Here is a 57671-nt window from a genome sequence, read left to right on the forward strand (position 1 = left end):
TTTGATACGACAGGAACAATGCTCGGAGTAGCTGAACAAGCGGGACTGCTCAAAGATGGTAAATTTCCGCGTTCACGCGGTGCGCTGCTGGCAGATGCGGTCGGGACAACTTCTGGGGCACTGTTGGGAACAAGCCCTACATCGGCTTATATCGAGTCCAGCACAGGGGTAGCTGCAGGCGGAAGAACAGGACTGACAGCGGTAACGGTGAGTGTGCTGCTCGCTCTTACTTTGTTCTTTACACCGATCGTGAGTGTGATATCAGGTATTCCAGCGATCACTTCTCCGGCACTGATCATTGTTGGTTACTTTATGATCAATGTCATCAGCAAAATCAATTGGAAGGATCTCGAAGAAGCATTTCCTGCCTTCCTGATTATCATACTTACTCCGTTGACGCACAGTATTGCGACAGGCATTGGCGTAGGGTTCATTTTCTATCCGGTACTCAAGCTGCTCCGCGGAAAGGGCAAGGATGTTCATCCGATATTCTACATTTTTGCGGTATTGTTCTTCATCCAGCTTGTGTTCCTGGACCACTAATAGACTGTTTAATAAAAAGGAGAACTGCCTGTATACAGGCAGTTCTCCTTTTTTTCATTAATTCATTTAGGCTTTAGAGTCTTCCGGAATCCTAAATGAAACGGTAGTGCCCTGATTTTTTGTACTATGGATGGCCAAACCGCTGCCGAAAGTTTGCATGAGTCGTTGGTTTGTATTGTACAGTCCAATGCCGCCTTTTCTCTGCCCGGGAGCATTCCATAATTGGGCGACTTGGTCGGGTTCCATTCCAACTCCATCATCCGCCAATTCAATGACAATGAAATCTTCCTGCCGTGCAATCCTTATCCGTATCGTACCGCCTTTAACTCTGGTTACAATACCGTGCCGGACTGCATTTTCCAATATTGGTTGAATCGTTAAAGGGGGGATAAGTACGTTAATGTTCCAGTCAACTTCCCATTCGATGTTCAATCGAGCTCCGTACCGTTCCTTTTCTACGTATAAGTAGGCTTGTATAAGTTCAAGCTCCTGCTTGAGCGGTATCAGACGATTTTTATTTCGGTAATGAAAGCTGATTTGTAGGTAGGTGCTAAATGAATCCACAAGCCTGCGCATACGTTCGATGTCGATGTCGCTAAGCGCGACAATCGAATTCAACGTGTTAAACAAAAAATGAGGATGGATTTGTGCCTGCATATATGCGGCTTCCATTCTAAGACGGTCATCAACAGAGTGTTTTAAAGTAATCAACGAATGGATGCGGTATCTTAATTCCACCGGGTCGACTGGTTTTGTGACGTAATCGTTAGCCCCAGACTCAAAGCCGGCATACACATCATTCGATTCACTTCGGGCTGTCAGTAATAGTACGGGCAGCTCAGAAGCGTTGTAGCGCTCTCTCACAGCGCGTGTGAGTGCATAGCCAGACATTTCAGGCATCATTACGTCCGCGATGAGGAGATCCCAGGATTGGGTACCGAGGAGCTCAAACGCTTCAGTAGCTGAAACAACACATCTTAGATGGTACGACTCTGTAGAAAGGATGCCAGCCAATACTCTCAGGTTAATAGGGTCGTCATCAACAACCAGAATACTCACGGGATGTTCGGTCGACATTGAGCTTGTTTGCAGCTTCACCGAGGCAGGTCTTTGCTTGTAGTCAGCACTGGCTGCAATTTCGTTTAAGGTATCTCTCCCGACAAGAGGAAGGACAACCTGTTGTACACTGTTTTCTGCGTCCATATCAGCAGACGGAAGTGTGAATTCAAACGTCGTTCCTTTATCTTTCTCCGATATAACGGTGAGCTCTCCGCCATGAAGTTCTACGAGTTCCTTGCTAATGCTTAGCCCAAGCCCGATCCCCTTGGCGTCATTTAATCCTTGCTCACCTTGTTCATATGGAAGAAATACGCGCTTGATTGTTTCTTGATCCATTCCAATACCCGTATCCGTTACTTGGATAGTTACTCCGCTTCCCTCAGTATAAGCGTCTACCGTAATTTCCCCGTTCTCCGTGTATTTGATCGCATTATGAACCAAGTTTAGTACTATTTGAAACAGACGCTTTTCATCTGCATGAACGGAGGGGAGCGAATCAGGAATGTCTGCTTTTAACTGTACGGATGAACCTTCCATCATAAATTTTAATAGATCAAACACCCCGTTTGAGACGGAAATGAAGGAAACGCTGCTCGGATACAGTTGAATTCTTTTCTCTTTAAGGTGAGTTATATCCAAGAGATCATTCAACAAATGGGACATCTGGTAGCTGACCTTAACCAGAAGATCTAGGTCTTCGCTACTTTGTTTGCTGAGCGTTTCTTTCTCACGTTCTGCAAGGCTTATCGCGATATTCGTGATTCCATGCAGTGGTGTACGCAGCTCATGAGAGGTGTTGGCAAGAAATCGGTTTTTCATCTGATCCGCCAGCTGCAGCTTATCGTTCAATTCACGTATGCTTTGGATATTACGAACATACCGCTTAAACCAATAGGCAGAAAACCCGATAATGGCCGCAAGTACATCGATGGGATAATATACAGCGGGGAGTGCCGTATAACCACTAATTGCCCCCCAAATCGAGCTGGCCAATACGCCGCTGGCCGACAGGAGTAAGAAAATAGAATCTTCCTTGTTCTTTAAAACCATTTGAATAAAGAGAAAAAGTGACGCTATCATCGGCAGCAAGTAAAAAGCACTAAACACTTTGTACTCTACAAGAAAATGAACCCATTGTACCGGTATGATCAAGATCAGGACGGTATACGACGCCAAAAGCACACTGAATGCGGTAAATAAGCCACTGTGTTTGGGAGAGGCAAAACGTCGACTCATTCTCAAGATAAAATAGGAAAGCCATGAATAAGAAAGTACGGATATCTTAACTTCCCATGTGTAGTTTAATGGCAGTACCTTCAGCAGAAGAGTGTCGTTTGATGTTGCTACGGTTAAAGCAGCAGAGACAAGCAGCAGAAAAAAGTCAAGCAGGGACCATTGCCTCGGGTTGAATGAGTATAAAATACAGGCATATAATCCGTGCAATATAAGGATGACAATCATGATGAGCTGAAAATCAACGGAAGCCCCATTTTCTTTTTGGATCGCCAAGTGGGATCCCAACTTGATCGGCTTAACGATTCCCCCAGCGTATGGGTGATCATGATTAGCCACTCGGATGAGTATATTGAGTTCATTGGTGTTACGGTCAGGCACATAATCGACGATAAATGAGCTTCGGTCCGGTAGGTAAGTCTGACCGGACTCACCAGTATTCCCCATGGATGCAATCGTTTCACCGTTGATATCCAATGTGACTGCAGATTGAATTTCTTGAACCCAGAGTGATATAGGGGCTGAGAGTGGACGATCCAGCAAAATTCGAACCTGGTATGTTCCGAATCCATATGAAGTTTTTGTTTCATCTCCCCATGCGTTTTTCCAGTCTCCAGGAACAGGCAAAAAGAGAGGCTTGTCCGGCTTCGCCATTTCGTACTGTTTTGCATACGTATCGGAATAAAAAATCCATTCGCCGTTTAGATTGATGGGTTTGGAACCCAATAAATCCCAACCTCTTAAATCGAGAATACCATTCGAAACTTTCGGCTGATCTGCTGGAGGAGCATACGTCGCAAGCCAAAGCCAACGGATCCCAAGGAGTAAGGATAAAAAAACAATAAAGGGGACAACATAGTGGATTAGCTTAGAAATTTGAGTTTTATCGAGTACTTTTGTATGTAGCGCTCTCACGTTCACGTTCCTTTAATCCATTCTTTCTTTCCAATATAATCATTACGGCAACGGACGTACATCCGTATATTGGTAATTATGGAAGAGTGAAGGGCTTTAACGTATGGAATCGTATAAAGGATTCTATCCTTATCGATCTCGTCCCAATTTCAATGTTTAAATCATAGAGTAGCATATTGTAAGCTGGACAGTAATTCAGTAATTTATCATTAACTATAGGGCAGCTCAGTAATTGCAAAAGCTTTTGGATGACTACAGTCAGTTACTCGCGGAAATAATAACCTTTAGCTTTCTAATCCCGGACTGTAGCCTTCAGTTCCGTACCAAGGAGATTGAAGAACCGTGAAAATTGTAGCTTTATATGTCATCCTCGCTTTATTAGTAATGGTAATGATCCTCTCAGTCGATATGTTGTCAGGCATGAGTATATTTGAGGCGTTGCAATCCATCTCGGAGGTTGTTGCCAATACAAGCATACAGGAGGGGATTGCCATGGTTGTTTTCCTTTCCCTTCCTTTTATCCAGGCTATTGCCACAGCTATACGAAAAGAAAATACAAGAAAATGAGCAACGCTATCTATCGCAATAGCCCGAATTTTTTGCGTATTCGGTGGACAATGAACAACAGGATCGGGATGGCCGCACACGTCACGGGCAAGATATAGCGTAAAAAAACGGTTCCCTCTTCCATATGCCTTGGATAACTCTCTGCACTGATAAATGAACTGAATAGAACGACAACAACAACAGGAACAGCCAACATGCGTGTGTCCTTCACCTTGAATAGATCTGCCGTCACCGCTATGGCTGCGTAACAATACAGTGCCAATTTAAAAAATACACCTATAATTAAAGTCAGGATAACAAGGGCATCCAGCCGCTGGACAAAATTCGCCAGATTGACCAGCGTTATGGTGGTGTACATCGGAAAGGTAGCCCTATAATAAACATCCTCTCCAAGAACCGACAACTCAATAGCATGTGTCACACAAAGCAGGATACCGCTTAAAACGACAGCTGCTATCCCCATTTTACCAGTGAGACGGGATTTTTGAAGATGAGGTAAAACCGTAGTTATGCAGATTAGTTCACCGAAAGGAAAGATCCAAATATTAGGATAGGCCAATCCAAGGGATTGCTTCCAATCTTCCGCATGCAGAGGAAATAAATTTTTGAAATCAACGAGACCTGCAGCAATTACAACAAAACTGCATATTAATCCCATAATGAAAATAACGACCAGATAAATTTCGGCCGTTCTGGCAAACACTTCAAGCCCCTTATTCAATATATACATGACAGCAATAGCCATGATGGCATTGACGATAAATATTGGTGTCCGGTCATAGGAGGCAGCAATTAACAGGTCACCAGCTTCACGCAGGTTTCTGGAGCCATTAAACATGAAGACCGAAATGTACAGCAAACTCACCGGCCATCCGATTGTTCTACCTAGAATCTTCTGAATATATCCGCTTATGATCAGACCGGGATATTGACGGGATAGATCGTTATAGATCAGATATAATAACAGTCCACCAGGCAGAGCAAGCAGGATGGATAGCCACACAGCATGTCCACTTTCAAGCCCGATGGGAACCACAATGGCTGTCCCTAATTCAAATAAAACAATAATTGCAAACAATTGATTTAAACCTATGACTTCTTTTTTCATAGCCAATGCTCCGCTTCTTCAGTTGGATTCATCTTCATGCTGCAAGTACGGCTTGGATCTCATTCCTGTACCCCGGATATAAGCATCAACACGAACATCCAGCTTCCCTTGGGCAAACATAGAGTCCCAATCTTTTTTCACTGTTTCCCACTCCTGCGGACGGAGGCGTTTCAGTTCATTGCCAAAATCAAAAATATCACTTTTCAGTCGCTGAGCCGCTCGTATGGACTGGATTGCTGCTTCTTTTGTCTGCTTTGCCAATTGCTTCTCCAATTTCTCGATTTCATAACCTTTGCTTAAATCCACAAATCCACGTGTTTCGTTTATTTTTCCTTCCTCCTGGATGTGTACATGGAAAATAGGCAATCCCTTTTGAAGCTCTACGTTTACAACTGTTTTGGAGAAGTTAATATCAACGGCGACTGACGCTTCTAAATCCTCCGCGTTAACGTTGACTGTGGTCTGATTTATCTTGTTCTGCACCCAAACTGCCCCTTTTGCCTCGGAGCCTTCGAGCCAAGCTGTCAGTTTTCCTTTTTTGAACACACCAAGTCCACTTATGGAGAGAATGGCCTTCACATCCGTTTGTTCCAGATTTGCTTTCTTTTTGCCTTCCTCCTTGTCACCGATAATTCGGATGCCGCTGATAGACACCTCACCTTCTCCAGTTAAACCATTGATCAACTCAAAAATATTAATATTCCTATTTTCACCCCAGATTGCCGCCGTGTTTTTAGCTTTCTTGACCAAGCCCATAGCGGGAAGACTCTCGATTGGCAAAAGGATCTTCAGAACAGAATTTGCGTCAGCGTCTCTCGAAACCAGAACGGAAGTATTTAACCTCAGCTCGTGGGATCTTTCAAATACGTCAAAAATCTCGCTTATTCCGCTTCTGGCCATCTGTTCCCCGATCACTACAAGCTGCGTATGGGCAAAAAACAGCTGTCTTGCAGCTTTTTTTGAGGTTTTGCGCAATGCTCCAAATAAAGTTCTGTCCGTTGCGGAATAGACTGAGATGGTAGGCTGTCCTGTACTGGCTCCCATGCTTGTTGCCGTTGCTGAAGGATTTACAATCTGAAAGGTGACTCGATATTCATCCTTATCGGAAGCTTTATCGATTCCCATGCCGGTGACGATCGCCATTTCATTCAGTTCCCGGCTGTTCCAACAGCTGGTCAACAGTATAACCACAAGCATATAAGGTATGGTTCGCAGCAGCCCTTTTAACTTCATGCGATTTCTATGCCCCTTTTTACTTTATACGTTTATTATTTTTTTTCTGACTGATTAGGCGCGGCCGTCTTTTCATGAATTGGAAGGGCAGGCGGAATACGCTATCCTTCTGATTCTCGATAATAAACGGAGCAATAGGAGACATGTACGGAATTCCCAATGAGGTTAGACTGCACATATGCGCAATCAGGATAAAGCTAAACACGCACATGCCGTAGAGTCCTATAAATGCAGCTATGAACATGATGACGAAACGGAGGATCCTAACCGAAAGAGCCATGTTGAAGGCCGGTGTTGCAAAGCTGGAGATACCCGTCAGAGAGACGAGAATAACCATCGCAGGTGAAACAATCCCCGCTTGTACCGCTGCCTGTCCGAGCACCAGACCGCCAATAATCGATACAGTCTGGCCAATGGGAGAGGGCATCCTAATCCCCGCTTCACGAATGATCTCAAATGTTACTTCCAACAGGAGGGCCTCAATAAAAGTGGGAAAGGGCACGCCTTCTCTCTGGGAGGCCAGATTAATTAACAGCGGGGTCGGAATCATTTCCTGATGAAAATTCAGAGCTGCCACAAACAAACCCGGACCAAACAAGGAAATGATAAGGCATATAAACCGCAAAACCCGGATCAGGGACGATATGTCATATCTCTGGTAGTAATCTTCAACGGCATGAAAAAACATGAAAAAAGTGGTAGGTGCAATGAGTACAAAAGGTGTTCCGTCGACAAAAATGGCAATTCGTCCCTCAAGCAGATTGCCTGCTACACTGTCCGGGCGTTCCGTATTGTACAGTGTTGGAAAAGGCGAATATTTATTCTCTTCAATCAGCTGCTCTATGTATCCCGATTCCAGAATCCCGTCGATCTCAATGTCCTGCAGCTTTTGCTTGAGTTTCTGTATCGTCTCGTCCTTTGCTATTCCGTGGATATACATGATAGATACATCGGTTTGTGTCACAGTGCCGATTTTCATGGTTTCAATCCACAGGTTGGGGGTTTTGATTCTACGCCGGACAAGAGAGAGGTTCGTTCCAATGGATTCCGTAAAACTTTCTTTTGAGCCCCGGATGGCTACCTGAGTAGAAGCTTCTGTGACCGCTCTGACCTCGCCACCGCTGGTGTTTCCGCTAAGTGCTTCGGCTAGCCCATCCAATAGAATAATTGTATTTCCCGAAAGAAGGGTTTCAAAAAGCAGCTTCCAATCCTTGATTATTTTTTCTTCACCAGTACTCAAGGCTTTGCTTTTCATGAATTGATAAATTTCTTCTACCGAATTTAATTGCGGCTCACCGCCAATCATGTCAAAGGCCATAATGTGCGTAATAAACTCATCGACACTTTCTTTGTCATTTAAACCATTTATATATATAGCAGCAATCTCAATACGTGCAGTTAACAACGAAAATTTGCGAATAATAATGTCAGGACTGTTTCCAAACCGGATTGTGATTTCATGCAGATTTTTCGCTAATTTCGTGGAGATCAAGGGCTCTTGATTACCGGGCATCGTCTACACCTCCCGTCTATACTATTTGCTGACACAACTTGTTTTATGCAGCATATGGGAATCATGCATTTAGACCTAATCCTAAAAAAGTAGATGTTCCATAGGAGTTCAAGAACTTGTCGTGATTGTCGAAAAACGTTGTTCATGTTCCATTCATCCATATGACCAACACACCAAAGAACAATTGAACATCATGATACGCAAAAACATGTATAACAGCACTCAATTAAATGAGGCAGAGAGCATGTATTCCAACTTCAAAGCAGCTGAACAGCTAACTTTTCCTTCCCATTTACCTGTCCTTTTTTTTGTACAAGCTAATCACCCTGTGACGGCTCAATGGATCCCTGAACATGAGAAGCAAATAGAGGAGTCTCTGTACGGGGAGATGGTCTTGTTGGACGCGGGACAGTATTTATATCGTTCCCATCCAAAAGAAATCGCTGAAAAAATAAGGGTTTTACGAATGCAATAAAATGAAAAATGAATTGCAGACCGTAATTTGATGATCAGGTTAATGGTCTTTTTTGTTATGAAGAGCCTGGCAACAGACCACCGTGAACGATTGCTTTTGTTCAACTAACGTTGCGAAGTTTATAAAAAAGTTGCTAAGCTTCGCCCCTTTGGATATGATTATTTAATGCGGTGTTTTCGAGAAAATAACACTTATATGGTTAATTGATAATAAAGGATAGTGAGGTAAGCGAAATGATTGCAAGAACAGAAGAAGACTTTAATGGATTGAAGGAAATCGGCAAAATTGTTGCCTCGATTAGAGATGAAGTGGTACGCAGAACAATTCCCGGCATAACGACAAAAGAGCTTGACGATATAGCTGGAGAGCTTTTTGAGAAAGAAGGCGCAGTGTCAGCTCCAAAAAGCGAATATGATTTTCCTGGTTACACTTGTATTAGTGTTAATGAAGAAGTGGCACATGGTATTCCAGGAGATCGGGTCATTCAAGAAGGGGATCTGGTGAATGTAGATGTCTCCGGCTCCAAGAACGGTTATTTCGCTGATACAGGAATCTCGTTTGTCGTAGGCGATGGAGAAGAAGTGTTAACGAAAATATGCAGCGTTGCTAAACAAGCATTTGAAGCAGGTCTTAAAAAAGCAAAGCCTGGCTCCAAAAAAAGCGGAATTGGAAAAGCGGTATTCCTAACAGCCAAACAACATGAATTAACGGTCATTAAAAACCTTACAGGACATGGTGTTGGACGTGCAATACACGAAGCACCTGACCATATTTATAATTATAACGATACAACGGATGATGAGTTGTTAAAGGAAGGGATGGTTATCGCATTCGAACCATTTATCTCAACTCTTGAAGAGGAAGTATACCAAAAAGGAGACGGCTGGACCTTTGCAACAAAAAAAAGCCATGTAGCTCAAGTGGAACATACGATTATCCTTACTAAAAAAGGCCCAATTATTGTTACACTTTAATGAATTCAATAGGGTAAATAATAAAGGCATTGTTCGATTAAGAACATGCCTTTATTTCTTGTTTACATAAACATATCCAGAATCAAAACACGAGCAAGTCCTACCAACGATATAATCGTTACCATAGTAGACCTGGTTTTTAACGTTTTGCCGATACTGAGATTAAAATATTCTTTGTAAATCCAGAATCCTGCATCATTGACGTGAGAGAAGGTAACGCTTCCTGCACCCGCAGCCAGTACCATCAATTCTGGACTTACACCCGTTGCAGCAACCAGAGGTGCGGCAATACCAGCTGCTGTCATACTTTTAACTATGACAATATTTGTCGTAATTAGGATTTATAATGAGGGTATCTTAATGAAAGGAGATGCAATGGTTATGAACCGAAGAGTGATTTTAGATTTAGCAGTTACTTTAGATGGTTTTATAGAAGGGAAAAATGGGGAAGTTGACTGGTGTATCATGGATTCTGATATGGGGTTTAATCATTTTCTAAATCAAATTGATACTATTTTATACGGAAGAAAAAGCTATGATTTATGGGGGGAACATACTCCAGAAAATGAATATACTGATGCTGAGAAGGAGTTTTGGGATATGGTGCATACTAAAAAGAAGTATGTGTTTTCGAAGACTCGAAACGAGACTAATCATAAAGCAATTTACATTAATGATAATATTCTTGAAGAAGTTATTAAATTAAAGAATAAACCAGGTAAAGATATTTGGTTATACGGTGGAGCAAATCTTATTACTACTTTCATTAATTTAGGGCTAGTTGATGAATTCAGATTATCCATTCACCCTGTTGTCTTGGGAGAAGGAAAACCACTATTTATTGAGGTGAAACAGAGAATAAATTTAAAAATGGCTGATACGAGAAGGTTTACTTCCGGCGTTGTGCAATTAATTTATCATCTGGATGGGAAATAATACTGCCCGATTGGCAGCTACTCTAAGAGGTTATTGAGAGCATTAGAAAGTTCAGATGAGATTGAAAATAAATAAACAATGAATGCTTCCTCGGGTGCGAGGGAAAAGAACATGGTCCTATTGGAAGCCGCTATTTTAGCGGTTTTTTGTTTTATCTGTAGAAGTTCTTCTCCCAAAGTAAGGACAAGAACTTCTGTAGAGTTCGAAATATTAATACCCACTTTATTGAAATTTATGCTTCAAGTTAGTAATGAATAGGTCAAGCAGTGTATCTCCAAACTCTCCAGTATGATCTAGATTAGAGACGAGTTAGTACTGGACTAAAGCGGGGGAAGTTTCTCAGCCCATAATCGCAGATGTAATCCGGCTCTAGAATGATGGAAAATAAAGGGTTTACTATTATGATATACAAGTAAAACATTAGGATACTAAGAAATGAGGTTTATTCAATGAAAAAGAAAAGTGCTTTAAAGGGACTTACTCTAATGACAGTTGGTGCGTTATTTTCTTCTCTACTAGCTGGCCCAACAGCATTTGGAGACCCGATAGTATGGAGTGAGAGTAAGGCCGGATTAGAACAAACAGCCGCCCATACAGGGCCGATGTCTTCGGTCGAAGTTGAGCAATTTGCAGATGATTTCTTTAATCGGCCGGAAATCAAAAAAAAGCTAGTTGGTGCAGCTTTTACAATCGTTGCAGATAACAAAGTATTGTTAAACAAGGGCTATGGCTATTCCGACTTGGAAACCAAAACTTTCGTGGACCCTGAGCAGACGATTTTCCGGATGGCCTCCATTTCCAAAGTAATGACTGCCACTGCTGTAATGCAGCTTGTAGAGCAGGGGAAGATCAATCTGGACGAGGACATTGAAAAATATCTTGGTGGGATGACGATTACGAATCACACGGGAACACCTGTCACCATGAGGCATTTGTTAACGCATACATCAGGTTTCGATTTTACGGACTATATTTCATCTAACAATGGAAATCATGTGCAATCCTTAACGGAATTTATTGAAGCTAACCTGCCGACGGTTATACGAACACCAGGTGAGAGTTACCGGTATGATAATTTTGCTTTTAATCTTCAGGGATACATTATTCAACGAATGGTTGGCTATCCATTTGAAGAATACATACAAAAGCATATTTTTGAACCATTGAATATGAAGAATAGTGATTTTCTCATGAGTGCACAAGTCAAAAAACAGCTGGCAACAGGTTACGGAACAAATGGCCAACCCAAAGAGCAGTATCCAAATGACCCGGTTATTATGCCAGATGGAGGGATGTTTGGCACGAGTGGCGACATCGCTCAATTCATGTTGGCTCATTTGAATGAAGGAAGTTACGGCAGCTCTCAAATCCTCTCCAAAACGACAATAGAAGAAATGCATCGCACGCAAGTCGAAGTTCAAGAGCAGGTGCCCACAATGGCTTTGGGTTTCGAAAAATTTTACCGGCACGCATATCATGGCCAAATGGTTATTGGTAAAGGGGGAGATTTACCCGGCTATCATTCATGGATGTGGTTGATTCCAGAGCACAAGATTGGTGGATTCGTCATAACCAATAGTGATGCGAGCCAAGACATAGGGGAAGAATTGTTTACAGCATTTATGGATCACTACTACCCCCAAGAAAAACAGAAAGCAAAGGATTGGCCGCTCCATTCAAATGAGTTGGATCAGTATACAGGAACCTATCGATATCTTCGCCAGCCTTATTTGTTCTTTGACATCGTGAAACAGAAAGGGGAACTTTCGATTTCAGGTCCAAATGGAACACATACGTTAAAACCAGTCGGAGATCAGTTGTTCGTTGATGAAGAAGGAAACCAAGCCGTCTTCAAGAAAAACTCAGACGGTAAAATCACCTATCTGGATTACATTTTGCCAGACTCTTGGTTCGGAAAAATACCTGATCTCCCTCAATATTCTGACGTAGCTAACGACGACTATGCTGGGGCTATTTATCGCTCAACCAAATTGTTTATGTCACAGCACAATGAAAAACGTTCTACACACTATTATCCTGATGAGGCTATTACGAGAGGTGAATTTGCATCCCAATTGATTCAGTTTGCTAATTTAAGACCTTCTGATAAGCCGGTGGTGTTTAAAGATGCCGAAGGACACAAGTACGCATCTGCAATTCAAACCCTCGCAGACCTTGGAATATTGGTAGGCACTTCAACTGAAATGTTTGATCCGGATCGTAAAATCAGTCGCCAAGAAGCAGCAACAATTCTCTGGAGGCTCTCATCGAGCGTGGACTTACCTATAATCTCGGCAGAAATCGCTGATCAACCAGCGCCTTGGGCGGTTGACGCCGTGAAATTTTTAGTCGGGGCAGGAATCTACGGACCTGATGTAACAAAAAATGAAGAGGGAATTGTCAACTATCGGTCGCAAGAACCTTTGCTGCGTAAGGAAAGTGCAGTAATTTGGGATTGCTTCAGCAGAATTCTGACTTCAGGATTATAAAATGGTTGAGTCACTAAGCAGGAAGGAGAACAACAAGATGAATTTTAAAATAGGTAGATCGTTTTTATTATTCTTTATTAGTGTATGTCTTCTTTCTCAGTTCTCGATTCCGGCCTATGCCAGAGATCAAATAGAAACAGGAGAAACCCCTTCTGGAATTCCCTATAACCGGCTGGGTCAGGAGATTGATAACTACGTCAATTCCCACATTGGAAAGTCAACTCCCGGCGCTGCGGTTGTGGTCACGAAGGGCGACAAGATTGTTTTCTCCAAAGGCTATGGCTATGCCAATATGGAGCGTAAGTCTGCTGTCGATCCTGCGTCTACCGTATTTGCCTATGGATCCATTAATAAAGCGTTTGTCTGGAGTTCTGTGATGCAGATGGTGGAAGCGGGTAAGATGAGGCTAGATCAAGACATTCGGGCATATTTCACAAAGGAGGTCGCGGTGAAACTGCGTTATGACAAGCCGATGACCATACTGGACATTATGAGTCATACCGCAGGCTATGAGCAGCATCCGCTTAGTACATTTACGCGTTCAGACGAGAATCTGACCTCGCTGGAAGAAACGATACTAGCTAACCAGCCGGAACAAATCTATGAACCCGGCACAGTAATAGCCTATTCCAACTTTGCAACAGCACTGGCTGCCCTAGCGGTCGAGAAGGTGAGTGGGGAATCATTCTACGACTACGAAATGAACCATATCCTTAAGCCTCTTGGAATGAATCATAGTTCTGGTCATCCTACCTTAGCGGATCACCGGGATCTGCTGAAGCAAAAAGCAACAGGTTATGCGACAAAGCAGGAAGGAGGGTTTGAACCAAGAGCACATTACTATGTTCCTCTCTATCCTGCGGGAGCCATGGAAGGTACGGCGGAGGATCTAGCTCGGTTCGTTATGTCACTGTATACATCAGATAGTTCACTGTTCAACCAGCCGGACACCGCACGGAAGATGCTCTCCCGGAGTTATACCCCGAACGAAGAGATCCTGTCGAATGCACACGGATTTTGGGAATATCGGGCAGAGCCTCACGTCGTTGGACACAGTGGGAATGTTAAGGGATTCTCCGGCAACGTTGCGATCGCTCCTGAGGAGCAGCTTGGTATCGTCGTCTTGACGAACATGGAGCTAGAGCAGGAGCTAACCTCTGGTATCATTAATCTGCTGATTCAGGACCAAACGAAAGAAACTGAACATCCTGTTCCGCCTGCCGAATTGTCTCCATCCGGGGAACTGGCAGGATATTATGTACAGTCGAGTGGCACTTATTCTTCGTACCATGAGGTTCTTAACTACCTGGGTTTGATTAAGGTGCAACCGAAAGGTGAGCATGATCTTGTACTGAGCGTGATGGGCATGACGGGAGAACTCAAACAAATACGCCCGAATGTATACCAATTTGCCCAATCCGACAGCCCAAGATTTGAAAGATTGGCACCGATTCTGTATGCAGAAATTTCTGACGAAGGTGTAAAACGATTGAGCAAAGGGATCGCCACGGATATTTTACCGATCAAGGGAAGCCGTTCGCTTCCTGCCCTAATCATCTATCTGGTATGGGCTCTCTTAGCTATCGTATTCTTTCTGGTTGCTCCATTCGTTCTACTCATTCGATGGCTTCAGCGTAGTAAAAAGGGCGCTTCGTCAGCAACCGGCCACATCATGTCGTCTGTTATCTTTTGCGGGACCCTTTTGGTAGCCAATGTCATTTATCAGCTGGTGAGTGCAGTGATCAATGAAAACATGACAGTGGACCAAATGAACTTTGGGATCTCTATAAATTGGGCACTGACCTTGCTTGGCACAGCGTTGTTGGGGGTTGCCATTGTTAAATGGCCGCAATTGATATGGAAGAAAGTGTGGTATACCGTTACAGGAGTGCTGTTTATTGGCTTTGCTCTGATGATGGCGCAATGGAATTTTTACAATTTTATCCCGTAAGAACTGCACACAACTTCAATGGCACATCCGGCTTGGAAAAAAGAAGTTGGTGGAGATCACCAAGAGGCCTTTCCTCCGATTTGTCCAAGGATGCTGTTCAATAAGAAGTATAAAGTTGTAAAAACCCTACTGAAACCTCACAGCTTAAAAGTCTTACAAGCAGCATAAAGTTCTAGAGGGTATTGATTCAATCGTCTTGTGATTGCCAATACTCAATCTCTTAATGAATCGAACAAGCCATCAAGCATGATAACAAAAGAGAAATATCATGAACGGGATCTTTGAGCAGGGGCTCACGCCCAATCTACCAGAGCCGACGCCCGAGCCGGATGAGTGGATGCGTCGGCTTGGTGCGCTACCGCTGATGCACCATCCCGGAGAGCGATGGCAGTACCATATCAGCAACGATCTACTTGGCGTGCTTGTCGCCAGAGTAACGGGCCAGACTTTTGAGACGTTCCTGCGCGAACGAATCTTCGAACCCCTGGGCATGAAGGAAACTAGTTTCCATGTATCGGCCGACAAAATTGACCGGCTGCCGCCTCTCTATGCCCCCGACCCGCAGACCTGGGGAGTTTCATGTGTGGGACGAGGCCAAGGGGGACGCCACAGCCAGCCTCCGGCGTTTCATGGAGGCGGCGGTGGACTTTGCTCCACCGCCGACGATTACCACGCCTATTTCCAGATGTTGCTGAATCACGGGATGCACGGAGCTAAACGAATCCTGTCTCGGTCAGCGGTACAGCTGATGACTACCAACCGTCACACGCCCGAGCAGCAAGCTGCCCGAAGCGTCATGGCTCGTGACAACGTCCATGTGTCATTCGGCCAAGGGCAGCATGGCGGCTGGGGTTCGGCATGGCGGTACGCATCTACAGGAGTGACTACGCGCCCATCGGTCAGTTCGGTTGGGACGGCGGAGCACTCGACTTATGCCGATCCAAATAACCAGCTCACCGGAATTCTACTTACGCAGGTCGGGTTGTCCGCCCCGGATTCAGCGCGGCTTATCCATGACTTCTGGACCACGATCTACCAAGCAAATGAAGACTGATTTTGTTAAGGTAACGGGAAACGTGAGTTGAAAACAGGATTGATGGGCAGCTTGCTTAATGGCAGCTGCTCTTGAAATGAGAAAAATAAACAAGAGACAAAGTGAAGAGTTGCTCTAATGATGCTGAGCAGCTTTTTTTGTGTGTTTTGGGGATGAAAAAACACATAAAAACAATAAATAACATATTAAAAACAATTAAATACACATAATTTACATGTTTTTTATATTGATTTAACAATAGCTTTGTAGAATCTAATTACAGCAAAGGCAAACAAGCTGGGTTCAAATAGGCGGTTCAAAAATAGTTAGGAGAATGAAAATGAACAGTGAGGGTTTGGTGATTAAAAGCATTAGCAAGTCATTTGGAAGCTATACCGCGCTTGACCATGTCAATGTGAATATACCTAAAGGAAAGTTCACATGTCTTCTTGGTCCAAGCGGATGTGGCAAAACGACACTGCTCCGAATTCTAGCCGGACTTGAGCAAGCAGATCAGGGAAGTGTTATCCATAATGGGCGTGAAATTACCGGTTTGTCCCCTGCCAAACGGAATTTTGGCATTGTTTTTCAATCTTACGCATTATTTCCGAATTTAACGGTCAAAGAGAACATTGCCTACGGTTTAAAAGGGAAAATGCCCAAGAGACAAATCACGGAACGGGTTAGCGAAATGCTTAAATTGGTTGATTTGGAAGGAAAGTCAGAACGATATCCCTCCCAGATATCGGGCGGTCAGCAACAAAGAGTGGCAATTGCTAGAGCCATTGCCCTGTCTCCAGATGTACTATTGCTGGATGAACCTTTGTCTGCGCTTGACGCCAAGGTGCGCGACAAGCTGAGAAGCCAGCTCCGAGATTTGCAGCAGAAGCTAGGTATTACGATGGTGATGGTAACTCATGACCAGGAAGAGGCGCTGACCATGGCGGATCAGATTGTAGTCATGGACCATGGGCGTGTCATGCAATGTGGAACGCCGCAGGAAGTGTATGATCATCCATCAACTCCATTTGTGGCGGATTTTATCGGGATGATCAATTTCATTCCCACGGAAGTAATCAATCCAACGAAAGAAGGCAAACGATTAGCGATTCGTCCAGAGCATATATCGCTAGTCACAGCCAATGAGGCACCAGAGGAAGAAATGATAAACGGATATGTGAAGCATGTCGAGTTTAGGGGATCCTCCTATCGCATTAATCTGCAGGTAGCGGATACGAAAGGCAGCCCGACTGACTACTGCATCTTCATCGATATCGCCTCTGAAACAGCAAGGGAGCATTATTGGGCACCGTCTTCACTGATGAAGTTCAGGCTGATTTCGGAACATATTCTGGAGTTTGAAGAAGTAGGGGCCAGTTAGGAGATGAACTAAATCGATGATGAAACAAACTTCAAACCACCTAACTTATGGCCGATGGAGAAGGAGAGGAACCAATTCTTCCTTTTGGATACTGGGACTTGTCCTTATAGTATTGGTGACCATCGTTATCCTCCCACTGCTTTTTTTGTTCAGGCAAGCCTTCATGGACTCCGCTGGAACGTTTGTCGGTCTGGCTAACTTTACGAGATATTTGGAATCTCCAGCATTACTGCAATCCATGCAACATTCACTCACGATCTCTATTCTTACAACGGTCATTGTTGTACCTTTGGCCTTCGGTCTTGCTTATGTGTTGACCAGAACAGATATCAAGGGAAAAGCCTTTTTTAAAGGGCTCGCTCTGCTCCCATTATTCGCACCCACAATGATGCATGGGCTTGCTTTGACTTATCTGTTTGGAAATCAAGGATTGTTCACAACCGGATTTTTTGGGACGATCCCGTTTGAATGGAACATTCCACTGTACGGACCGGTCGGCATTCTTATTGCCGAAGTCATCTATACCTTTCCACATGCCTTTCTCATTATGATGGCAGGATTAATCATTAGTGATTACCGATTGTATGAAGCAGCCGACTCAATGGGCGCATCACATCTAAGAAAGTTGTGGACCATTACCTTGCCTTCAGTTAAATATGCGCTGCTGAGTGCAGCTACGGTGTGTTTTACACTCAGTTTTACCGATTATGGGGCACCGAAAGTTGTTGGCGGACAATACAGTGTACTGGCAACGGACGTTTATAAACAGGTAGTCGGACAGCAAAACATGTCCATGGGAGCGGTTGTTGGAATCATGCTTACCATTCCGGCCGTGCTGGCTTTCATTCTGGATCGAATCGTTACACGAAAACAGCAGGCTTACGTTACATCCAAATCCGTCCCTTATTCGGTAAAAAAAAATACGCTTCGCAATACTGCTGCTTACATCTATGCTGGTTTATTTTGCATCGTCATATTAACGATAATGGGAGCGGTCATTCTTGCAGCCTTCATCAAAAAGTGGCCTTATAACTTGTCCTTAACGTTGGAAAACTTCGATTTCAGCAATGCGGCTGCGGGTGGATTTAATCCATTCTGGAACAGTGTCGTGATGTCCATCATTACTGCAGTACTTGGTACGGTACTCATATTCTCCGTAGCCTATTTTATTGAGAATACAAAGGGACATCGAAACCTCAGGCAAGCAGCCTATTTTTTATCCATTCTTCCCATGGCTTTACCGGGATTAGTGATTGGTCTGTCCTTTATTTATTTCTTTAACCATCCGGGTAATCCCCTTGGCTTTATTTATGGAACAATGGCCATATTGGTTCTGGCGAACATCCTTCACTTTTATTCGGTTCCCTTCATGACAGCGACAACAACGCTCAAAATGATGGATAAGGAATTTGATCAGGTGTCGGAATCCATGAATGTATCCAGAGGAAAAACGTTCTTCCGGATCACGGTTCCGCTGTCCATGCCTGCCATTCTCGAGATGTTTGTATATCTGTTTGTAAACAGCATGGTGACCATCTCTGCCGTCGTTTTTTTGTATGGTGCAGACTTGAAGCTGGCTTCGATTGTCATTGTAAATATGGATGATGCAGGAGATACAGCGCAAGCAGCAGCCATGTCCGTACTTATTCTAATGCTGAATGTAGCAGTTCGAGGGGGGTATGAACTTCTTACAGCAAGGCTCCGAGAAAAAACAGCTGCTTGGCAAAAAAGATAATTACGTTAGCACATAACTACTTAAAATGGAGGTAATTACATGATTAGAACAGTTATTTTGGATTGGGCAGGTACAATGGTTGATTATGGGAGCTTTGCTCCGGTTGAGGCATTTCGCAGATTGTTCGAAGAACAAGGAATTACAGTCAGCGCTGATGTGATTCGCAAGCCTATGGGACGGATGAAGCTTGATCATCTTCGTGACATTTGTGAGGATCCGGGAGTTTCTGCAGCTTGGCAGAAGAGATATGGGAGCCTGCCAGATGTGCGGGATGTCCTGAACATGTATGAAGCATTCGAGCCCATGTTGTTCTCGCTACTCGACCAATTCGCGGTGCCTGTACCTGGAGCCATTGCATTGACGGAGAGACTGCGCACCAAAGGAATTACAATCGGGACAACGACAGGATATACACGTGCGATGCTTGATGTGATCGTTCCAGAAGCCGCCAAGCATGGGTACAAGCCCGACAGCGTTATTGCACCTGATGAGACTGCAGCAGGCAGACCTTATCCGTGGATGATCTTCCGAAATGCTGAACAATTAGGTACCGAGCTGATGAAAGATATCGTTAAATGTGGAGATACCGAAGCGGATATGAGAGAAGGACGGAATGCCGGGGTATGGGCAGTTGGTGTTGTTTTTGGAGGCAATGAGCTGGGGCTGACAGAACAAGAAACACGTGATCTTTCGGCTGATGATAAAGAGAAGCTGTTTAACGAGGTGGCCGAACGATTGAGAAAAGCAGGTGCTCATTATATTATCTCCGAGATTGGGGAATTGGACCGGGTAGTTGACGAAATAAACGACCGCTTGGCGAAAGGAGAACTTCCATGTTAAATATCAATAAGACAAGCAACAATCCTTATCTTCTTTTGACTCCGGGACCCTTGACTACGACAGATTCGGTCAAACAGGCTATGCTAAAGGATTGGTGTACCTGGGACGATGAATATAATGAGTTGGTAAACTCCATCAGGCACAGACTTGTGCGATTGGCTGCTCCACAGTGTCCTGAAAAATACACGGCCGTGTTAATGCAAGGGAGTGGCAGTTTCAGTGTTGAAGCAGTGCTTGGAACGGTCATACCGAAGCATGGAGGCAAACTTGCTGTGGCGGTAAATGGAGCTTATGGAGAACGCATGGTGGCAATGGCGGAAGTGCTCGGCATTCCGGTGACCGCTGTTCGTTTTGATGAAAGAGAAGCTATAAACCCTGATGTTTTTGAGGAAGCTCTAAAAAATGACCCTTCCATTACTCACGCAGCCATTGTGCATTGTGAGACGACGACGGGAGTCCTTAACCCTCTCTCTGAGCTTGCTGACGTAGTGAGTAGCCAAGGGAAGATCCTGATCGTGGATGCTATGAGCAGCTTTGGCGGTGTCCCACTTGATATGGAACAACTGCAAATTGATTATCTGATCAGCAGCAGCAACAAATGTATTCAGGGTGTACCAGGTTTCGGATTTGTCCTTGCACGCATTAGCAGTCTGGAAACATGCAAAGGCAATGCACGCTCGCTATCTTTGGATCTGTACGATCAGTGGGATGTTATGGAACGAATGAACGGAAAATGGCGTTATACGTCACCGACCCATGTTGTAAGAGCGTTCGATCAAGCTCTTCATGAGCTGGAAGTCGAAGGAGGCATCAACGCTCGTTACCTTCGATACCATCAAAATCAGCAGCTGCTGGTTACAGGAATGAAGGAAGCAGGTTTCTCCACTTTGCTGCCAGAAGAATGGCATTCTCCAATCATTACTTCGTTTCGCTATCCGGATGAAAATTTCTCTTTCTCCGATTTTTATACTCGGTTGAAAAAAGAGGGATTCGTTCTGTACCCCGGCAAGCTGACAAGTGTACCTACATTTCGGATTGGAACAATTGGTGATGTCCATACTTCAGACGTTCTAGAGCTGATTCGTATTGTGAAACAGATTTCTGCAAATTGAGACAAGCCATGAAGTAAGTTAAAATGTATCTATCATGATAGCGTAAAGGAGAGTCTGTGATGTCACTGGCCGGAGAGGAACGAAAGCAAAACATTCTTAATATGCTCCAGCTAAAGGGGAAGGTTAGGACCCCCGAACTGGTGCGGGAACTGGATGTATCTTCCGAAACCATTCGTCGGTATCTTGAAGAGCTTGAGAATGAGAATAAGTTGAAAAGAGTCTACGGTGGTGCCGTGAAACTAAATGTGGAGAGGGTAGAACCGGCTTACGGCCAACGAGAGGTGCTGCAAGCTGAAGAAAAGAAGAGAATCGGGAGAACTGCCGCTACTCTGATTCAAGACCATGATATCGTCGTGATTGACGAAGGGACAACAACACTTCAAATGATAGATTCCCTTATACTTAAAAAGCAACTTACTGTCCTGGTATCTTCCATTTATACACTGAATCTACTCATTAACTACAAAAACAAAGGTGTTTTTGACGGAGAGATTGTGCTCATCGGTGGGAGAGTTAATTCCAAGCATTATCGGGCATCTGGTTCGCTTGCTGTGGAGTTCATGTACGGTTTTCATGTGGATAAAGCTTTTGTAGTAGCGGACGGTCTCCAACTGGAATCGGGAATCACGAGCTATGAGGATGATCGAGGGCTGCTGGCAAGAACATTCATTAAGCAGGCTAAACAGACTATAGTACTAGCAGACCACACGAAGATTGGAACTTCACATTTTTATAAATTTGCGGAGTTCAGGGAAGTGGATATGGTGGTGAGCGATGTTCCTCCCCCATCCGCTTGGGTGAGCAAACTAACGGATGAGGATGTCCACTGGATTGTGGCTGACTAGAAGGCGAATAGCATTACAGTCTCACTAACCACGGCGTTTGTAAATGCGGATGTCGTGGTTTTTTGATGGAATTAAACACACATAAAAACAACTGAATAAGGTATAAATGCACATATTTTACTTGGTTTTAATAGTCTGTTAACGAAAGCGTTCTATAGTTAGAACAGGATGACAAACATCTTAAACCAACTATTAAAGGAGAGATTAGGTTCATGAAGAAAAGTGCAATGATGATCATTTGTCTGCTATTACTTACTGCTCTTATGAGTGCTTGCGGCACCAGCAGCAGCGGCTCAGGCTCTGCAGAAGGTGCAAACGTTCAAGGTGGAGCCGGTTCAGGAGAGGAACAAGAACTTACAGTTTACACTGCGCTGGAGGATGATCTGATAGAAGAATACTTACAGTCTTACAGAGCCAAGTATCCTAACGTTAAACTGAACATCGTCCGGGATTCGACAGGCGTCATTACAGCCAAGTTATTGGCTGAGAAAGACAATCCGCAAGCGGACGTTATATGGGGAGTAGCTGCAACAAGCCTGCTCGTCCTCAGCGATCAAAACATGCTCGCTCCGTATTCTCCGGAAGGAATCGAGCGGATCCAGCCTGCATTCAAGGACAGTACCGATCCGGCCCGTTGGGTAGGCATCGATGCTTGGGAAACGGCATTTATCGTCAATACGATTGAGATGGAGAACCGCGGCCTTCCAGTGCCGAGAACGTATGCGGATCTAGTGAAGCCAGAATATAAAGGGTTGATTACGATGCCTAATCCAGCTTCATCAGGTACGGGATTCTTGACGGTGTCCGGGCTCGGTCAACTGCTGGGGGAAAAAGAGGCGTGGAACTATCTGGACAAGTTGCATGAGAACATCGGCGTTTATACTCACTCTGGTTCTAAGCCGGCCAAAATGGCAGGTACGGGTGAGTATCCGATCGGAATATCGTTTGGGTACCGCGGGATTGTAGAGAAGAAGGACGGATCTCCAGTTGAAGTCGTATTTCCTGGCGAAGGCTCGGGGTGGGACGTCGAAGCGAATGCCCTCGTTCAAAAGGCGAATGTCAAGCAAGTGGCCAAGGATTTTTTGGACTGGGCCATTACGGATGATGCGATGATGGAATACGCCAAAAATTATCCGATTACAGCTGTAAAGAACGATTCCGGTGCGCTTCCTGAGGGATATACACAGGATCCCATTAATCAGTTGATCGAATATGATTTGGAAGAAGCCGCAAAAAATCGGGATGCCGTGCTGGAAGAGTGGAGCAGCCGTTATGAAGGCAAAAGCGAGGCTAAGTGAAATCGGAAGTGTTGCTTTGCTTTTTGAGCAAACCAAGCCGTCCAATAGTAGTTAAGGTTTCAAAATAATATCACTGCTGAGAATTAAGAAAGCAAGTAGAATCACCCCCAGGAAATGTGCCGTTCAACTCTCGCGCCGGGCGTACACATCGTTATTGTTACCTGAATGGTAAAATATAACATCTATTTGCAATCGATGATCTCCTCGTTTCGGCGAGTTGGATGCGTGCTTCCTCCGCGGCACGTACAGGAGAAGTATGAGTCGAGTCTGAAGTAAGGCGGCTCGCCTATTGCAGAGACCACCATTCATGGCATCGGTGCATGGGGCAAACCACGCAATCATCTGATGGTGTGAGAGACTACCCAGATAAAGTTAGTGAGAAAAGGTTGGCTGGACAATAAAGTTCAATTAACAACGATATTTCGTCATATTTATACGCGTCATATTCAAGAATTTAAATCCCTAGGATTAATTATCGAATAATTTAGTCGTCCACTGTGAAACAGAAGTGGGTGCTATCATTTCTTCTATTGAATAGTAAGCATTATCACGTTATGAAGCAGCGAACATGGTTGAAGGATCGTCTCGGTGAAATCATGATTATAAAAATAATGTTTGGGAGAGATGAACTTGTTCAGAAAAGGCAGGAAATTTGTTGCATTATTATTGGCACTCATGATGATTTCTTCAATGCTTCCCAATATCACTACGATGTCTGCAGCTGAAGAATCTGTGACTCCGTCCGTAGACCAACCTGAGACTTCTGTACCAACTGGTCGATACGAAGGAGCAGAGACTCCTGCAACGCAGAATGCTGAGCTACCAGCGAATACACTTCTGCAGATGTCTTTTGAGAATAATTTGGAGGATCAATCTGAGAGTGCTATTTCCGCAACACCAGTCAGAGACCCACAGTTCGTGAAAGGTCGCGTCGGACAAGCCTTGGGTATTGATTCCAATAGCACGGATTTGCAATATGTTGATCTTGGCAAGCCAGAGAGTCTGCAATTCGGGAAGGAACAGGACTTCTCCTTCGCATTTTGGGTTAAATCGCCGTCTGTCTCAGGAGATCCTGCTATTCTCTCCAATAAGAACTGGAATTCCGGAGCGAATGCAGGTTATGCCTTAGCGCTTAAGGGAAGTGCGCTTCAATGGAATTTCAATACATCCGGTGAATCGCGTGCTGATGCCCAGATTCCCAATGTTGTAGATGGCACATGGCACCATATCGCGATATCTCATGACCGCGCTTCAGGACGAGTTGATTTTTACAAAGATGGTGTTCCTGTGAATGTGACCAAAATTAATGGCACGAACTATCAGGGAATCGCAAGCACCATGACGATTGCGGGTAGAACAGGAACACTGGATACCGGGTTGTCGACAGTGATTGGCAATGATGGTACAGGTAATTACAGCAATGCGCTGCAAGTACACATTGATGAACTGCAGATGTATGGCCGAACATTAACACCTCAGGAAGTTTCTAATTTGTATAATAGTGCAGCACCGCTCCCATCGATTGAGAATTTCTCAGGTTCATTGAATCTGATAGGAGCTAAGCATACGGTTCAAGGTACGCAGTTCCGTTACAATCTGGATTTACGCACGCCTGACATGACTACGAAAGTGGACAAAGTGGTTGTTGAGATCGCCTATGATCCTGCGAAGTTTGAATTCGTCAGCGCATCACGAGCAACGAAAACGGACACTTCGACGCCGGGTATTGTCAAATTGGAACTGCCAGGAGGAAATGTATATAACATTGAGGACCCACTGGAGTATGCGAAATCCAGGATCTCTGAACTGAAATTTAATACGCTGGCTGCTTCTGGCAAAGGGATTATTCAAGTTAAGCATGTGGATTTCTATACCGGTACAACGCTGCTTAAGGTGGATACATTTGAATCGGCTCCCACCGTAGTGGAAATCCATGCGAAAGCATTAGAGGATATCAATCAAGATGGTTATATTACGGTAGGTGATCTTGCCCTTGCGCAAGGATTTACAGATGAAGCGTTAGCTGATCTTGCTGCACAAGCCAAATACCAGCCTTATAAACGGGTTGTTGTTATCGGCATCGATGGTGGCGGAGTAGCTGTCTCTAAGGATGCTCCTTATTGGGAGACCCCCAGCTCCCAAAAAGAAAAAGTAGGTGATCGCCTGCAAATTCCAGCCATTCGCAACATCATCGAGCATGGAGCCATTAGCTATACAGCCAAAACAACCTTGCCTTCCAGCTCGTCTCCCAACTGGGGTTCGATGATTAATGGCGTGGGTTATGAGAAGCATGGACTCTACAATGACGATACCGCTGCTTATACGTATAGTGAGATCTGGGATTATCCAACCATTTTTAAAAAAATCAGAGAGGCCTTACCTGCTACCAAGCAAACCGTTTTCTCAACATGGAGTAATATTGTTCAAGGCCATATTGAGCCCTCTGTTGGGGTTGAGGGTCATTCTCTGGGTGATGAGGCTGGCGCTGCGGCCTTCGCAGAATACGCTGCCAGCGGTAAAGCACAGGATACTTCGTTAATTTTCTTCCAATTGGATGATATGGATGGGGCAGGTCATAATGATGGATTTTATACTAAAAAGTATTATGAGCAATTAAAGAAGACCGATAAAAATATCCAGACGATTTACGATGCTTTGAAAAATAATAATTTGCTGGAAGATACACTCATTCTTATGCTTCCTGACCATGGTGGTGGCAAAGAAAATGCAGACGGAACCTTGGGCATGCCAACAAGTCATGGGCAGGATGAGCCCCTTGCTACTACTATTTTTTTCGCGGCAAATGGTAGAACTGTGGCCACTGAAGCAGGGAAGGAAAAATTATTGCAAGGCGGAAATACAAGAGATTTGGCTGCAACCGTACTAACTGCACTTGGCTTGAATCCATCTATTGGAGATTCCAATGTGATTGATGGCATGTTTATACCACAGACTGAACAGAAAAAGCCTGAGGCAGCAGATTTACAGCTGACGAAATTAGTTGAGGCTGGTGCACAACAAGTTAAAGGCTATGATGTATCCATCAAAAATCTGACTTCAGATGTGAAGGCCATTGATTTGAATGTGAAATCCGGCGATCTTATTTTTTCATCGATTGAACCTGCGCAATCTGACGTTAAGATGGTCCGCAAGGAAACGGTTAATGGAATGACAAGAATCATTCTGACCGCGGAAAATGGCTTTCAAGCAGATGATCCAATTCTGAAGCTAGGATTATCACCGCAAGAAAACGCTGGGATTGTACAAATCACCCAAGCGATGATTGCAGATGCTCAAGGACATGAAAAGATGCCGAATTTGACCCATTCAACGCGGGAGGAACAAGTCTCACAGGCAACGCTGATAGATCTCCAAGTGAATGGTCAAACGTTGATTGGTTTTGTACCGGAGCAAATGAAGTATGTGGTTCGAGTACCGAATAACGTTTCGGTGGCGGAAGTCACTTATAAGGTGGCTGACCCTTCACTGAATGTTAGCATCATAGGGGGGGAAGCACTGCAAGTAGGAGAAAATCTCGTGGAAGTGCATGTTCAAGCTCCAGATGCAAGCTCGAGTGTGTATACGATCATTATCATACGAGAGTCAGAAGCGTTGCCTAACCAAGTTCTGTTATCCGATTTACGTGTAAACGGGAAAAGTGTCCCAGAGTTTACACCAAATACGTTGAATTATAAAGTAACTGTTCCTTACAGTACTTCGGTAACAGAAGTTACTTATTCAGTATTGGATCCGACTTCAACAGTTACGATTAAAGGTGGCGAGCCATTAGAGGTTGGTAACAATGTCGTGACGATAACCGTAACTGCCCAAGACGGATTTCAGAACATCTATACGATCGTCATTACACGCCTGCCTGAAGCAGAGATTTCAAACAATGCAAATCTCTTGGATCTACGCGTCAACGGAGTTACGGTTCAGGGTTTTTCTTCTAAGCAGTATAACTACGATCTGACCGTACCTTACTCGACATCGGTTACGCAAATAACCTATACAGCAGCCGATCCTAAGGCCAGCGTAACCATAACAGGAGAAGGCACATTACAGGTTGGGTCTAATCTGATCACAGTAACCGTCACAGCTCAAGATGGAGGCCAACAGGTCTATACGATTGCCATAATGCGCAAGAATGGTACGACGACAACACCATCAACCGGTGGAGGCACTTCGGCGCCAAGTGTTGCCCCACCAGTGGAAGTTAAACCTGAGATGCATGCTAATGCGCTTGTTATTCCAGATGAACTCTTAACAAGCAATGCTACAGGAAACATCATCGTGCAGCTTCCGTCAGATAAGAATCAAGTTATGATTCAGACGGATCAACTCAAACAGATCGGTGACCGGGCGTTAGAGGTTCATGCTAACCAAGTCCGTGCCATCGTGCCATCCCAGATTATGAACGCACTTCGCAAGCTTCTCCCGTCAACATCGGAGACAGGCACGATAGTTCTAAAACTGGAAGCTGTTCAAACCAACCAACTGTCGATAAAAGCTCCTTATTCACAAATAGGTGATATCCTGGCCATTTCATTAATCATCACCGATGAATCTGGTAAAAGTTATTCTCTAGAGTACTTTCCTGCCCCGGTGAACATAACCCTGCCGATTCAAAATGGAGCTAATCCTACACTTGCCGGCATTTACCGTATCGAGGAAGAAGGAGGGGACCCAAGCTATCTTGGTGGTAAGTTGAATCGGGCCAGAACCAGTCTTACCGTAGATGTAAATCAATCCAGCCAGTATGTTGTTCTTTCGTTCCTAAACATCTATCAAGATGTACCTGAAGGTCACTGGGCTTATACAACGATTCAGGAACTATCTGCAAAACAGATCGTGAAGGGACAATCGGCTTCTATGTTTAACCCATCGGGTTCCATCACAAGGGCGGAATATGCAGCTCTTCTCAGCAGAGCCCTTTCTTTAACTGCGAATCATTCTGTTTCATTCCAAGATGTAGAAGGGGGCTTGTGGTATGAAGAAGCGGTCAATGCTGCTTTTGAAGCAGGCATTATTCAAGGCGTAACTGAAAATCGTTTTGAACCGAATAAACATATCACCCGGGAGGAAATGGCCGTTATGCTGGTACGTGCATATGCATATCAGACAGGAATCAAACTGGACTCCAGCTCACTAATTGCAGCTGCAGACGCGTCCAAGGTTAGTTCTTGGGCTGCGGCTTATGTTCAAGGTGCGTTGAAAGGTAAACTTCTGTCGGGATATCAGGAAGGTAACTTCTATCCTCATTTGCCGACAACACGTGCAGAATCGGCTCAGAGTATTTCTAATTTACTGGCATCATTCGAGTGAATGGATTAATAAAATAACTGCCGATCTGAAAAGCCAGTTTAATAGACATAATAAACGCAACGCCCGTTTCCCGGTTCTGTACCGGGAAACGGGCGTTTTGTTTTCTTCAGGAAAAATTCTCTCTGATGCATATCAAAATGCTTCTATTAGTCGTGGATGCTCTAAGTTGAGAGGTGAAATTAACAACCCATTTACATGAATAGGGTATACAACGAATATTTCAACTTTAATATTTAAGATGACAAACGAGGGAATGAGGACTTTATCATGAAGAATTATCCGATCATCGCCTCCATCACAGTAGACGAACAAATTGCACAAGCTATAGCAAGCGATGTGAAGCGAGTTATTCTAATGACAGGGAACATTACGAATCTTGGCGCAATCATAGATAGTCTGCATCAAAGTGGCAAACAGGCTTATGTACATACCGAGATGGTATCCGGGATTGGACGTGACGCCTCTGCCATTCAATACCTTGCTGATGTGTTTAAAGTCGATGGGATCGTGACGACGAAGAGTAATGCGGTTTCTGCTGCAAAGCAAGCAGGCATATCAAGCATTCAGCGCATATTCGCCATTGATTCAGCTGCAATCGAAACTGCAGTTCGGATGATTAAGAGCTACAAGCCTGATGAGGTTGAACTGATGCCGGGGCTCATGCCTCGAGTCATCCAAGAACTGAAAGAACGTATCTCCCAGCCCTTGATTGTTGGAGGACTTATCCGGCATGAGGAAGAAATACAGCAAGCGTTAAAGAGCGGGGCAGATTTTGTTTCGATAGGCCATGAGAAATTCTGGGCTTAATTTCATACATTTATCCTTGGGTGGAGACGACGAGAAAACCCGGTGGTAAGTAAATCGATACAACCTTGATGTGTTGAAGGAGGGTGATTTGCTGCTGGGTTTTTTGTGTTGTCCATAAAATACAACGGGAGGTAACTTTAGCATGACCATTCAAGCAGTTGCTCATCGCGGCTATCCAAAGAAATATCCAGAAAATACGTTGTCTTCCTTTCTAAAAGCGGTGGAACTTGGGTTCACACATCTTGAACTGGATGTACATCTCAGCAAGGATGGAATTCCGGTTGTCATTCATGATCATACGATTGACCGTATGACAAATGGAACGGGTAGGGTAGCCGATTATACAGCCTCGGAGCTGCAATCTTTCAAAATGAAGCAGGAGGAGCATATTCCAACCCTTGAAGAGGTGCTGCGTGCTTTAAAGGGGAAGATTGAGCTTAACATTGAGCTTAAGCAGATGGGTAACTGTTACCCTCAGCTGGAGGAAAAGGTACTTGAAGTTATCAAAGAATTCAACCTGTTAAATCAGGTAGTCATTACGTCATTTGATTTTGATGCCTTGGAGAAGATAAGGCAGTTATCCAGCGATGTACGCATCGGTCTCATCACTTTTGGGTGTTCAAAGGCTATTCTTGACTGGTCATTAGAGATGGGGACGACATTCTTGTCCATGCACTACGCCTTCGTGACCGAGCATTACATTCATCGATGTCAAGAGCTGGGAATTCAACTGATGGCTTGGACAATTAACGAGACTTCCATCATGAGGAAATTTCAGGAATATCCGTCCGTATGGGTCTGTACAGACGAGCTCGAATACTTCATGGATGTGTTGGAGTTGTCCAGCTCGGTGTGAGTGGGCAGAGCTAAGATCATGGAGGATTTGTATGCTTACGATGCGTATTGCTTCGATTTAGACGGGACGATTTATGTCGGCCAGATGATGCTCCCTGGCGTCAATAACTTAATTAATGGTTTGCGATCACGAGGCAAGCGTCTCTTGTTCCTTACGAATACTCCCGTTCATACCAGAGAGGATTGCTTCAAGAGGCTGCTAGGTCTGGGTGTTTCGTGCCAGCTTGATGAAATTCTGACCGCAGGATACGTGTCAGGAATGTATTTTACAGAGCATGCCCCGGATGCCAAGGTGCTGGTCATTGGTGAGGAGGCTTTGCATAGAGAACTTCGGGCAATCGGGATAGCCATTACCGAAGATCCATATCGATCAACACATGTGTTAGTCGGCATGGATCGGCAGTTTCATTACGATAAGCTTCATCTAGCGGCAAAAGCAGTTCGTCATGGAGCGGCTTTGCTCGCAACGAATCCGGACAGTTGCTGCCCCGTACAAGGGGATATCATTCCCGATACCGGGTCCATTCTAAGTTCCATTGAGGCAGCTAGCCAGCAGAAAGCGTCAGTCGTGCTTGGCAAGCCTTCCCGCTACTATGCAGAGAAGGCGCTCCAGCTTTTGGATGTGAATAGCAGCAGATGCCTTATGATAGGTGATCGGCTGGAAACGGATATTTTATTTGGACAGCAGAATGGAATGAAGACTGCCCTCGTGCTTACGGGTATCTCTTCGAGAGAGGATATTCAAAAAACAGGTATTGTTCCGGATTATATATGGCCTTCTTTCAACGAAAGCACCATGGAGCAGAAGGACCATTCGAAGCATTCAACTGTGTTGCAGGTGGAGAAGACTTAGCAGCAAGGTGTTGCAAAATAAAGATGGAGGTGGAGTTCATGCGTCTGGCGTTACTTGGTGATTATCACTATTCAAGCATGAGTCATGGGACCGAAGAAATGAAGGCAGCGAGAGTTCGGGTATATGAGCATATGCTCAAGGCCTTTTTAGAGGAGGAGGCGGACTTTCATGTCTCGATTGGCGATTTAACGCATGAAGGAACGGCTCAGGAATTCCGATCGATTTTCTCCATCCTTTCCAGAAGTGAACGGAACTTCATTCATGTGCTTGGCAATCACGACACGTACTCGATACCGAAGCATGAAATTTCCAAGCTAACAGGTCAGGATCGCTATCGGGCGATTGACACGCCTCATGCCAGGCTGATTTTTCTGGATACTACCCAGGAAATGAACCGTGAAGATTGGGGAGGGGAGCTGGACGGAGAGCAGCTGGCATGGCTCAAAGGCCAGCTTGCCCATTCGTATGAGAAGCAAGTACTTCTCTTCGGGCACCATCCGGTATTCGATACGACTGCACGCTCGACGCTTGATAAGCTGTACATCCGTCCACAGGATGAACTGAAGAGCATATTGAATAGTCGGCCAGAAGGCGGCATCTATTTTTGCGGGCATAATCACATGAACTCCATCGTGAAGCAAGGTACATGGCACTATGTTCAGACCGCAGCTTGCCTGGATGTGCCAGCATACCGTGTTATTGAAGTCCATGAGGGCAAAGTGGAGATAACTCACCGGATGATACAGGGTACTGGTCTCGTCGATGATATTCAAAGCTTTAGTTGTGATATGCCCGGCTTTGGACCTGTCGCTGGTGCGTTAGGTGAAGAAAGCGACCTTATTCTATCCATTCAATTAGCATCGGCCGCTCAGTAATGTAAAGAGAAGGAGGAAACGTCATGGCACAAATTGTGTTGAAGCAGATTGAAAAAAGCTTCAAGCAGGATAAAGTCATCGAGGGTCTAGATCTGACCATTGAGGATGGCTCCTTTACGGTATTGGTCGGCCCGTCTGGCTGTGGAAAATCAACGACACTCCGCATGATCGCAGGACTTGAGAAAGAAACGGGCGGTGAAATTTGGATCGGAGACCATTGTGTCAATGGAGTAGAACCGGGCAAGCGTAATGTGGCCATGGTATTTCAAAACTATGCATTGTATCCAATGATGACCGTCAAGGAGAATATTGAATTCGGATTAGTGAATCGCAAGGTGCCTCGGTCTGAGCGAGAGCGTCTTGTTAAGGAGATCACAGAGGTGGTCGGCCTTGCCGAGTATTTGAACAAGAAGCCGCAGGCTCTGTCCGGAGGTCAACGTCAGCGGGTAGCCTTGGCTCGGGCTATGGTTAAGAATCCTGCGGTATTCCTGATGGACGAGCCACTTTCGAATCTGGATGCCAAGCTGCGCCATCAAATGCGTACGGAGCTAATTCAGCTTCACAAACGGCTAGGCGCAACATTTGTCTTTGTTACGCATGACCAGGTTGAGGCCATGTCGATGGGAGATCGTATCGTCATCATGAATAAAGGGCGTATTCAACAAGCAGATCGTCCAATGAAAATCTACGATGATCCGGATAATGTTTTCACAGCCCAGTTTATCGGTACACCGCCGATGAATGTGATTGATCGTGAACGTATCCTGCCTTATTTAAATGGGCAGCTTCATGATGATATTGGGCAGGTTGGTTTTCGACCAGAGAAAGCAACGATGACACTTGAGAACAGACCGCAGACGGGACATGTTCAATTCACGGCCCATATCATGACACGCGAGACACTAGGGGCAGAAATCATCTATCAACTGGATTCCGCGCTTGGACCTGTTGCCGTGAAGAGCTTTTTGAAGCCGTTGGAGTCAGCCTCCGAGGTAAACGTCATGGTCTCCATGCAGGATCTGTACTATTTTGATCGGAACGGAGTCCGTGCTCGTCAGCATGAGCGGTCTGAAGCTAGAGAGCTCATTGTCCTGGGAGGGAAATATTCATGACCGTTTGGTCCAGATTCCGTCCCTATGTCATGGTGGCTCCCTCTATCGTGATTTTCTCTATTTTCTTCATTTATCCGATCTTTTATATGATCTTTTTGAGTTTTTACAATTGGGATTTTATTAATCCGGTCAAGGAGTTTGTGGGCTTCAACAACTTTGTCGAGTTATTTAAGGATAGTGCGTTTCTTCAGGTCCTGAGCAATTCCTTGAGCTATACGCTTCTTTCCGTATCCTTATCCATTGTGATTTCGCTTCTACTTGCGATTTGGCTGAATCGGGAAGGGGCATGGTTCGGGTTTGTTCAAGGTGCACTATTTAGTCCACATATTGTTTCGCTAGTATCTGTATCCCTGGTGTGGATGTGGTTGATGGATCCCAAATTCGGTTTGCTTAACGGTTTGCTGAATATGGTTGGTTTGCCCAAGCTGGAGTGGCTGAGTAGTCCCGACAGTTCATTACTGTCGCTTGTGCTTGTTTCGGTCTGGAAAGGCGTGGGATACAATGCTCTCATCTTCATCGCTGGTCTCCAAAGCATTCCGAAGGATGTGTATGAAGCCTCGGCTCTGGACGAGGCCAATTGGTGGCGGAAGTTCTACAAAATTACGCTGCCCATGCTTTCGCCGACGCTGTTTTTCTTGATTATCATTAATTTGATCAGTTCATTCCAGGTGTTTGAGACCATTGCCATCATGACCAACGGGGGGCCGGTCAATTCAACCAACACGCTCGTCTTTTACATCTACGAGTACGGATTCCGCTATTTCAAGATCGGTTACGCTTCGGCTGCAGGAGTTATACTGCTCGTTGTCGTTGGTTTGCTTACGCTGGTCTACTTCAAGTTGCTGAGCCGCAAGGTTCACTACCAATAGAAAGGAGAAGGGAAATATCATGGCAAGAAAGTCATTGCTGCGTATCCTGAATATTATTGCCACGATTGTACTGGTTGCGATTTTTGCTATCCCTTTTCTATGGATGATATCAACATCACTGAAGTCTTACCCGGAGACCGTGATCTTTCCACCCAAATGGATTCCCTCCAAGGTGATGTGGAGCAACTTCCAAGCGGCGTGGGAATCGGGGCCTTTTTTGAAATATCTAATGAACAGCGTTGTTGTATCGGTCAGTATACTCCTTCTTCAATTCACAACCATTATATTGGCTGCCTACGCGTTTGCAAGGTACTCCTTCAAAGGAGACAAGCTGCTATTCGGGATAACGATGGTGACCTTGATGATTCCTGGTCAGCTCATTTTTCTGCCTGTGTATTTGCTGCTAAGCAAGTGGGGACTCATTAACAATTTGCTGGCACTCATTCTTCCTTTCTCTTCCAGTGCCTTTGGCATATTCATGCTGAGGCAGTCATTCAAGCAAGTACAGGAAGAGCTTATTGAAGCGGCCCGGCTTGACCAAACGCCAGAATGGAAGATCATTCTCAAGATTATGGTACCGATGGCTCGTCCAACGCTGGTGACCTTTGCATTGTTCAGCTTCATTGCGCACTGGAATGATTACTTCTGGCCGCTCGTGATGACGACTTCCGATGCAGCCAGAACGCTTCCGATTGGGATCTCCAAGCTGCGCGAGGTTGACGGAGGAGCCGCCTGGCACATTTTGATGGCTGGAAACATGATTTTGGTCGTTCCGATTCTTATTGTTTTCTTATTCGGACAACGGCAAATTATTAAAGCATTTGTCTATTCGGGTGTGAAGTAATCCAATTCATAGGAGGGTTTATCCATGAAAAAATTTGGTTCTATTTTGTTGGCAGCAACACTTGCACTAGCTTTAACTGGTTGTGGTGATTCCAATTCCGCGGGTTCAACCGATAATGCTGCTGCTTCTGGTAGTTCGAATGGCACGGCCAATAAACCGGTAGAGATTACATATTGGTACTCATGGGGGGACAAGATCGCTGAGAACAATGAGAACTTGGTTAAAATGTTTAATGAGTCCCAGGATGAAGTCATTGTGAAGGCGGAGTACCAGGGATCTTATGCAGATCAGCATTCCAAGGCACAAGCTGCTTTTGCGGCGGGCAATGCACCCGAAGTTTGGCAAAATGAAATTGCTTCAGTTGGTGTGTTTGCCGAATCCGGCATGACGCAGGAGTTGACTTCATTTGTTGAAAAAGATCAACTTGATATGGAAGATTTCATTCCAGGGCTAATGGGAAATTCCTATGTAAACGACAAACTGTATGCTCTTCCATATTTGCGGAGTACACCCATCCTGTATTTGAACCGTACCATGCTGAAGGATGCGGGACTTGATCCTGCTGGACCGAAGAATTGGACGGAATTTGAAGATTATGCACGCAAGCTAACGATTAAGGATCAGCGCTACGGTATCTCGATGCCTGTTGATATTTGGTTCTATGAGGCTTTTGTTAAACAGAGCGGAGGAACGATGATTAGCGAGGATGGGAAAAGTGCGGCATTCAATAATGAAACCGGAATTGAACCGGTGAAGTTGTGGCTGAAGATGAAGGATGAAGGCATCATGAGCATTGGTACGACTGATGATGCAGGTACACAAGCCAAGACGGATTTCCACAATCAGCGTTCAGCCATGATATTTGCTTCCACTGCAGATTTGACCAATAATATGAAAGTTGCAGAAGAGCAGGGTTTTGAACTGGGGACGACATTTATGCCTGCGAATGATACGTATGGGGTTCCAACAGGTGGTGCCAACCTAGTGATGACTTCCGGCCTGTCTCCAGAAAAGCAGGAGGCGGCGTGGAAGTTCATTAAATGGATGACCGCCAAAGAGCAAACGATATATGCAAGCTCCTTCACGGGATATTTGCCTAGCCGAATCAGTGCAGTGGAAAGCGATGAAATGAAGAAGCTTTATGAGGAAAAGCCGCTGTTCAAGGTGGCGGTAGACCAATTGGAATACGCGGGTCCACGCCCAATGCAGAAGGTGTATCCTGAGATTGGTGAGATGATTAAGGATGAGATTCTTCGTGCAGTTGTGGATTCGTCCATAACGGCAGAGGCAGCTATAGCTGAAGCAGCGATGAAAGCCGATGCCCTACTGAATAAGTAGAGTTATGATTTAAAAACATTAAGGCGCTAGCCCGCTTGTGTCCGGCTTAGCGCCTTGGCACGCTCGGCATGAGTGATAACTTGTTTATCGAGGGATATGAGCATCATCCCATTGAAGTCGCTATTTTAGCGGCTTTTTTGACTTTATTGTTACATGGTTGTCCCCAGGGTAAGACAAGGCGCGAATCAAACGTTTTTGAATCCTTTGAGGAACAGAGAAATCACGGACATTGTTTCCTCAAACGAACCTTCATTCTGGTTTTGTGCAATCCACAAGGCCGATTCATTGAGAGCACCTGAAATAAAATGTGTAAGTGCTTCCAAGGGTACAGGCTTCAAAAAACCTTGGTCCTGCATGAGACGCAATTGGTCACGCAAATGTCGCATAGAGTTCTTTTCGTCCAATTGGCGCCAGGTTTCCCAGCCTAGTACGGCTGGCCCGTCTATAAGCAGAATCCGTCTTATCCGCGGTTCGATAGCTGCCTTGATAAATGCACGGCATCCAAAATCCAACTGCTCCCATGGGTCTACGCTTTGGGATGCTTCGGCTTCGACTCTCTCCCCGATCTCCTCATGTATAGACTCTAATACAGCTTGAAATAACCCTCGTTTATTTCCAAAATGATGATACAGAGCACCTCGTGTCAAGTTGGCGTCAGCGACAATCTCCTCCATCGGTGATTCCGCGTAACCTCGCTCCGTAAAATGTTTTCTTGCCACTTGAATTAATAAATCAATCGTCTCTAATGTTTCTTCCTTATTTTTTCTTATATCCAATCAATCTCCTGTTAAAGTATGTCTTATAGCCAACCGGCGGATATGGGGTTCTAAGCCCGTCGCCAGATGTTAAAGAGTTGTATCCTATTTTCGAATGCTTAATTAAAGTGAGCCTGTACATTCGAACGTTTGCTGTTTTGTAGAAATAGCGTTCCTAATCAATCCTTGCTCGTATTCGTTCTCAGCTCCGGTAATTATTAAGGATTCAGGTAGCTAGCCGAGAGCGAGATTTTATGTGACTGATACGCGATGACGGCCCGCTTCTTCAATTCAAGCGGGCCTGTCTGATCGGCTACAACAACAGCAAACATTGTAAAGAAGACTCCCCATGAAGAGTTATAGTTTGAGACACAATGTTCAAGCTTTATCCGAAATAGGCTTTAAAGCAATGTTTGTTGTTTTTTGTCTGTCTATTCCCATAACTTCTCATTGTACTGATCGCTAAATGAGGAGGAAGGAGGAATGATTTTGATGACATCAATTAATATGCCGTTTGGATCGCTCGTGATGAAATGTCGCTGTCCAAATAATTCATCGCGTAGATCGATCTCTATGGGTAGTTTCTCTCGAATGATCAGTCTTTCATATTCCTCATCTACGTCATCCACTTCAAAGTTGAGAATAAGGCCCTTAACCAAGTTACGATAATCTTCGGGTATAGTAGGGTGTCCTGACTCCAGTATCGCCAACTCGAACGATGTCTGTGCATCTTTGGTCAATCGTAGACTTACATACCAATCTGCTTCGAAAACCTTCTCAAATCCGAACAAATTTCGATAAAACTTCTCGGTAGATGCCACCTGTTCCGTCATAATTACAGGATAAAAACTCATCACTTTCAAAAGCCTTCCTCCTTTAGCTATTTGATAGAAGCATTTTAACATACATACAGAATGTATGTAAAATAATATTAACGATTTCATTTCAATGTGGTTGTCTGCTTTTGTCCAACCATCAAGGCAGGGCATATCCAATTTGTAGGGTCATTACGCGAAAACATTAGAACTTCGCTAGCTGCATAAATTGACTATCTCGTTGAACTAATTGGATAAAAAAGATAAGTAGCTAGACTACACATATTGGAACTTTATAGTAAAGTGTAGGAGCGGTGATCAATATAAATTGAGGAGGCAACAAATATATTATGGTCAATGACCTAAACCGAAAACGGGGTCCTTTTTTATTAAAGAAAAATCAAGTTCTGCTAGCATCTCCGTTTTTTGTTTCAGCATTAATCGGAGTTATATATGGATTTATGATCATTGATGAAACTATAGGTGGATATATAAATAAAGTATGATTTAATCCCTATCGTTGTAATTACTAGATCATTACGCTAACGGAAGGCGACAACCCAATAAAACCATTAAAGCAGCCGACCAATGTGATCAGATGCTTAATCCAACTAATATGCAGATTAGTGCAACATTTCGTCTGATGAAAAAGTCAATAAAGTTGTACAAAATATCGTCATAAGAAGTAGGTGGAAAAATTGAAACTTCGTTTACTTACGTTAATATTTCTTTTCACTACCGTATTTTTTATTTCAAAAGGACAACATGCTGAAGCTTTGTCCTGTGCTGAGTCGCGAAGTTCCCAAGAAGCGTTAGAGAGATATAGTGGAGCTGTTTACGGTGAAGTGAAGCAAATAAAGGTCGACTTGAAGCAAGAGGGGCTTATAGGAACTAAAGAGAAAGTTAGATATATTTTAGTGGATGTTGGAAGGAGTTGGAAAACTAAAGTTGACTCTCAAATCATTGTCGCAACTGACTTCACTTGGGGTTTTGATTTCAAGGAAGGCAAAAAATACTTAATATACATTAGCGAAATGGATGGTGAATTAAGCAGTAGTCCGTGCAGTTCTACAATCGAAATGAATAACCTTAACCAAGCAACTGAACTATTCGGTGAAGGATTCGGGCCAAAACAACAAGTGAACTTAGAACACAAGATGTGGTTTATGTTCGATCAGGATATAGATTTGTATATCGTAATGGCGCTGGTATGTGTGGCGATCACCGTCTTTTCATGAGAGCAAGAAAGAAAAGGGCTAAGTGAATCTGGCTGCGTTACCGGAAACGATAATTCGAATACATCATGGCGAGTCTCCCTGCTGTAACGACTGACCGTATCCAATAGCCAATATTGCGGTAGAAACTGAGCGGCATGCTGCAATAACACTGGTATCGTATGGCTGCAATGTTGCAGAATTATTCTTAAAATGCAGTGTTTTAAATGGACCCACTGCTCTTTTAAAATTTATTTTTTTTACATATAAAAATTTTGGAGAAAAATGTCGAAATTTAATAAGCAACGTTTTTTCACTCTTTGAGTGAATGGTTTATTTCAGGCACATTTAGGGGGCACTAATTTGAAGAAGAAACTACTTTTTAAAGTCATGACAACTACCGCTTTGCTCAGTTCAAGCATCCAGCCTGCCTTCGCTTCAACGGATCTGACCGATATCCATGGTTCGTATGCCAAAGATGCCATTCTGAAGCTGGCCGAGGCCGGAATTGTCAGTGGGAAAGGTGACGGCAAGTTTGATCCAACCGGCAAAATAAACAGACAGGATTTCGCCATCATTCTTGTCAAAGCTTTAGGTCTGGATGTGGACAGCGCGCCTGTAAAGCCGACCTTCTCAGATATTCCGGTAGACAACTACTCCTACAAATATGTTGAAGCCGCTATTAAAGCAGGTTTAATCAAGGGACTTGGAAACGGTACCTTCGGCTTGGGACAAAATCTCTCCAGGGAGGATATGGCAGTGTTGTTTGCCAGATCGTTAAGCTATACTGCGGGTTCCGATATTACAGTCGGTAAAGGGTCGCAGTTAACATTCACGGACGCAAACTCCATCGCAGATTATGCTAAAGATTCGGTAGCAGTAGCCGTTGAGCTTGGACTGATTAATGGAAACGGCAACGGCACCTTTAACCCACAAGGCAATGCCAGTCGTGAACAGGTCGCTTTGGTGGCCAGTAAATTTCTGTCAGCCCAGCAAAAAATAAAAGAGGATATCGCGAACCAGCAGTCCGAGGAGCAGGAAACTCCAGCACCTCCAAGCACAACGCCTGAGCCAACGACTCCGGTTACCTCCGGCAGCTCAAACAGCGGAAGCAGCAGCGGCAGCTCTGGGAGCCCGGCAGCTCCAACCGATAGCTTAGCTCCAACCGTGGCCATCATGTCATCCATACCTGTTCCGGTTGGCGGGAGCGTAAGTGTAACGAGCACGGAAATGGGTTCTGTTTATTTGGTGCCTTTTGAAGGCATTCCAGCGAACGTATCTGGGCTGGACACATTAGTGACAGAGCATCTTGCTGTCAAGGGAACCGTTACGGCAGCCAATTCCCAAACCTTGATTTCAACTGAGGGACTGGCTGCCGGAATATACCGGGCAGTTGCGGTTGATGCAGCGGGCAATGTTTCCGTACCTTCGACCGCGTCGATTGAACTGGTTGAACTGGTAGAGAACACAATTCAGACAACTTCAATCGTGTTCTCGGATGCGAGCACGATTGTGTTGAATTACGAGGAGAAGTTGGACCCAGCCCATAAACCGACTGCCTCTAACGAGGATTGGGATACCATTACCTCAGATCTGGTTGTTAAAGGCCTAGATGGGGATGTACCTTACCCTATTCCATTAGAAAATGAGGATGTCACGATTTCTGGGAACCAAGTAATCATTAAACTTCATGACCCGGTGCAAGTCGAAGATAGCCTGTATATCTCATATCAGCCTCATGCCGAGGAACATGCTCTTCGCACGTTATCCGGGAAGAAAGCCCAGTCAATTAACGAATACAAAATCCAATACACAGAGAATAATGAATCCACACTATCATTGTCTCTAGCACCGAATGCTTCTTTTGTAGTTAATGCTTCGTTAGAAGTTAATGAACCGATTACATTATCTGTATCACCAAATCCAGAAAACTATAACAAGCGCAGCATTAAAAACTTAATTCAGGTAAAACGGGGCGAAACGGTAGAGAACTTCCAATACAATGTCGAAGATAACGATTTTGATATTATCGATGCGGAGGATCATGTGCTGGGCAGCGTAAGTATCACTTCCAGCTCAAATGCACTGTCGATTGCTCCAAATGGAGACGGATTGTCTATTATTCCTTCTAACCTTATATCGGAAGTGAGCACTCAGCTTGTATTCACACTTCACGAGGAGGGAAATGATCAATCTAAAGAGGTTACGCTTCCCGTTACGATTGATCAGAAGAAACCAACCGTAACAGATGTTACCTATGATAACGGCAAAGTTACTTTGGATTTTGATGAACCTATTTCCGTTCCGTTCGGCTCGGTAAGCAGTCCTACATTGGAATATTCATCTACAGGGGATTTCACAGCAGAAAATAGAGTGATTCTAACTGGGAACATGTTAGATATTAGTAGTCCGGAAACAGATTATCATTACTCCTTGGTTAATAATCAGCTAGTAATCTTACTGACAGATGAAGCCTTCACACGATATGGCTTTGCATCCCCCGGAAGATTCCGAGTAACTCTTAACGGATATCAAGATTACGCGAAAAACAACTTTGATCAGAATCAGTGGGAAGTGTCTATTCCCGCGATCCAGGATTGAGCCAGCCAGCCCGTTTGGAATTTGTTATCTTTCAGAGGGCTATTCCAAACGAATTTCACGCGTATCTTTCCATAGAGCATCGCTCAGTCCTTAAGCAAATGCCGCATTTCTACGCTGCTTTGGGCGTATTAATCGAAGGGAAGCCGGTAGGAATTTCATTAATCCACCTTCCTGCTGTTTCTCAGCGGCCGGCAAAGCTGCTAGATTTTTATATAGACGAGGCTTTTCGCCGGCAAGGAATTGGTCGAGCATTAATGAATCAGCTTTGCCTATTACTAAAGAAGGCGGGAGTTCAAGAACTGAATGTTGAATATCTGAGGAGTGAAAGGGATCAAACCATGTTATCGCCTTTTTTCCAAGCTTGCGATTTTGATCTTCCGGTTCCCGGTATTTATGTATACAGTTCATCCTTACAGGTACCACAAGAGTTTTCTTGGGTAAAACGCTTATCTCTGCCTGAAAGCTTTACAACGAGTCCTTTCCATTCAATTTCGTCTGAGGAGCGGGACCGGATTAAAGTGGGGGTTGGAGAATGGTACCCCTCAATTTTGGACCCGTTTGCAGATGAAGAGTTGATCGACAAAGGCCGAAGTGTTATTCTGCGCCACAATGGCGCGGTTGTGGGCTGGTTGATCTTCGAACCTTTTGACGACAAGACCATTCTATGTAAAACCATGTTTGTTCGTAATCCTTTTCAGCGTATGGCCAGAGGTGTAGCATTACTGGCAGAGGCAAGCCGGAGGATGGCAACGGATCCGGTTTATACAGAATTGATCTTCTTTGTGGAAGCGGAAAATCAACCGATGGTGAAATTTCTTAAGAAACATGTTTGTTCTCAACATATTAAAGAAGAAATTTTATGGAGAACACATAAGACGCTTGATTAGAATTAACAATATATTTACTCCTAAAGTTAAGCCTCGGCTTAACTTTTTTTATAACAAGAGGTAAGCGCGGACCTCGACCAAGAAGGGAAATGGACAATCGACTATCCGGCATGATCTGTGCGTAGCTGTTAAATCTCTGAACGATTTTTAGTAAATGGGAAACATGAGACAAATCAGAGTGGGTCAGAAGGGCTTTTTATTTGTCCTAATGGGCAAGTTAGATCAACAATTAAACGCATGATAAAATGCAGATAATGGTGATCTCATGAAGGTGAATTTTAATGTTAATAAATGTTTTTTTCGTTCTTTCAAATGATTAAACTAGAGGAAAGCAGTTGTTCAAGCAATCGATGAGAGAAGAGGGGAAACCGAAATGAAGACGATCAAATGTATGATGGATCACCTGTACTGGGCGAACGGACGCATCTTGGACGCGCTTGAGGAGAGTGAGACGAAGAACAAGGACCTTCTGAAGCTGGTTCGGCATGTCGCGATCGCGGAACGAGTCTGGCTCTCCCGATTGCAGGGTAAGGCCAGCGCGCAATATACGTTATGGGAAGAAGCGGAAGACCTGACGGAGATCCGGACGATGTTCGAAGAAAACGCCGAGCAATATCGCGTCTATATCGAAGGGCTCCAGGAATCCGATTTGGACGAAATGATCGACTATGCGAACCAGAGCGGGGATCCGTTCCGAACGTCCGTCAGGGACATCCTGTCGCAAGTCCTCTTACATGGTCAATATCACCGGGGACAGATTAACCGGGTACTTCGGATCGAATCGGTAGAGCCTGTACAAATCGACTACATCACGTTCGCGAGACTCTAACAGGCCTGACAATCCCCATTACTCTGAATGGAATTGGTATTCAACTAACGGGAAACGTTAGTTGAACGTATCAAGGGAGCAGTTTGCTGCGGCAGCTGCCCCCTCTCTTTTTTTACGGGCAGGATAGTTTGCTGAATTCTTTGTATTTAACATAGTTATGCTAAAGTAACACAGGAGGGATGGGAATGCGAACAGGACAACGTATTGGAGTAATCTCTTCAATTTGCTCCATGATACTATGGGTTATATTAGTTTTATTCAATCCTTACACTCATGAACGTGCGGAGATTGATGTTATAATAAGCACGTTATTTTCGCTTTTTATTCCAGCTTGTTTAGCATTGTTAGCATCCATTATCCAAAAGCCATCACTTATGTTTATTGCATTTCTCTGGTCACTTCCTATCAGCCTATATATGACGATGACCCCGAGTATTTTTAAAATGTTTGGAGCTACTTCTTTTATATACCTCATATCCGGTATTTTGACGAAGTGGGGAATTAGGTCCCGACTAAAGCGGATTAACTAGGGAAAGAATTGACTATGACTCATTGGGAATATGTTTTCCTGCAAACGATACGTTTATATTAATCATTACGAGGGGAGGGGAAGTCAATTCGTTATTTGTACGAGTTTATACAGCATCAGGACGACCTACCCATGAAGCTCTTTGTGAACAGCGTGAAACATGTTGACTTTCATTGGCATAAGGAAGTTGAAATTGTGTATGTCCTGCATGGCTCAATCATCATGTATTTGGATCAAAGGCAGTACACGCTCCATGAAGATGATGTTGTTGTGGTAAACAGTATGTCTGTCCATAAGATTGAGCGGACCAGTCATGACAATGTGCTTCTGACGTTGCAATTCGGTCCGGAGCTGCTGAACAATAATGCGTTTATCTCCTGCAATTCTGCTCTGAATAACGTTGGAGATGAATTACGTTTAACCAGCATCAAACAAAACCTTGCGCAAATGGTATGGGAAATCAACAAAAAAACGCAGGGTTATCAAAACTATACGTTAGGAAGACTGCAGACGTTATGCGGATGCCTTTTGCGATATTTTGCCGACGGGACGAAGCTGGAGGCAGAGGAGAGCAGCAAGGAGTACGATTATAAAAGGCTGAACAGGGTCCTCGCTTACATTGACAGCCACTACAATGAGAAGATTACGCTGCAGGATATGGCGGCTTCCGAGCATTTGAGCATGCATTATTTCTCCCATTTCTTTACCGACAAAATCGGAATTCCCTTTCAAAAGTACTTAACGCTCATTCGCCTGGAGAAAGCTCAGGCCCAACTGACAGGGAGCGAGAAGAAAATTTCGGAAATCGCGTTGGATTGCGGATTCGCCAATGTGAAGCTGTTCAACAAATACTTCAAAGAAAAGTACGGCTGCACGCCAGGTTCATACCGCGAAGTGTCGCTCGCGCCGGAATACCAGAAACTGAATCAGAACCGAAAACCCAAAACGTACGAAGAATCTTCAAGCGGGGATTATTATGAGATGGACACGTTAAACGCGATGGGATCGCTGTATCGGTATCTGGATGTGAAAACGGAAACGGAGCAGGCGTTGCTCCCATCCTCGAAACCCCAGATGGAAGAGCAACACGTGATCGAGATACAGAAAGATCATACTACAGTTGCTTATGAAAAGCACTGGAACATCACCATGACCGCTGGCAGAGCTGCAGAAGGTTTGCGTGAAGATTGGCGGGGGCAGCTGTCCGAAATAAGAAAACGAATCCCGTTTCAATACATCCGGTTTCACGGCATATTTAATGATGAGATGATGGTGTACAGCGAGAATGAGGACGGAATGCCAGTCTACAACTGGTCCTACGTGGACAAGCTCTATGATTTTCTTCTGGATCAGGGGGTCCGGCCATTTGTGGAGTTAAGTTTCATGCCGAGTCTACTTGCCAGGTCCACTGATACGGTATTTCGGTGGAAAGGGAATATCAGTCCACCATCCGATCCCGCCCGGTGGGAAGCACTTGTGTGTGAATTCATTCGTCATTGTTTAAACCGATATGGGGCACAAGAAGTGAAGAAGTGGTATTTCGAAGTGTGGAACGAGCCAGACTTGGCAGGAGTATGTTGGGCAGGGAGCAAGGAAGAATACTTCGCTTTTTATGAATCCACCGTTCGTGCCATCAAATCGCTGCTGCCCGAACTGAAGACGGGAGGCCCTGCCATGGGTTACGGATCCCTTTGGAACGATACTTGGACTGAAGAGTTTTTGGCATATTGCCAAAAGCGAGAAGTACCCTTAGACTTCTTTTCATTCCATATCTATTCGGAGTATCCGAAACTCAAAATTGAAGAAGATCGTCTGACCAAGATCATGCCTCCTTCTTTTTATAAAGACAGCATTGAACGTTTACGTCAAAAAATGAATGCGTCATCGTACGGACAGGTTGAGCTTCATGTGACAGAGTGGAATTTTTCACTGTATGACCGAAACTTGCTCCACGATACGATGTTTATGGCCCCGTTTGTTATTTACCACACCATGAATACGCTTGGTGACTTAAAGGCGATGGCTTTCTGGTCCTTTACTGACGTTTTCGAAGAAAGCATCGTTCCGGCTTCACCGTTCTATGGAGGTTTTGGTCTGATCAATCGCGACGGGCTGAAAAAGCCGGCGTATTATGCGTTTGAGCTAATGCAGAAGTTGGGGGACGAGCTGCTTGTTCAAGGAAATGGTTATCTCGGTACTCGAAAAAGTGATGGAAGCATGCAATTCCTGTTCTATCATTACGTACACGTAGATCAGCTGTTTGCAAGTGGAGACTGGTCGGAATTATCTGATTCAGCCCGTTATGATGTGTTTGAGAAGAAAGGAGACAAAGCATTCGATCTCAAACTACATAGTCTCACAGGAACGTATAAATGCACCACGTATCGACTGGATCGGGAGCACGGATCGGTATTTGACGAGTGGATCCGCATGGGATCACCCAATTTTTTGACTGAAGAAGAGATCTCATATCTAAACGGCAGAAGCGGTCCGGTAATCCGAACAGAGATTGTGCAGGATCAACATTGGCGCAAAGAAATTCTGCTCCCGCCGCATGGTGTAGCGCTGCTTATACTCGAACGGCAGTATTAAATGATTGTGAAATTTTCAACTCAAGGCATCCTTTCCGTAAGGGAGGGATGTTTTTTGTTGTTTATTTCAAGCCCAAGCAGACATGATAGAACTATAGGCATGAAGAGGACAAAAAACGAACCAAGATGCGGCAAGTTACGACAAGAAAGCGTTAACATATAACTTTATACTAGGGTTGTAGCAGCTAAGAGGAAAGTAGGGGGAGTTTGGATGAAGCGTTTTATGAAATGGATGACAGAATCGTTTGCACCCAGATTGGAGGCGTTTACGAACAATATTTGGGTTTCTTCGATTCAAGAAGCGATTATGGTCGCTATTCCGATGATCTTTATCGGTTCGATCATTACCTTAATTTCGATTTTACAGGATTTCATTCCGGGAATGCCGGACCTGACGCCTATAACAACATTCAGTTTTGGTTTGTTGGGTTTGTTTATTGCTTTTCTGACGCCATATGTAGTCATGGAAAAAAGGGATCGCCACAAAATTAAGCTGCTTGCGGGCATGTCGGGGGTCTCCCTGTTCGTTATGCTGCTTAACCCGACGGTGAATGAAGATGGAACCATTCAGTTTATCCTTGAACGATTTGGTCCATCCGGCATGATTACGGCGCTCCTGGTGGGGGTGTTTGTTGCACTTGTCATGAACGTATGCAATAAATTTTCGTTTTTTAAAAAAGGATCCTCTCTTCCCGAGTTCATCATGGACTGGTTCGATTTTCTTGTCCCGATTGCTTTGGTGTTAACGACGGGATGGCTGCTCGTATACCAGCTTCATTTTGATATCTTTGCACTGATCGTAAGCGTATTCGAACCCATTAATGCCATGGGGCAGAGCCTGACTGGGTTTGTCTTGTTTAATTTCATTGGTGTTGTGCTGTATTCCTTCGGCGTAAGTCCATGGGTCATGACACCGATTTGGTACGCCATATGGATACCCGCAATCGAAGAGAACGCTGCTCTCGTCGCGGCAGGGCAAGATCCAGTCAATATCAATACCTTCGAAACCTTTTTCTCCGGCTGGCTTGGTATTGGGGGAATGGGAGCTACCTTGCCACTCGTCGTTTGGTTCCTGCTGGCCAGATCGAAAAAGTTGAAGTCTGTCGGCAAGGCAACCATTATCCCGTCCCTGTTCAATATTAACGAGCCAGTTGTGTACGGAGCACCGATTGCTTTCAATCCGCTTCTTATGGTACCGATGTGGATCAACGGACTGATCACACCGATTATTGTGTATTTGGCGTTAGATATGGGTTTTGCAAGAATTCCGAGCCAAATCTTTCAATTGTGGTATACGCCAATCGGTCTGTCTACGTACATTATGTCCGGCTTCAACGGACTCATTTTGCTGGCAGTGATCCTGCTGATTGTATTCGTTGTCTGGTTCCCGTTTTTCAAACTGTATGATGCTCAAGAACTGAAAAAGGAACAGGAACAAAACTGATTAAAAAGGATGGATTATTATGAATAAAGCGATGAATGAATTGCTGGCGGAAATGACTCTTATTGAAAAAGCCTCGATCTGCGCGGGATTAAATATGTGGATGACAAAAGGAATTGAGCGGTTAAACATCCCGCCCGTTCATATGTATGACGGAACAAACGGGATTCGTAAAACGAACAGTGACGAAGAAATGGGCATCACAACAGAGAATGTTCCCGCGACCTGTTATCCAACAGGATCTGCGATTGGCTCCTCTTGGAACACGGAATTATTGCATGAGGTCGGCGTAGCGCTGGGCCGTGAATCAAAGGCTATGGACGTGGAATTGTTGCTCGGGCCAGGAGTAAACATGAAAAGGACACCGCTTGGCGGGAGGAACTTCGAGTACTATTCGGAAGATCCATGTTTGACGGGTGAACTCGGCGCAGCTTTCATTAACGGCATCCAAAGTGAGGGGGTAGGCGCTTCCCTCAAGCACTTTGCAGGTAACAATCAGGAGTTTGAGAAAATGGTGACCAGTTCGGAAATTGATGAGCGGACGCTGCGCGAAATTTACCTGAGCGCTTTTGAACGTATCATCAAAAAATCCGATCCTTGGACGGTCATGTGCTCCTATAACTTGCTGAATGGAACATATACAAGTGAGAACGAACATTTATTGAATGACATTTTGAGAGAAGAGTGGGGTTACGAGGGCGTTGTCCTGTCCGACTGGACTGCTGTTAATGACCGGATACGCGGGCTGAAAGCTGGACTTGATCTGGAAATGCCAGGACCTGCCAATTATAATACCAAAGCGATCGTGGAAGCCGTTCAAAACGGAACACTTTCTGAAGAACAGCTGAATCGGAGTGTGGCCCGCATTTTGAAGCTGGTTGAACGGGTGACGGGCAAGCAATCCACGGCCACGGAATCATACGAAGACCAGAACTATCATGCGCTTGCACGTAAAGCCGCGGCTGAAAGTATTGTGCTACTGAAAAACGAAAACGCCATTCTACCGCTGCAGCAGGAATCGATTTCTTCGATTGCGGTGATTGGGCGGTTTGCCAAGAAGCCCAGAATTCAAGGGGCAGGCAGTGCCAAGGTAACCCCAACAAGAGTCGATATCCCTTGGGATGAAATAAAGGGACTGGCCGGAGCCTCAGTTAAAATGAGCTATGCCGAAGGATACCCGGAGGATGACTCCATTCAAGAAGACCTGATCGAGGAAAGTGTATCTTTGGCCATGAATTCCGATGTGGCGGTGCTGTTCGTTGGTCAACCGGAGTATGCCGAATCGGAGATGCACGATTTGAAGAGCATCGATCTTCCAGAGCATCAAGTGAAGTTGATTCAGGCAGTTGCAGCTGTTCAGCCGAAGTGCATCGTGGTGACAAGCAGTGGCTCCGCTCTTGTCATGCGTCCATGGGTGCAGCATGTGCCTGGTGTTATTCATTCCTGGTTATCGGGCCAAGGGATGGGGAGAGCGATTGCGGAAGTATTGTTCGGACAGGAAAACCCGTCAGGCAAATTATCCGAGACCTTCCCCGTGAAGCTGTCGGATAACCCGTCCCATATGCGGATTCGGGGAGAAAACGGCAAGCTCTATTACCGCGAGGGCCTATTCGTAGGCTACCGATATTATGACCGCAAAGAACTGGCACCACAATTCCCCTTCGGTCATGGCTTATCTTACACTTCGTTTTCATATACGGACCTCGAAGTAGCTCAAGGAGACGAAGGTGTTACGGTGTCCTTTCAACTAAAAAACACGGGCAAGCGAAAAGGGAAGGAAGTCGTCCAATTGTACGTGCATGATGAGGAATGCAGCTGGACCCGCCCGGAGAAGGAATTAAAAGCTTTTGCCAAAATCGAGCTTGAGCCGGGTGAACAACGAAAAATCGTCTTTGAGCTTGAAGAGAGAGATTTCTCATATTACAACACCAAGTATAGCCGTTGGGTTGCGGAGAGTGGATTTTTCCAAATTGCACTGGGCAGCTCATCCAGAGACATCCGGATCACGGAACGTTTGTATTGCAACTTCGGAAAGGAAGAGATAACGTTCCACAAGTTCAGCCTGCTCAGTGAATGGTTGAGCGATTCTGCGGCAAAAACGATACTAGAACAGTGTCTGGATGAAATGAACAAGCATGTCACTGACAAGGTTTATCTAAACGAGGAATTCGTTGGATTCTGGGAAGACTTCCCTGTGGTCAAATTGTTCCAGATGTTTGGTCAAAATTGGATGAATGAACGGTCGCCGGATGAAGTCATCCACGATCTTATCGCTCGTGTCGAGAAGGCGCGGAATGTTTAATATTTTTAAAAACCATCTGTTATAGATGGTTTTTTTCCTTTTTTTTTGAACTAGGGCCACAACATATTGCCATACAAAGTCGCTAGTTTCGCATGATTTTTTAATGGTGCAAGTGCTTGTCCTGATACAAGTCCCAAAATGTGTTCCTTTTTTGGTAAGAAAATAAGTTGAAATACTGGTATTTAACAAACCTAGGGATTGGTTACAGATTTTAAGGGGAAATTTCCATTGTCAATAGACTAAACTTTTACCCTAGTCAGTTCTTAACTAAGCTCCCTAAAGAGATGTGGATATAACAAAGTGTAAATAATTCTTTACTGTTCGTTCTAGAAATGATATGCTAAAAGCCAGTTAGAGTTAATATTTTTTTGAACATTAGAGAACGATCATTCTAAAAAGTTTTGAAATTTAATCAGCTCGTGATGAAGGGGAGAATATGATGAAATACACAGTGATTACAGGAGCAAGTTCAGGGATTGGATATGAAACGGCATTGGCATTTGCCGCACGTGGCAAAAACCTGATTTTGGTAGCCAGAAGATTGGATAAATTGGAAGAGCTTAAATCAACCATTCAAAACATTGATGCCGAATTACAAGTCATTGTTCATTCAAGTGATCTGTCTGTTACAGCAGATGCGTACACACTGTATAACGATCTGAAGAAATATCAAATCGAGACGTGGATCAATAACGCAGGGCTTGGAGAAGGCTCATTCATTGCTGATCAGAGTTTGGATAAAGTGGAGACTATGTTGCGTGTTAACATCGAATCCTTGACCATCCTTTCTACTCTGTATGTGCGAGATTATGCAGATGTCGAAGGCACCCAGCTAATCAATGTATCTTCAGCACTTGGATATGCTATTGCTGTAGGCAGTGTTGCTTATTCTGCATCAAAATACTACGTTAGTGCTTTTACTGAAGGTCTTGCCAAAGAACTGGAACTGAAAGGTGCAAAACTAAAAGCAAAGATTCTCGCACCAGCGATAACGGAAACGGAGTTTGTGAATAAATCACTGGACACTGAAGAGTTTGATTACAAAGCAAATATGCCAAAGTACCATACGGCTAAGGAGATGGCAGGCTTCATGATCGAACTTTATGATCATAACGAAGTGATAATTGGGATTGTAGATCAGAATTATGATTTCCATCTAAGAGGCCCAATCTACCCAGTGATTTCAGAATTGAATTAATACATCTGAAGATTACAAATGATGAGGTATGCCCGATTGGGGGAATACATGAGAAGAATTAAAGTCGTAAGAGGTACTAAACTAAAATAAAGCGTGAAACTGGCGTACAACTAAATATTGTGCTCCATTTTCTTACTCTATTAGCACGGAAAGAGGATGTTGAAATGAGAGCAGCTCAAATACAGAGGTATTCTAAAAGTATCCAAGTGGAAATCAATAAAATTGACATACCACAGATCCATAACCGTGAGGTCCTAGTCAAAGTAAAAGCTGCAGGTGTAAATCCACTGGATATTATGAATATGAACGGCAGCGTTCGGATGATTGCTGACTATAAACTACCCTTAACTTTAGGCAATGAACTATCTGGCGTTATTGAAGCCGTTGGTCGTGATGTTTTAAATTTTAAAGTGGGGGATGCAGTATATACGAGGTTGCCGCTTAATAAAATTGGTGCTTTTGCTGAATATGCAGCTGTGCATGAAGAAGCTTTATCCCTGATGCCTAAAAATTTATCATTTATTGAAGCTGCTGCAGTACCCTTGACTGCGCTAACTGCTTATCAGGCATTACATGATGTACTGCGAGCCGAGCCGAACAAAAAGCTGTTCATTCCCGGAGGAACCGGAGGATTCGGTGCGATGGCCATCCCGATCGCCAAGTCTATGGGTTTGACGGTGATTACAAGTGGCAGCGAAAGAGGGAGAGCACGTACACTATCGATCGGGGCGGATCAATTCATTAATTATCAAACAGAGAATTATGCTGAAATCCTGTCCGGTATTGATTATGTGATCGATACTTTGGGTGCTGATGAAGTCAAAGCTGAACTGAGCATTTTAAAACCACATGGGAAATTGGTTTCTTTGAAAGCTGGACCCAATCATCGCTTTGCAGTAGATAATCAATTTCCGATCTGGAAAAGAGCATTGTTTGGTCTCGTCGGTGCTCGCCTGGATTCTTTAGCACGAAAGAATCAAAATGAATATCGTTTTCTATTTGTGCACTCCAGTGGAAGCCAATTGCAAGAAATCACAGCCCTTGTAGAAAGAGAAAATATCAAGCCCTCAATCGATTCAATTTATACGTTTGATGACATTGAAAAGGCGTTGAATAAAGTGTCCACGGGTCACTCCCAAGGCAAAGTGATCGTGACCTTCTAATCAAAAAAGTTGATGAAGGAACAAGAAAAATGAGGCATAAAAAAGATGACCCCTGATAATTCATGGGTCATTTTTGACAAAAAAATAAATTGAACGCAAAAAAACGCTGTGATATAATCGATAGCGTCATTGAGAAATGTAATCCGGATATGTATTATTCATTATTCCTACTCTTAGTATACATCTGGGAATTGGATTTGTCAATGCTCTTTTTTGACCCGAAAAATGGAAAAAGGAGTGGCTTAAAAATGGTGGAAACGAAGAGTTGGCAACAAGAACACGAACGGCTGGAATTGGTCAAAAACAAACTGCAGGTGAGGATCTCTGAACTGGAGCCGGAAGTTGCCGGACTGCATGATCAGGCTACGGACATCCGCAAGCGGTTTTGGGAAGAAGTTACGATGAACACAAGTACCAACGAAGATTTCGAAGAGTCTTTCTATACGATTAACCAACAGTCTGCAGTATTGGCTGAAAGGGAGCGTGGCCACCAGCGTTTGATGCAGCAATGGAAAAGCATGAAACGTCTGCTCCCATCTCCTTATTTCGGACGCATTGACTTCCAGGAGAAGGGAATCAGCCTCAGGGAGCAGATCTACATCGGCGTATCTTCCTTCGTCGACGAGGACGGCTTGAGTTTTCTGATCTATGACTGGCGTACCCCCATTGCTAGTCTGTATTACGACTCCTCTCCCGGACCGGCTTCTTATGTCACCCCATCCGGAACAATCGAAGGGAAGATGGAGCTTAAACGGCAGTTCCAGATTCAAAACGGGAAAATTTGCAACATGTTCGACGCGAGTGAAACGATCGGAGACGATTTGCTGCAGCAAGTGCTTGGTAACGGTGCAGACTCGCAAATGAAGAGCATCGTGGCAACGATCCAGAAGGAACAAAACGCCATCATCCGCAATGACAAAAGTCGAATGCTTATCGTGCAGGGAGCTGCAGGAAGTGGTAAAACTTCTGCAGCTTTGCAGAGGGTGGCATACTTGCTGTACAAACACCGTCAGACCATCAAGGCGGATCAAATTGTTCTTTTTTCGCCAAATCCGATGTTTAGTAGCTATATCTCTACCGTCCTTCCGGAACTCGGTGAAGAGAATATGCAGCAGACAACGTTTCAAGAATATTTGGACTATTGGCTGGAATCCACCTTACGGCCGGAGGATGCCTTTGACCAGATTGAATATGTCCTGACTGCACACGGAACACCGGGGTATGAGGCTCGTCTTCAGGGGATCGGGTATAAAACGTCCGAGACTTTCTTGCAGGCACTGCAGAACTATGGACTATGGTTGGGACGGGAAGGCATGCGATTCACTGGGATTCGGATACAGGGACGCGATTTAATTACGGCCGAGCGGATGAATGCAAAATTTTACGGGTACGACGATACCCTGCCGCTAATCAATCGCGTTGTTCTCTTGCAGGAATGGCTGCTGAATGAACTTGCCTCGCTGGAACGTCTGGAACGGGAGGCCCCTTGGGTACAGGAAGAGTTGAATTATTTGGATACCGAGCAGTACGTCGAGGCTTTTGGGATACTGCATAAGGAGAAAGAAGTATTTGACGTTGCGGAACGATATGCGGCAATTCTTAAGAATAATAAGACCCAGCCACGAGGGGATGAAGGCGACTTTGATTTCACTCAGAGAGAGGAGGAGCTGCTCCGCCGAGGGATTGTCAAAGAATACTTTAAACCCTTAAGGAAAAGTGTGAAGAAGTTCTCTTTTGTAGATGTCAAAGGCATATATGGCCAATTATTTGTCGACGAGGCAGCATTTCAGGAGAAAACGAATGGAGCTGGCGTTCCGGGGTTATGGTCAGAGATCTGCAGGCAGACCAAGGAAATGTTGGATCGAAACGAGTTATTTCATGAGGATGCGACCCCGTATTTGTATGTAAAAGAATTGATTGAAGGTGTCCGGACGAACACGGATATTCGGTATGTTTTCGTAGATGAGGGTCAAGATTATTCGTCGTTTCAATATGAATATTTGAAAAAATTGTTTCCTCGTGCCCAAATGACGGTGCTCGGAGATTTCGGGCAAGCGATCTTCATGCAGTCTACAAGTTTGGCTGGGGACAATTCGCCGCTGGTCCGCCTTTTTGGGGAAGCCGACACAAGTCTGTTCTGCCTTTTACGCAGCTATCGTTCGACTAGAGAAATCGTTGAATTTACAAAATCGATGCTTGCGGACGGCGAGGATATTGTACCGTTTGATCGCAAAGGGCCTAAACCCCTTCTGACCAAATTGGACAGCAGAGAGAACCGTGATTCGCAAATTCTGGCAGACATCGCTGCACTAAGGGGCAAGGGCCTTGAATCCATCGCCATCATTACGAAGACCGCCACCGAAAGCCGCGAGGCCTATGAATCGTTACGAAGTCAAGGAAACGATATGCTGCAGCTCATTACCAAAGAGACGATGAACTTTGAAAAAGGAGTGATGGTCATTCCCGTCTATCTCGCCAAAGGTGTCGAATTCGATGCAGTCCTGGTTTACGATGCTTCACCAGAAGCTTACGGGTTGGACAATGAACGCAAGCTGTTATATACCGCATGTACGCGGGCGATGCACCGGCTTCATCTCTATACGACTGGTGATTGGTCGCCGTTCGTGCAGGCATTACCTGTTAATTTATATGAAATTTCGCCTCACACAGCTCGATGAGCAGAAAATAAGAAGCATGTTAGCCTTGGTTGTTAATCAGCCAAGGCTATTTTTTACAGATCATATGAAAGGATGTAGAGGGATACAGTGCTTGTACCGATTACCGAAGGAATGATTGCGATTTTAAAGGCTCAGCAGAGATTAGACAATTCCTTTGTCCATCGCTTTGCCGATCAGCGTAGCGAACAGGCTGTTGGACCAGGCGAACCACTCGCGTGAAAAATCGGAGGGGTCATCCGGGTGAAAGCCTTCGTGCATATATCCGGTATCCGCATCGGTCCGGACAAGCATATCAATTAATTCTTTGATCTCCTCATCATTATCTGCTCTCAGCGCCTGCATGGATAGAGCCATGTGCCACACATAACCTCCCGGCGTATGTGGACTACCAATGCCTTTGGCATGTTTACCCTCGAAGTAAAAGGGGTTGTCGAAGCTGAGAGCAAACCGGCGGGTGTTCTGATAAATTTCATCCTCCACACCTACATAACCAATATAAGGAATAGACATCAGTCCCGGTGTACCGGCATCGTCCATCAGTGAATAATTACCGTATCCATCCGTTTCGTAAGCGTAGATTCTGCCATATTTCGGATGATTCACAATTCCGTAAGTGCGGATGCCGAAGTCAATTTCCTTGCGAAGCTTCGCAGCCCGGGCCGCCAGTCTTTCGTCCTCATAGATTACGCTTGCGATCTCGCGGATATAGTCCAGAATCACCACAGCGAACATATTGGATGGAATGTTATAACCGAACTCACAGCTGTCATCGCTTGGGCGGAAGCCCGACCAACTCATGCCGGTGTAGTTGACAGGCATGCCGCGTCCGTTATTGTACAAAGTCTCCGTATCCTGAAGCGTCTGCCGGATGAAATGGTAGGGCGATTTCTCCCCGTGATACTGCTCCGTTTCAATCACGTTCACGATGGAGGTTAGCGCTTGGTAGCAGGCGGGATCAAAAATATTAGTCTGTTCCGCTTCCTTCCAGTACATATAAGCCAGCTGTACGACGAAGCAGAGGGAATCCAGCTCGTATTTGCGCTCCCACATCCACGGGTTCAAATTGCAATCATCCGTAGCCCGGTAATGCTTGTCGCTTGCCGTTTCATTGAAGGCATTCGTGTATGGATCAATGTTGACATAGAACATCTGCCGGGCGATTAGGCCGCGGAGAATCCGCTGAAGCTCAGGATCGTTTTTGGCAAACGGAATGTAGTGGCGTACCTGCTCCGTAGAATCGCGCAGCCACATGGCCGGGATATCCCCGGTGAATACGAAGGTAGTACCGTCTTCAAGCAGCTTAGTTGTTGTCTCCAGCGTATTCGGGAAGCAGTTGCGGAACAGCTGCTGCAATTTCGGGTGATGCGCGAGCCGTTCATCGGCTTCAGCAAGATACGCGGTAATGGAAGCTGGCATGTTCATAATCTAATTCCTCCTACATAGTTAAGGTTAAGGTTGTGCTGCTTACAGGGCATAGGTGACTATTGGACTTTGCCGACGGAGCTGCGGAGAATTCCCTCATCCAATATTTCCGCATGTTTCCGCCGTTCCAGAGTTTCACTGGCATGTACAGCTGTACCATTTCCAGTCCCAAGGGGTGTGGGAGAGATCAGGTAAGCAGTTGTACGATTCATAACAGAAACCTCCTAATATCACCAGTCCATGTTTTAACCTTGGCATTCGTAGCAAATGTTTGCATACCTGCCCGGTGATCACAATATGTAACTTTTGCAGGGTGAAATGAGGTTCATAATTCACATATTGCAGCTATGCTCCAGCTACAGCCACCGATAGCAGGGTATGCCGAAAAGTACCGCAGCAGCGCGGTTTTGCACTCACTTAACATGACAATGCACAACCTACATATTTACTGTGTCAGCTTTGTTTCACTACACTTTGAGTTGTAAGCGCTAGCATGAAAGGGATCAACAAGAATGCGAGGCAGCTACATGAATTTATGTAACGAAAACTAACATAGAGAGGAGTGGGAGAATGAAGGGGAGTCATGCGGCAGTATCCGTAAAACCTTCATTGAAGAACAAATCCCTAGGCAAAAGAATCTGGAAAAATTGGGAGCTCTATCTGTTCATGCTTCCCGTAATGTTGTATTTTCTCGTTTTTCATTACGGTCCGATGTACGGCATTCAGATTGCTTTTAAAAATTTCGTACCTTCGAAAGGAATTGCAGGCAGCGAATGGGTTGGTTTTGACCATTTTGAACGATTCTTCAATTCCTATTTTTTCTGGGATTTGCTCTGGAACACTTTCAGTATCAGCTTCTATGAACTTGCCATCGGGTTTCCGCTTCCGATCATTCTCGCGCTGGCATTCAATGAGGTCCGCAACGGTCCGTTCAAGAAATCGGTCCAGACGGTAACCTATGCGCCGCATTTCATTTCTGTCGTTGTTATGGCAGGAATGATCATTACCTTTTTATCACCCTCGAGCGGAATGATTGTCAGGTTCATCGAGTTTCTGGGCCTTCAACCAGCGGAGTTTCTGACGGATCCGGCCTGGTTCAAGACGGTGTATGTCTTCTCGGGCGTCTGG

Annotated in this window: 41 protein-coding genes and 1 pseudogene (2 of these 42 running past the window's edge); 33 read left to right on the forward strand and 9 right to left on the reverse strand. The window is 44.7% G+C overall.

The features are described 5' to 3' along the window. Positions 1-543 carry the 3' end of an NCS2 family permease gene (locus AB3N00_RS01735; protein ID WP_413033009.1) on the forward strand. Its footprint begins 756 nt before the window's first position, so 543 of the gene's 1299 nt are visible here — the last part of the coding sequence; its start codon lies off the left edge, out of view; it ends in the stop codon at positions 541-543. Between the two features lie 66 nt (positions 544-609). Here AB3N00_RS01735 and AB3N00_RS01740 read toward each other — a convergent pair whose 3' ends face one another. Then, positions 610-3561 (reverse strand): ATP-binding protein, encoded by a 2952-nt coding sequence (locus tag AB3N00_RS01740; protein ID WP_413033010.1) that lies wholly within the window; start codon positions 3559-3561, stop codon positions 610-612. A 531-nt stretch (positions 3562-4092) separates the two neighbouring features. On the opposite strand from AB3N00_RS01740, the gene AB3N00_RS01745 reads away from it, so the two are divergent. Next, positions 4093-4317, forward strand: coding sequence for a hypothetical protein (locus tag AB3N00_RS01745; protein WP_413033011.1), 225 nt, complete (start codon positions 4093-4095; stop codon positions 4315-4317). Positions 4318-4327: 10 nt separating this feature from the next. Here the strand turns inward: AB3N00_RS01745 and AB3N00_RS01750 are convergent, their stop codons facing one another. From AB3N00_RS01750 to AB3N00_RS01760, 3 genes are read right to left on the reverse strand one after another with little or no spacing between them, the layout of a single operon-like run. Next, the gene (locus AB3N00_RS01750; protein ID WP_413033012.1) at positions 4328-5425 is read right to left on the reverse strand and encodes a GerAB/ArcD/ProY family transporter; all 1098 of its coding nucleotides are present in this window, start codon (positions 5423-5425) and stop codon (positions 4328-4330) included. A gap of 18 nt (positions 5426-5443) precedes the next feature. Then, positions 5444-6658: a Ger(x)C family spore germination protein gene (locus AB3N00_RS01755; RefSeq protein ID WP_413033013.1), complete on the reverse strand. Its 1215-nt coding sequence runs from the start codon at positions 6656-6658 to the stop codon at positions 5444-5446. Between the two features lie 19 nt (positions 6659-6677). Beyond that, a complete protein-coding gene (locus tag AB3N00_RS01760; protein ID WP_413033014.1) occupies positions 6678-8171 on the reverse strand; it encodes a spore germination protein in 1494 nt (497 codons plus the stop codon). Between the two features lie 708 nt (positions 8172-8879). Between AB3N00_RS01760 and map the strand changes: the two genes are divergently transcribed. Next, on the forward strand, positions 8880-9620 hold the full coding sequence (gene map / locus AB3N00_RS01765) for a type I methionyl aminopeptidase (protein WP_413033015.1): 741 nt from the start codon (positions 8880-8882) through the stop codon (positions 9618-9620). 62 nt (positions 9621-9682) lie between these two features. On the opposite strand, the pseudogene AB3N00_RS01770 reads toward map, so the two are convergent. Then, positions 9683-9934 (reverse strand): annotated as a pseudogene (locus AB3N00_RS01770) (gluconate permease); the annotation flags it as partial. Between the two features lie 67 nt (positions 9935-10001). Between AB3N00_RS01770 and AB3N00_RS01775 the strand changes: the two are divergent. From AB3N00_RS01775 to AB3N00_RS01865, 19 genes are all read left to right on the forward strand, one after another. Further along, positions 10002-10556, forward strand: coding sequence for a dihydrofolate reductase family protein (locus AB3N00_RS01775; RefSeq protein ID WP_413035166.1), 555 nt, complete (start codon positions 10002-10004; stop codon positions 10554-10556). A 449-nt stretch (positions 10557-11005) separates the two neighbouring features. Continuing rightward, positions 11006-13045 (forward strand): serine hydrolase, encoded by a 2040-nt coding sequence (locus tag AB3N00_RS01780; RefSeq protein WP_413033016.1) that lies wholly within the window; start codon positions 11006-11008, stop codon positions 13043-13045. Positions 13046-13082: 37 nt separating this feature from the next. Then, positions 13083-14996 (forward strand): serine hydrolase domain-containing protein, encoded by a 1914-nt coding sequence (locus AB3N00_RS01785; RefSeq protein WP_413033017.1) that lies wholly within the window; start codon positions 13083-13085, stop codon positions 14994-14996. Positions 14997-15264: 268 nt separating this feature from the next. Next, positions 15265-16050, forward strand: a complete 786-nt coding sequence (locus AB3N00_RS01790) for a serine hydrolase domain-containing protein (protein ID WP_413033018.1) — start codon at positions 15265-15267, stop codon at positions 16048-16050. A 319-nt stretch (positions 16051-16369) separates the two neighbouring features. After that, on the forward strand, positions 16370-17410 hold the full coding sequence (locus AB3N00_RS01795) for an ABC transporter ATP-binding protein (protein ID WP_413033019.1): 1041 nt from the start codon (positions 16370-16372) through the stop codon (positions 17408-17410). 16 nt (positions 17411-17426) lie between these two features. After that, positions 17427-19145 (forward strand): putative 2-aminoethylphosphonate ABC transporter permease subunit, encoded by a 1719-nt coding sequence (locus AB3N00_RS01800; protein ID WP_413033020.1) that lies wholly within the window; start codon positions 17427-17429, stop codon positions 19143-19145. 39 nt (positions 19146-19184) lie between these two features. Beyond that, complete coding sequence (phnX, locus tag AB3N00_RS01805) at positions 19185-19985, forward strand: phosphonoacetaldehyde hydrolase (RefSeq protein WP_413033021.1); 801 nt, start codon at positions 19185-19187, stop codon at positions 19983-19985. Then, the gene (phnW, locus tag AB3N00_RS01810; protein ID WP_413033022.1) at positions 19979-21097 is read left to right on the forward strand and encodes a 2-aminoethylphosphonate--pyruvate transaminase; all 1119 of its coding nucleotides are present in this window, start codon (positions 19979-19981) and stop codon (positions 21095-21097) included. Before phnX ends, phnW begins: the two co-directional genes overlap by 7 nt. A 59-nt stretch (positions 21098-21156) precedes the next feature. Further along, on the forward strand, positions 21157-21942 hold the full coding sequence (locus AB3N00_RS01815; RefSeq protein ID WP_413033023.1) for a DeoR/GlpR family DNA-binding transcription regulator: 786 nt from the start codon (positions 21157-21159) through the stop codon (positions 21940-21942). A 212-nt stretch (positions 21943-22154) separates the two neighbouring features. Beyond that, on the forward strand, positions 22155-23240 hold the full coding sequence (locus tag AB3N00_RS01820) for a putative 2-aminoethylphosphonate ABC transporter substrate-binding protein (RefSeq protein WP_413033024.1): 1086 nt from the start codon (positions 22155-22157) through the stop codon (positions 23238-23240). Between the two features lie 675 nt (positions 23241-23915). Further along, entirely contained in the window at positions 23916-28565 is a 4650-nt protein-coding gene (locus AB3N00_RS01825; RefSeq protein ID WP_413033025.1) for an S-layer homology domain-containing protein, read from the forward strand. Between the two features lie 267 nt (positions 28566-28832). Further along, on the forward strand, positions 28833-29372 hold the full coding sequence (locus AB3N00_RS01830) for a glycerol-3-phosphate responsive antiterminator (protein WP_413033026.1): 540 nt from the start codon (positions 28833-28835) through the stop codon (positions 29370-29372). 142 nt (positions 29373-29514) lie between these two features. Beyond that, complete coding sequence (locus AB3N00_RS01835; RefSeq protein ID WP_413033027.1) at positions 29515-30228, forward strand: glycerophosphodiester phosphodiesterase; 714 nt, start codon at positions 29515-29517, stop codon at positions 30226-30228. Beyond that, positions 30229-31080, forward strand: a complete 852-nt coding sequence (locus AB3N00_RS01840; RefSeq protein ID WP_413033028.1) for an HAD-IIA family hydrolase — start codon at positions 30229-30231, stop codon at positions 31078-31080. Between the two features lie 38 nt (positions 31081-31118). Then, positions 31119-31955, forward strand: coding sequence for a metallophosphoesterase family protein (locus AB3N00_RS01845; RefSeq protein WP_413033029.1), 837 nt, complete (start codon positions 31119-31121; stop codon positions 31953-31955). Positions 31956-31978: 23 nt separating this feature from the next. After that, positions 31979-33067 (forward strand): ABC transporter ATP-binding protein, encoded by a 1089-nt coding sequence (locus AB3N00_RS01850; RefSeq protein ID WP_413033030.1) that lies wholly within the window; start codon positions 31979-31981, stop codon positions 33065-33067. Beyond that, positions 33064-33936, forward strand: a complete 873-nt coding sequence (locus AB3N00_RS01855; RefSeq protein WP_413033031.1) for a carbohydrate ABC transporter permease — start codon at positions 33064-33066, stop codon at positions 33934-33936. The genes AB3N00_RS01850 and AB3N00_RS01855 overlap by 4 nt, the downstream gene beginning before the upstream one ends. A 19-nt stretch (positions 33937-33955) precedes the next feature. Further along, positions 33956-34780, forward strand: a complete 825-nt coding sequence (locus tag AB3N00_RS01860; protein ID WP_413033032.1) for a carbohydrate ABC transporter permease — start codon at positions 33956-33958, stop codon at positions 34778-34780. A 24-nt stretch (positions 34781-34804) separates the two neighbouring features. Beyond that, positions 34805-36118, forward strand: coding sequence for an ABC transporter substrate-binding protein (locus tag AB3N00_RS01865; RefSeq protein ID WP_413033033.1), 1314 nt, complete (start codon positions 34805-34807; stop codon positions 36116-36118). A 185-nt stretch (positions 36119-36303) separates the two neighbouring features. Here AB3N00_RS01865 and AB3N00_RS01870 read toward each other — a convergent pair whose 3' ends face one another. Both AB3N00_RS01870 and AB3N00_RS01875 read right to left on the reverse strand, forming a co-directional pair. Next, entirely contained in the window at positions 36304-36888 is a 585-nt protein-coding gene (locus AB3N00_RS01870) for a TetR/AcrR family transcriptional regulator (protein WP_413035167.1), read from the reverse strand. Between the two features lie 416 nt (positions 36889-37304). Continuing rightward, complete coding sequence (locus AB3N00_RS01875; protein ID WP_413033034.1) at positions 37305-37736, reverse strand: VOC family protein; 432 nt, start codon at positions 37734-37736, stop codon at positions 37305-37307. Between the two features lie 641 nt (positions 37737-38377). Between AB3N00_RS01875 and AB3N00_RS01880 the strand changes: the two genes are divergently transcribed. The 10 genes from AB3N00_RS01880 (at position 38378) to helD (ending at position 55121) form a co-directional block, all read left to right on the forward strand. After that, positions 38378-38926, forward strand: coding sequence for a hypothetical protein (locus AB3N00_RS01880; protein ID WP_413033035.1), 549 nt, complete (start codon positions 38378-38380; stop codon positions 38924-38926). 339 nt (positions 38927-39265) lie between these two features. Next, positions 39266-41503: an S-layer homology domain-containing protein gene (locus AB3N00_RS01885; RefSeq protein WP_413033036.1), complete on the forward strand. Its 2238-nt coding sequence runs from the start codon at positions 39266-39268 to the stop codon at positions 41501-41503. Further along, entirely contained in the window at positions 41500-42390 is an 891-nt protein-coding gene (locus tag AB3N00_RS01890; protein ID WP_413033037.1) for a GNAT family N-acetyltransferase, read from the forward strand. Before AB3N00_RS01885 ends, AB3N00_RS01890 begins: the two co-directional genes overlap by 4 nt. A gap of 373 nt (positions 42391-42763) precedes the next feature. Further along, on the forward strand, positions 42764-43219 hold the full coding sequence (locus tag AB3N00_RS01895) for a DinB family protein (protein WP_413033038.1): 456 nt from the start codon (positions 42764-42766) through the stop codon (positions 43217-43219). Positions 43220-43880: 661 nt separating this feature from the next. Beyond that, entirely contained in the window at positions 43881-46340 is a 2460-nt protein-coding gene (locus AB3N00_RS01900) for a GH39 family glycosyl hydrolase (protein WP_413033039.1), read from the forward strand. Positions 46341-46550: 210 nt separating this feature from the next. Continuing rightward, entirely contained in the window at positions 46551-47783 is a 1233-nt protein-coding gene (locus AB3N00_RS01905; RefSeq protein ID WP_413033040.1) for a PTS sugar transporter subunit IIC, read from the forward strand. Between the two features lie 19 nt (positions 47784-47802). Further along, positions 47803-50082: a beta-glucosidase gene (locus AB3N00_RS01910; RefSeq protein WP_413033041.1), complete on the forward strand. Its 2280-nt coding sequence runs from the start codon at positions 47803-47805 to the stop codon at positions 50080-50082. A 439-nt stretch (positions 50083-50521) separates the two neighbouring features. Further along, on the forward strand, positions 50522-51280 hold the full coding sequence (locus AB3N00_RS01915) for an SDR family NAD(P)-dependent oxidoreductase (protein ID WP_413033042.1): 759 nt from the start codon (positions 50522-50524) through the stop codon (positions 51278-51280). A 164-nt stretch (positions 51281-51444) separates the two neighbouring features. Further along, the gene (locus AB3N00_RS01920) at positions 51445-52443 is read left to right on the forward strand and encodes an NADP-dependent oxidoreductase (RefSeq protein WP_413033043.1); all 999 of its coding nucleotides are present in this window, start codon (positions 51445-51447) and stop codon (positions 52441-52443) included. 248 nt (positions 52444-52691) lie between these two features. Next, positions 52692-55121 (forward strand): RNA polymerase recycling motor HelD, encoded by a 2430-nt coding sequence (gene helD, locus AB3N00_RS01925; protein WP_413033044.1) that lies wholly within the window; start codon positions 52692-52694, stop codon positions 55119-55121. 141 nt (positions 55122-55262) lie between these two features. On the opposite strand, the gene AB3N00_RS01930 is transcribed toward helD, so the two are convergent. Next, positions 55263-56543: a glycoside hydrolase family 125 protein gene (locus AB3N00_RS01930; protein ID WP_413033045.1), complete on the reverse strand. Its 1281-nt coding sequence runs from the start codon at positions 56541-56543 to the stop codon at positions 55263-55265. A gap of 59 nt (positions 56544-56602) precedes the next feature. Further along, a complete protein-coding gene (locus AB3N00_RS01935) occupies positions 56603-56755 on the reverse strand; it encodes a hypothetical protein (protein WP_413033046.1) in 153 nt (50 codons plus the stop codon). A gap of 358 nt (positions 56756-57113) precedes the next feature. Between AB3N00_RS01935 and AB3N00_RS01940 the strand changes: the two genes are divergently transcribed. Beyond that, on the forward strand, positions 57114-57671 hold the 5' portion of the coding sequence (locus AB3N00_RS01940; protein ID WP_413033047.1) for an ABC transporter permease. It continues 393 nt past the right edge of the window; only the first 558 of its 951 coding nucleotides appear in the window; it begins with the start codon at positions 57114-57116; its stop codon lies off the right edge, out of view.

The sequence above is a fragment of the Paenibacillus xylanilyticus genome (assembly GCF_047246825.1).
Classification (GTDB): Bacteria; Bacillota; Bacilli; order Paenibacillales; family Paenibacillaceae; genus Paenibacillus; species Paenibacillus xylanilyticus_B.

Bases quoted from the DNA above. Each gene is read 5' to 3' on its own strand.
- AB3N00_RS01780 (WP_413033016.1), top strand. From the start codon at position 11,006: ATGAAAAAGAAAAGTGCTTTAAAGGGACTTACTCTAATGACAGTTGGT.
- AB3N00_RS01905 (WP_413033040.1), top strand. From the start codon at position 46,551: ATGAAGCGTTTTATGAAATGGATGACAGAATCGTTTGCACCCAGATTG.
- AB3N00_RS01860 (WP_413033032.1), top strand. From the start codon at position 33,956: ATGGCAAGAAAGTCATTGCTGCGTATCCTGAATATTATTGCCACGATT.
- AB3N00_RS01815 (WP_413033023.1), top strand. From the start codon at position 21,157: ATGTCACTGGCCGGAGAGGAACGAAAGCAAAACATTCTTAATATGCTC.
- AB3N00_RS01825 (WP_413033025.1), top strand. From the start codon at position 23,916: ATGATGATTTCTTCAATGCTTCCCAATATCACTACGATGTCTGCAGCT.
- AB3N00_RS01915 (WP_413033042.1), top strand. From the start codon at position 50,522: ATGAAATACACAGTGATTACAGGAGCAAGTTCAGGGATTGGATATGAA.
- AB3N00_RS01845 (WP_413033029.1), top strand. From the start codon at position 31,119: ATGCGTCTGGCGTTACTTGGTGATTATCACTATTCAAGCATGAGTCAT.
- AB3N00_RS01820 (WP_413033024.1), top strand. From the start codon at position 22,155: ATGAAGAAAAGTGCAATGATGATCATTTGTCTGCTATTACTTACTGCT.
- AB3N00_RS01790 (WP_413033018.1), top strand. From the start codon at position 15,265: ATGAACGGGATCTTTGAGCAGGGGCTCACGCCCAATCTACCAGAGCCG.
- AB3N00_RS01855 (WP_413033031.1), top strand. From the start codon at position 33,064: ATGACCGTTTGGTCCAGATTCCGTCCCTATGTCATGGTGGCTCCCTCT.
- AB3N00_RS01900 (WP_413033039.1), top strand. From the start codon at position 43,881: ATGAAGCTCTTTGTGAACAGCGTGAAACATGTTGACTTTCATTGGCAT.
- phnX (WP_413033021.1), top strand. From the start codon at position 19,185: ATGATTAGAACAGTTATTTTGGATTGGGCAGGTACAATGGTTGATTAT.
- phnW (WP_413033022.1), top strand. From the start codon at position 19,979: ATGTTAAATATCAATAAGACAAGCAACAATCCTTATCTTCTTTTGACT.
- AB3N00_RS01935 (WP_413033046.1), bottom strand. From the start codon at position 56,755: ATGAATCGTACAACTGCTTACCTGATCTCTCCCACACCCCTTGGGACT.
- map (WP_413033015.1), top strand. From the start codon at position 8,880: ATGATTGCAAGAACAGAAGAAGACTTTAATGGATTGAAGGAAATCGGC.
- AB3N00_RS01775 (WP_413035166.1), top strand. From the start codon at position 10,002: ATGAACCGAAGAGTGATTTTAGATTTAGCAGTTACTTTAGATGGTTTT.
- AB3N00_RS01930 (WP_413033045.1), bottom strand. From the start codon at position 56,543: ATGAACATGCCAGCTTCCATTACCGCGTATCTTGCTGAAGCCGATGAA.
- AB3N00_RS01760 (WP_413033014.1), bottom strand. From the start codon at position 8,171: ATGCCCGGTAATCAAGAGCCCTTGATCTCCACGAAATTAGCGAAAAAT.
- AB3N00_RS01850 (WP_413033030.1), top strand. From the start codon at position 31,979: ATGGCACAAATTGTGTTGAAGCAGATTGAAAAAAGCTTCAAGCAGGAT.
- AB3N00_RS01910 (WP_413033041.1), top strand. From the start codon at position 47,803: ATGAATAAAGCGATGAATGAATTGCTGGCGGAAATGACTCTTATTGAA.
- AB3N00_RS01830 (WP_413033026.1), top strand. From the start codon at position 28,833: ATGAAGAATTATCCGATCATCGCCTCCATCACAGTAGACGAACAAATT.
- AB3N00_RS01795 (WP_413033019.1), top strand. From the start codon at position 16,370: ATGAACAGTGAGGGTTTGGTGATTAAAAGCATTAGCAAGTCATTTGGA.
- AB3N00_RS01920 (WP_413033043.1), top strand. From the start codon at position 51,445: ATGAGAGCAGCTCAAATACAGAGGTATTCTAAAAGTATCCAAGTGGAA.
- AB3N00_RS01895 (WP_413033038.1), top strand. From the start codon at position 42,764: ATGAAGACGATCAAATGTATGATGGATCACCTGTACTGGGCGAACGGA.
- AB3N00_RS01785 (WP_413033017.1), top strand. From the start codon at position 13,083: ATGAATTTTAAAATAGGTAGATCGTTTTTATTATTCTTTATTAGTGTA.
- AB3N00_RS01800 (WP_413033020.1), top strand. From the start codon at position 17,427: ATGATGAAACAAACTTCAAACCACCTAACTTATGGCCGATGGAGAAGG.
- helD (WP_413033044.1), top strand. From the start codon at position 52,692: ATGGTGGAAACGAAGAGTTGGCAACAAGAACACGAACGGCTGGAATTG.
- AB3N00_RS01835 (WP_413033027.1), top strand. From the start codon at position 29,515: ATGACCATTCAAGCAGTTGCTCATCGCGGCTATCCAAAGAAATATCCA.
- AB3N00_RS01750 (WP_413033012.1), bottom strand. From the start codon at position 5,425: ATGAAAAAAGAAGTCATAGGTTTAAATCAATTGTTTGCAATTATTGTT.
- AB3N00_RS01755 (WP_413033013.1), bottom strand. From the start codon at position 6,658: ATGAAGTTAAAAGGGCTGCTGCGAACCATACCTTATATGCTTGTGGTT.
- AB3N00_RS01865 (WP_413033033.1), top strand. From the start codon at position 34,805: ATGAAAAAATTTGGTTCTATTTTGTTGGCAGCAACACTTGCACTAGCT.